General features: G+C 62.0%; 58 protein-coding genes (2 of these 58 cut by a window edge). 23 read left to right on the forward strand and 35 right to left on the reverse strand.

All coding sequences use genetic code 11. The features are described from left to right. The 8 genes from MacB4_RS05975 to panC form a co-directional block, all read right to left on the reverse strand. Positions 1–968, reverse strand: partial view of an aspartate kinase gene (locus MacB4_RS05975; RefSeq protein ID WP_206862981.1) — the 5' portion only. Its footprint begins 277 nt before the window's first position; only the first 968 of its 1,245 coding nucleotides appear in the window; its start codon is at positions 966–968; its stop codon lies beyond the left edge, outside the window. Between the two features lie 414 nt (positions 969–1,382). Then, positions 1,383–3,002 (reverse strand): outer membrane beta-barrel protein, encoded by a 1,620-nt coding sequence (locus tag MacB4_RS05980; RefSeq protein WP_242529132.1) that lies wholly within the window; start codon positions 3,000–3,002, stop codon positions 1,383–1,385. A 26-nt stretch (positions 3,003–3,028) separates the two neighbouring features. Next, the gene (locus MacB4_RS05985) at positions 3,029–4,603 is read right to left on the reverse strand and encodes an outer membrane beta-barrel protein (protein WP_206862982.1); all 1,575 of its coding nucleotides are present in this window, start codon (positions 4,601–4,603) and stop codon (positions 3,029–3,031) included. 129 nt (positions 4,604–4,732) lie between these two features. Then, positions 4,733–6,349, reverse strand: coding sequence for an outer membrane beta-barrel protein (locus MacB4_RS05990; RefSeq protein WP_242529133.1), 1,617 nt, complete (start codon positions 6,347–6,349; stop codon positions 4,733–4,735). 157 nt (positions 6,350–6,506) lie between these two features. Next, the gene (locus MacB4_RS05995) at positions 6,507–7,874 is read right to left on the reverse strand and encodes a sigma-54 dependent transcriptional regulator (protein WP_206862984.1); all 1,368 of its coding nucleotides are present in this window, start codon (positions 7,872–7,874) and stop codon (positions 6,507–6,509) included. 8 nt (positions 7,875–7,882) lie between these two features. After that, positions 7,883–9,082, reverse strand: coding sequence for a PAS domain-containing sensor histidine kinase (locus MacB4_RS06000; RefSeq protein WP_206862985.1), 1,200 nt, complete (start codon positions 9,080–9,082; stop codon positions 7,883–7,885). An 81-nt stretch (positions 9,083–9,163) separates the two neighbouring features. Continuing rightward, entirely contained in the window at positions 9,164–10,213 is a 1,050-nt protein-coding gene (locus tag MacB4_RS06005) for an N-acetylmuramoyl-L-alanine amidase (RefSeq protein ID WP_206862986.1), read from the reverse strand. Next, entirely contained in the window at positions 10,201–10,968 is a 768-nt protein-coding gene (panC, locus tag MacB4_RS06010; RefSeq protein ID WP_242529134.1) for a pantoate--beta-alanine ligase, read from the reverse strand. The genes MacB4_RS06005 and panC overlap by 13 nt, the downstream gene beginning before the upstream one ends. 93 nt (positions 10,969–11,061) lie before the next feature. On the opposite strand from panC, the gene MacB4_RS06015 reads away from it, so the two are divergent. Further along, positions 11,062–11,958: a TerC family protein gene (locus tag MacB4_RS06015; RefSeq protein WP_206862989.1), complete on the forward strand. Its 897-nt coding sequence runs from the start codon at positions 11,062–11,064 to the stop codon at positions 11,956–11,958. A 10-nt stretch (positions 11,959–11,968) separates the two neighbouring features. On the opposite strand, the gene MacB4_RS06020 is transcribed toward MacB4_RS06015, so the two are convergent. Next, positions 11,969–12,463 carry a bifunctional nuclease family protein gene (locus tag MacB4_RS06020; RefSeq protein WP_206862991.1) on the reverse strand — a complete coding sequence of 165 codons (495 nt, stop codon included), beginning with the start codon at positions 12,461–12,463 and terminating at the stop codon, positions 11,969–11,971. A 125-nt stretch (positions 12,464–12,588) separates the two neighbouring features. On the opposite strand from MacB4_RS06020, the gene speA reads away from it, so the two are divergent. Next, complete coding sequence (speA, locus tag MacB4_RS06025; RefSeq protein WP_206862992.1) at positions 12,589–14,559, forward strand: biosynthetic arginine decarboxylase; 1,971 nt, start codon at positions 12,589–12,591, stop codon at positions 14,557–14,559. Between the two features lie 11 nt (positions 14,560–14,570). On the opposite strand, the gene MacB4_RS06030 is transcribed toward speA, so the two are convergent. Beyond that, positions 14,571–15,551: a dihydroorotate dehydrogenase-like protein gene (locus MacB4_RS06030; protein WP_206862993.1), complete on the reverse strand. Its 981-nt coding sequence runs from the start codon at positions 15,549–15,551 to the stop codon at positions 14,571–14,573. Positions 15,552–15,688: 137 nt separating this feature from the next. Continuing rightward, on the reverse strand, positions 15,689–16,618 hold the full coding sequence (locus tag MacB4_RS06035; RefSeq protein WP_206862994.1) for a LysR family transcriptional regulator: 930 nt from the start codon (positions 16,616–16,618) through the stop codon (positions 15,689–15,691). A 39-nt stretch (positions 16,619–16,657) separates the two neighbouring features. Here MacB4_RS06035 and MacB4_RS06040 point away from each other — a divergent pair, with 39 nt between their 5' ends. The 3 genes from MacB4_RS06040 to MacB4_RS06050 all read left to right on the forward strand — a co-directional run bounded on the left by MacB4_RS06040 (position 16,658) and on the right by MacB4_RS06050 (position 18,694). Continuing rightward, positions 16,658–17,371 carry a YggS family pyridoxal phosphate-dependent enzyme gene (locus MacB4_RS06040; RefSeq protein ID WP_206862995.1) on the forward strand — a complete coding sequence of 238 codons (714 nt, stop codon included), beginning with the start codon at positions 16,658–16,660 and terminating at the stop codon, positions 17,369–17,371. Further along, complete coding sequence (locus MacB4_RS06045) at positions 17,368–18,165, forward strand: hypothetical protein (RefSeq protein WP_206862996.1); 798 nt, start codon at positions 17,368–17,370, stop codon at positions 18,163–18,165. Before MacB4_RS06040 ends, MacB4_RS06045 begins: the two co-directional genes overlap by 4 nt. A gap of 64 nt (positions 18,166–18,229) precedes the next feature. Beyond that, complete coding sequence (locus MacB4_RS06050) at positions 18,230–18,694, forward strand: Rrf2 family transcriptional regulator (protein ID WP_206862997.1); 465 nt, start codon at positions 18,230–18,232, stop codon at positions 18,692–18,694. A gap of 73 nt (positions 18,695–18,767) precedes the next feature. Here MacB4_RS06050 and MacB4_RS06055 read toward each other — a convergent pair whose 3' ends face one another. From MacB4_RS06055 to MacB4_RS06075, 5 genes are all read right to left on the reverse strand, one after another. Continuing rightward, positions 18,768–19,430, reverse strand: a complete 663-nt coding sequence (locus MacB4_RS06055; protein ID WP_206862998.1) for a hypothetical protein — start codon at positions 19,428–19,430, stop codon at positions 18,768–18,770. After that, positions 19,427–20,257 (reverse strand): ATPase, encoded by an 831-nt coding sequence (locus MacB4_RS06060; RefSeq protein WP_206862999.1) that lies wholly within the window; start codon positions 20,255–20,257, stop codon positions 19,427–19,429. The genes MacB4_RS06055 and MacB4_RS06060 overlap by 4 nt, the downstream gene beginning before the upstream one ends. Positions 20,258–20,486: 229 nt before the next feature. Then, on the reverse strand, positions 20,487–21,887 hold the full coding sequence (locus MacB4_RS06065; RefSeq protein WP_206863001.1) for a hypothetical protein: 1,401 nt from the start codon (positions 21,885–21,887) through the stop codon (positions 20,487–20,489). Then, entirely contained in the window at positions 21,884–23,299 is a 1,416-nt protein-coding gene (locus tag MacB4_RS06070) for a leucyl aminopeptidase (RefSeq protein ID WP_206863002.1), read from the reverse strand. The genes MacB4_RS06065 and MacB4_RS06070 overlap by 4 nt, the downstream gene beginning before the upstream one ends. 48 nt (positions 23,300–23,347) lie before the next feature. Next, positions 23,348–24,583 carry a 4-hydroxy-3-methylbut-2-enyl diphosphate reductase gene (locus MacB4_RS06075; protein WP_206863003.1) on the reverse strand — a complete coding sequence of 412 codons (1,236 nt, stop codon included), beginning with the start codon at positions 24,581–24,583 and terminating at the stop codon, positions 23,348–23,350. 114 nt (positions 24,584–24,697) lie between these two features. Between MacB4_RS06075 and MacB4_RS06080 the strand changes: the two genes are divergently transcribed. Beyond that, on the forward strand, positions 24,698–25,351 hold the full coding sequence (locus MacB4_RS06080) for a hypothetical protein (RefSeq protein WP_206863004.1): 654 nt from the start codon (positions 24,698–24,700) through the stop codon (positions 25,349–25,351). Positions 25,352–25,361: 10 nt separating this feature from the next. Here MacB4_RS06080 and MacB4_RS06085 read toward each other — a convergent pair whose 3' ends face one another. The 3 genes from MacB4_RS06085 to MacB4_RS06095 form a co-directional block, all read right to left on the reverse strand. Continuing rightward, the gene (locus MacB4_RS06085; protein ID WP_206863005.1) at positions 25,362–25,997 is read right to left on the reverse strand and encodes a hypothetical protein; all 636 of its coding nucleotides are present in this window, start codon (positions 25,995–25,997) and stop codon (positions 25,362–25,364) included. A 176-nt stretch (positions 25,998–26,173) separates the two neighbouring features. Continuing rightward, the gene (locus MacB4_RS06090) at positions 26,174–26,527 is read right to left on the reverse strand and encodes a hypothetical protein (protein ID WP_206863006.1); all 354 of its coding nucleotides are present in this window, start codon (positions 26,525–26,527) and stop codon (positions 26,174–26,176) included. Positions 26,528–26,654: 127 nt separating this feature from the next. Then, positions 26,655–26,843: a hypothetical protein gene (locus MacB4_RS06095; protein ID WP_206863007.1), complete on the reverse strand. Its 189-nt coding sequence runs from the start codon at positions 26,841–26,843 to the stop codon at positions 26,655–26,657. Between the two features lie 86 nt (positions 26,844–26,929). Here MacB4_RS06095 and MacB4_RS06100 point away from each other — a divergent pair, with 86 nt between their 5' ends. The 4 genes from MacB4_RS06100 to MacB4_RS06115 are packed head-to-tail and all read left to right on the forward strand — an operon-like array spanning position 26,930 to position 30,172. After that, positions 26,930–27,904 (forward strand): bifunctional oligoribonuclease/PAP phosphatase NrnA, encoded by a 975-nt coding sequence (locus MacB4_RS06100; RefSeq protein WP_206863008.1) that lies wholly within the window; start codon positions 26,930–26,932, stop codon positions 27,902–27,904. A gap of 21 nt (positions 27,905–27,925) precedes the next feature. Further along, the gene (truB, locus tag MacB4_RS06105; RefSeq protein WP_206863011.1) at positions 27,926–28,639 is read left to right on the forward strand and encodes a tRNA pseudouridine(55) synthase TruB; all 714 of its coding nucleotides are present in this window, start codon (positions 27,926–27,928) and stop codon (positions 28,637–28,639) included. 34 nt (positions 28,640–28,673) lie between these two features. Then, positions 28,674–29,618: a riboflavin biosynthesis protein RibF gene (ribF, locus tag MacB4_RS06110; protein ID WP_206863012.1), complete on the forward strand. Its 945-nt coding sequence runs from the start codon at positions 28,674–28,676 to the stop codon at positions 29,616–29,618. 11 nt (positions 29,619–29,629) lie between these two features. Beyond that, positions 29,630–30,172 carry a DUF2165 domain-containing protein gene (locus tag MacB4_RS06115; protein WP_206863014.1) on the forward strand — a complete coding sequence of 181 codons (543 nt, stop codon included), beginning with the start codon at positions 29,630–29,632 and terminating at the stop codon, positions 30,170–30,172. Here MacB4_RS06115 and trxA read toward each other — a convergent pair. From trxA to MacB4_RS06135, 4 genes are read right to left on the reverse strand one after another with little or no spacing between them, the layout of a single operon-like run. Beyond that, entirely contained in the window at positions 30,138–30,953 is an 816-nt protein-coding gene (gene trxA / locus MacB4_RS06120; RefSeq protein WP_255551648.1) for a thioredoxin, read from the reverse strand. The two genes, MacB4_RS06115 and trxA, sit on opposite strands and share 35 nt — an antisense overlap. A 42-nt stretch (positions 30,954–30,995) precedes the next feature. After that, the gene (locus MacB4_RS06125) at positions 30,996–31,661 is read right to left on the reverse strand and encodes an O-methyltransferase (RefSeq protein WP_206863018.1); all 666 of its coding nucleotides are present in this window, start codon (positions 31,659–31,661) and stop codon (positions 30,996–30,998) included. A gap of 10 nt (positions 31,662–31,671) precedes the next feature. Then, positions 31,672–32,481, reverse strand: coding sequence for a pyrroline-5-carboxylate reductase (locus MacB4_RS06130; RefSeq protein ID WP_206863019.1), 810 nt, complete (start codon positions 32,479–32,481; stop codon positions 31,672–31,674). Further along, a complete protein-coding gene (locus tag MacB4_RS06135) occupies positions 32,478–32,990 on the reverse strand; it encodes a shikimate kinase (protein ID WP_206863020.1) in 513 nt (170 codons plus the stop codon). The genes MacB4_RS06130 and MacB4_RS06135 overlap by 4 nt, the downstream gene beginning before the upstream one ends. Positions 32,991–33,164: 174 nt before the next feature. Here MacB4_RS06135 and aroC point away from each other — a divergent pair, with 174 nt between their 5' ends. From aroC to MacB4_RS06170, 7 genes are all read left to right on the forward strand, one after another. Next, entirely contained in the window at positions 33,165–34,259 is a 1,095-nt protein-coding gene (aroC, locus tag MacB4_RS06140) for a chorismate synthase (protein WP_206863021.1), read from the forward strand. Next, positions 34,256–34,927, forward strand: coding sequence for a glycerol-3-phosphate 1-O-acyltransferase PlsY (gene plsY, locus MacB4_RS06145; protein WP_242529136.1), 672 nt, complete (start codon positions 34,256–34,258; stop codon positions 34,925–34,927). Before aroC ends, plsY begins: the two co-directional genes overlap by 4 nt. Positions 34,928–34,946: 19 nt before the next feature. Beyond that, positions 34,947–35,837 carry an NAD(P)H-dependent glycerol-3-phosphate dehydrogenase gene (locus MacB4_RS06150; protein ID WP_242529137.1) on the forward strand — a complete coding sequence of 297 codons (891 nt, stop codon included), beginning with the start codon at positions 34,947–34,949 and terminating at the stop codon, positions 35,835–35,837. Between the two features lie 97 nt (positions 35,838–35,934). Continuing rightward, positions 35,935–36,144: a DUF2892 domain-containing protein gene (locus MacB4_RS06155; RefSeq protein ID WP_206863022.1), complete on the forward strand. Its 210-nt coding sequence runs from the start codon at positions 35,935–35,937 to the stop codon at positions 36,142–36,144. 15 nt (positions 36,145–36,159) lie between these two features. Further along, positions 36,160–37,683, forward strand: a complete 1,524-nt coding sequence (locus MacB4_RS06160; protein ID WP_206863023.1) for a TolC family protein — start codon at positions 36,160–36,162, stop codon at positions 37,681–37,683. Beyond that, a complete protein-coding gene (locus MacB4_RS06165; protein WP_206863025.1) occupies positions 37,680–40,913 on the forward strand; it encodes an efflux RND transporter permease subunit in 3,234 nt (1,077 codons plus the stop codon). The genes MacB4_RS06160 and MacB4_RS06165 overlap by 4 nt, the downstream gene beginning before the upstream one ends. A gap of 187 nt (positions 40,914–41,100) precedes the next feature. Continuing rightward, positions 41,101–41,565: a hypothetical protein gene (locus MacB4_RS06170; RefSeq protein WP_206863026.1), complete on the forward strand. Its 465-nt coding sequence runs from the start codon at positions 41,101–41,103 to the stop codon at positions 41,563–41,565. Positions 41,566–41,607: 42 nt separating this feature from the next. Here MacB4_RS06170 and MacB4_RS06175 read toward each other — a convergent pair whose 3' ends face one another. The 5 genes from MacB4_RS06175 to MacB4_RS11345 form a co-directional block, all read right to left on the reverse strand. After that, positions 41,608–42,033, reverse strand: coding sequence for a biopolymer transporter ExbD (locus tag MacB4_RS06175; protein WP_206863027.1), 426 nt, complete (start codon positions 42,031–42,033; stop codon positions 41,608–41,610). A 16-nt stretch (positions 42,034–42,049) separates the two neighbouring features. Next, positions 42,050–42,718, reverse strand: coding sequence for a MotA/TolQ/ExbB proton channel family protein (locus MacB4_RS06180; protein WP_206863028.1), 669 nt, complete (start codon positions 42,716–42,718; stop codon positions 42,050–42,052). Positions 42,719–42,882: 164 nt separating this feature from the next. Next, positions 42,883–43,185 carry a hypothetical protein gene (locus MacB4_RS06185; protein ID WP_206863029.1) on the reverse strand — a complete coding sequence of 101 codons (303 nt, stop codon included), beginning with the start codon at positions 43,183–43,185 and terminating at the stop codon, positions 42,883–42,885. Between the two features lie 11 nt (positions 43,186–43,196). Continuing rightward, the gene (locus MacB4_RS06190; RefSeq protein WP_206863030.1) at positions 43,197–43,595 is read right to left on the reverse strand and encodes a phage holin family protein; all 399 of its coding nucleotides are present in this window, start codon (positions 43,593–43,595) and stop codon (positions 43,197–43,199) included. Beyond that, positions 43,596–43,901, reverse strand: coding sequence for a YqjD family protein (locus MacB4_RS11345; protein ID WP_206863031.1), 306 nt, complete (start codon positions 43,899–43,901; stop codon positions 43,596–43,598). Positions 43,902–44,106: 205 nt separating this feature from the next. On the opposite strand from MacB4_RS11345, the gene MacB4_RS06200 reads away from it, so the two are divergent. The 6 genes from MacB4_RS06200 to MacB4_RS06225 all read left to right on the forward strand — a co-directional run bounded on the left by MacB4_RS06200 (position 44,107) and on the right by MacB4_RS06225 (position 47,506). Continuing rightward, on the forward strand, positions 44,107–44,409 hold the full coding sequence (locus MacB4_RS06200) for a hypothetical protein (RefSeq protein ID WP_206863032.1): 303 nt from the start codon (positions 44,107–44,109) through the stop codon (positions 44,407–44,409). Then, positions 44,406–44,894: a Spy/CpxP family protein refolding chaperone gene (locus MacB4_RS06205; RefSeq protein ID WP_206863033.1), complete on the forward strand. Its 489-nt coding sequence runs from the start codon at positions 44,406–44,408 to the stop codon at positions 44,892–44,894. The genes MacB4_RS06200 and MacB4_RS06205 overlap by 4 nt, the downstream gene beginning before the upstream one ends. Next, on the forward strand, positions 44,891–45,472 hold the full coding sequence (locus MacB4_RS06210; protein ID WP_206863035.1) for an RNA polymerase sigma factor: 582 nt from the start codon (positions 44,891–44,893) through the stop codon (positions 45,470–45,472). The genes MacB4_RS06205 and MacB4_RS06210 overlap by 4 nt, the downstream gene beginning before the upstream one ends. A gap of 126 nt (positions 45,473–45,598) precedes the next feature. After that, complete coding sequence (locus tag MacB4_RS06215) at positions 45,599–46,012, forward strand: DsrE/DsrF/DrsH-like family protein (RefSeq protein WP_206863036.1); 414 nt, start codon at positions 45,599–45,601, stop codon at positions 46,010–46,012. Between the two features lie 46 nt (positions 46,013–46,058). Further along, positions 46,059–46,301 (forward strand): sulfurtransferase TusA family protein, encoded by a 243-nt coding sequence (locus tag MacB4_RS06220; protein ID WP_206863037.1) that lies wholly within the window; start codon positions 46,059–46,061, stop codon positions 46,299–46,301. Between the two features lie 62 nt (positions 46,302–46,363). After that, entirely contained in the window at positions 46,364–47,506 is a 1,143-nt protein-coding gene (locus tag MacB4_RS06225; protein ID WP_206863038.1) for an NAD(P)/FAD-dependent oxidoreductase, read from the forward strand. A gap of 75 nt (positions 47,507–47,581) precedes the next feature. On the opposite strand, the gene MacB4_RS06230 is transcribed toward MacB4_RS06225, so the two are convergent. The 7 genes from MacB4_RS06230 to MacB4_RS06260 all read right to left on the reverse strand — a co-directional run. Further along, positions 47,582–48,331, reverse strand: a complete 750-nt coding sequence (locus tag MacB4_RS06230) for a sulfite exporter TauE/SafE family protein (protein ID WP_206863039.1) — start codon at positions 48,329–48,331, stop codon at positions 47,582–47,584. A gap of 182 nt (positions 48,332–48,513) precedes the next feature. Then, a complete protein-coding gene (locus tag MacB4_RS06235; RefSeq protein ID WP_206863040.1) occupies positions 48,514–51,756 on the reverse strand; it encodes an efflux RND transporter permease subunit in 3,243 nt (1,080 codons plus the stop codon). 2 nt (positions 51,757–51,758) lie between these two features. Next, positions 51,759–53,195: an efflux RND transporter periplasmic adaptor subunit gene (locus MacB4_RS06240; protein ID WP_206863041.1), complete on the reverse strand. Its 1,437-nt coding sequence runs from the start codon at positions 53,193–53,195 to the stop codon at positions 51,759–51,761. Between the two features lie 88 nt (positions 53,196–53,283). Then, a complete protein-coding gene (locus MacB4_RS06245; protein ID WP_206863042.1) occupies positions 53,284–53,790 on the reverse strand; it encodes a hypothetical protein in 507 nt (168 codons plus the stop codon). 28 nt (positions 53,791–53,818) lie between these two features. Then, positions 53,819–54,820 (reverse strand): flotillin-like protein FloA, encoded by a 1,002-nt coding sequence (gene floA, locus MacB4_RS06250; protein ID WP_206863044.1) that lies wholly within the window; start codon positions 54,818–54,820, stop codon positions 53,819–53,821. Further along, on the reverse strand, positions 54,817–55,278 hold the full coding sequence (locus MacB4_RS06255) for an NfeD family protein (RefSeq protein ID WP_206863045.1): 462 nt from the start codon (positions 55,276–55,278) through the stop codon (positions 54,817–54,819). Before MacB4_RS06255 ends, floA begins: the two co-directional genes overlap by 4 nt. Further along, positions 55,275–55,876: the final stretch of a nodulation protein NfeD gene (locus tag MacB4_RS06260; protein WP_242529138.1), read on the reverse strand. The gene runs 793 nt beyond the window's last position; 602 of the gene's 1,395 nt are visible here — the last part of the coding sequence; its start codon lies off the right edge, out of view; its stop codon occupies positions 55,275–55,277. The genes MacB4_RS06255 and MacB4_RS06260 overlap by 4 nt, the downstream gene beginning before the upstream one ends.

Below are 55,876 nucleotides of genomic sequence, written 5' to 3' on the forward strand. Positions count from 1 at the left end.
GGCTCGATGATGCGCAGCGCCCGCGAGAGGCTGTCTCGATTCACCGTGAAGGTGATATCCGTTAGCCCACGGTCCGAGACGTTTTGCACGATCATATCGACCGAGACGCCGTGATCGGCAACCGACGAAAAAATCTTTGCCGCTACTCCTGGGCGATCCGGAACCGCCGGAATCGTCAGCTTCGCTTGATTCCGCTCGAGGCTGACTCCTCGAACGACGACATCTTCCATTGATTTTGCTTCCGCTTTCACCATCGTCCCTCGCGCCTCGGAAAAACTCGATCGGACCTCAAACACCACCCGAAACTTCTTCGCGAACTCGACCGATCGGCTCTGCATGACCTTCGAGCCCGCAGCTGCCATCTCCAACATCTCGTCGTAGCTGATCTCGTCGAGCTTCGTGGCCGTAGGCACCAGGCGCGGATCCGCCGTATAGACGCCCTCCACGTCGGTGTAAATCTCGCAAAGGTCTGCCTTGAGCGCAGCAGCCAACGCGATCGCCGTCAAGTCGGAGCCCCCCCGCCCAAGCGTGGTAATGCTGCCTTGAAGATCCTGCCCCTGAAAGCCAGCCACGACCACCACGGAGCCTTCGTCGAGAAGCTGATGAATCTTTTTTGGACCGATATTCAGAATCCGGGCCCGGGTGTGCGAGCCGTCCGTGACAATCCCCGCTTGCGCCCCGGTCAAGGGTACCGCGTGAACCTTCTTGGCGTGCAGCGCCATGGCGAGAAGTGCCGTCGTCGTCTGCTCTCCCGTAGCCAAGAGGAGATCGAGCTCGCGCCCCATCGGATCCGGATGCACCTGCCGCGCCAACCGCAAAAGCGAGTCGGTGACGCCGGACATGGCGGAGACCACGATGACGAGCCGGTCTCCTCGTCCATGACGCGAGGCGATTCGGCCCGCCACACGGTCGATGCGTTCGACATCGCCGACCGAAGTCCCGCCGTACTTCTGGACGACAAGCGCCATGTCAGCAGCTCCACCCCTTCGCCTCGGATGCCCGGATCCCTCGGGACCCGATCCACGATCGCATCTCCGAGAACCGGGCTCGTCCGTTCCCTCGACATCCGATCCGCCTGCTGTGGCGGAAGGAGAGGTGCCGAACCAAGGCATGCCTGCGGAGACGGGCAGCGGGAGGATTCTGAATCACCGAGCGCAATGCTTCTCTCGAATTACGGGAGGGTACGCCGAATCCGCAGGATAGGCAATGCGAATGACTTGCCGGAGGAGGGGAGGAAAAAAAGAGCGGCATGGGCTCGCCCATGCCGCTCTCTCGGGAATCGTCAGAGGAGGAAAACGATTCGTTCGAGGTATCTGTAAGCTTTGACGCAACCGCCTTCTCTTCCGTTCAACTCGTCGACACTTTTTCTGCTTCCCCCGCAGCTAGTACGAATAGACCACGTCGAGCGCGAAGAACCAGAAGGGTCCGTTGCTTAGCGCGGCCAAGCCGTTTCCGCTCGTCGGCGCAACGCCCTCAGCGGGAGTATAATAAGTCATGAATCCCTTGCCATAATCCATCCGATTCTCGATGCGGATCATGAAGTTGTCCGCGAGGTCGAACCGCCAGTCGACCGTCACGTCCCAAATATCCGCGGGAAAGAGGTAGGCGCTAAAGATCTGGTTGTAGTTGGTGTGGTCGAACTGCTCCCTCCACGCCATGCTGAAGAGCTTGTTGAACTTGTAGATCTGATAGATCGCGACGCCAAAGAAGCTGGTCGAACCATTGTAGCCCCCCGGAGGGAGCCCCGCGCTGGGGAAGACGCCCAGGCTGCCCAACGTCGAGGCGCCCATCTGGGGCAACCCGGCCGGAAGCACGGCGGCATTCGAGAATCCGCCGACGAGCTCATAGGCGAACTCCAGCTTCTGGTCTTTGACCCACTTCGGGATCCAGGTGCCGAAGTCGTTGAATTCCATGAAGAGGCCATTGTCATTGTAGGGAGAGGGAACGATATCCCCGCCGATGTCGTACGCCCCCGCATAGTTAGCACCCGGACGAGTGCCGAATCCTGGGGGATTGACCCCGTCGGGCGCCACCGCGTACCCGAAAGTATTGAGGAAGAGCTTATCCTTCGAGACATAGTCGTACATGTTCCAGAAGACGTAACTATTGCTGCTGTTGATCATGTTGTTCACCATCCCATAGTAGGGATAGCCCGAGCGCGATACGTTCCATCCGCCGTTGGTCACGCCAAACCGCGTCGTCCAGCAGTCGTCGATCTTATAGATCCCCTCTCCTCCCACCATCGTAAATGGCTCGAAGTTGTTGAAGAGGATGCCATAGCTAAAGTTGAAGTTGGCCGGCCGCTCCATGACCTCGAGCCCGATCGGCGAGGCATACTGGCCAATGTGGAACTCGATGCTCTTATCTCCGATCGGCACCTTGAACTGCACATAGGCCTGCTCGAGGAAGATGCCACTGGAGTTGAAGCCAATGCCGGTATTGGTGAAGCTGCCGTTTCCCGTGACCGCGTCAGGTTCGCCCAAGGCCGCATCCTGTCCAAAGATCACGTCGGTCCGAAAGCCCGCTTGCCACTTGTTTTCGTCCGTGAGCGCTTTCTCCAGAGCCACCTTCAGCTGGTTCATGTTGAAGGAGCCTCCCGGAATCCCGTCGGTGGTGAACCGGAGAGGCATGGAGGGATAGGAGGGAAGCGGTGTTCCCCTCGGCACCCCGGAGATCGCAGGGTTTGCCGCGATGACGGGCACTTGATTGAAGGACGGGGCATTGACCAGATTGTACGTGTAGCTCGCTTCCACGTAGCCAGTCAGCTTGATCCCCGGGTTCTGGGCTTGCGTGGCCGCAATCCCCTGCTCTTCGAGCATCTTCTGCAGTCGCTCCATCTCCTCGGGGCTCCCCTGGAGTGACCCAGCGTCCGCAGAACCGGCCGAAAGCTCGGGGGTGCTTCCTCCTGAGGAACCCTCGTCCGCCGCCCAAAGAGAGCCCAGCGGCAGAAGAAGCAGCCCGAAACCCCACACGATCCCCTTCCCGCACAGTCTTCTTTTCATCCTCCTCCTCCTTTCTGCGCGTGGACTTAGTAGCTATAGACGAATTCGAGGGCGCCGAGGAAGATGGGGCCGTTGCCGGAGTAGAGAAGGGCACTTGGGGAGGTAGTGCCTTGGTAGGGATAGCCGTAGTAGCCCATGACACCGAGGCCCCAGTCGATTCTTCCTTCGAGCCGCATCATGAAGTTCTCGGCGAGGTCGAAGGCCAAGGTGGCGGTATACTCCCAGATATCGGTGGGGGCGTTGTGGCCGGCCAGGATGCTGTTCCAGCCCGCCTGCATCCATTCGGCGCGTTGGGAGAGGCTGACGATCGAGTTGAACTGGTACTTCATGTGGAGGGCGGCGCCATACCAGTTGGAGGGGCCGCTGTAGAGGCCCATTGGCAATCCGCTGACCGCGGGAGAGACGTAGCTCACGTCATTGTTGTAGAAGCCCCCGGTCAACTCGAAGCCCAGGAGGAGCCGGTCGTGGGCGAACTTTGGGGCCCAGGAGCCCCAGACATCGCCCAGGAAGAAGGCGTTGTTCTGGTTGAAGGGCCCCTCTCCGCGAATCCCCTGTGCGATGCCGTAGGGCTGGGCTACCCCATTGATCGGAGAGGCTCCGAAGCCCGGAGGATTGACCCCGTTGAACCCGTACATCGCAGTCGCGCTCAGGATCGCGTTCTTCCCCTTGGCCTCCCACTGCCCGTTCCAAAAAAGCAGATAGGCATCGTTGCTATCGATCGTGTTGTTCAAATAACCGTTGTAGAGGTAGCCCCCACGGGAGACATCGAAGCCTCCGTCGGCCACCCCGAAGCGAGTCGACCACTGGTCGTCAAAATGGTAGATCGCCTGCATCCCCGTGAGCGTCGTCGGCAAAAGATTGCTGAAGAGCAGCCCGTAGCTGAAGTCGAGGTTCACCGGCCGCTCCACCACCTCGTAGCCCGCCGGATCGACAAACTTCCCAATCCGAATGTCGAGCCCGTTGCCCACCGGTACCCGGAAGACCACGTAGGCCTGCTCCAACCAGAAGCTCGAGGTGTTGAAGAGCACCAGCGAACTGGCGTTGGTCCCCAAGCCCCCAATCGTGTCCGGAGCCCCAATCGAGGCGTCCTGCCCCACGATCAGATCCGCCCGAAACCCCGCCTGCCACCGGTTCTCATCGGTAAGCGGCTTCTCCAGGGCCAGCTTGAAGGCGTTCATGTTGAAGCCCCCGCCCGGAATCCCATCCACCGGCTCCCGCCCCGGAATCGCCGGATACCCTAAAGCCTGCCCCGCCGCATTGGTCGGCCCCGCATACCCCGCCGGCGCCGCAAAACCAGGCACCTGGTTAAACGATGGCGCGTTGATCGCGTTGTAGGTGTAGCTCGCATCCACATACCCCGATAAGACAATCCCCTTGGTGTTCGCCTGTACCGGTATCCCCTGATCCTCCAACCGCTTGATCAGCTCCGCTACCTGCGAGCTCTGCGAGCTCTTCTTCGTACCGCTCGTGTCGTTCGTGTCGTTGGCGCTGGCGGATTCCTCCGCGGCGAGCGCCGACCCGGCCAACCAGATCCCCAAAAAGATCCCTGAAAGTCCGGAGACCGCATACGCCAGTCTCCGCCCGTACCTCAACGATTTCATCCTCCTCGTCCTCCTTCAGTCCAAGAAACCGGATCGACCATGAACTCACCGAGGACATCCCCGGCTTCAACCGTCCATGGACAAAGCAAAACGTGTGCCAGCTTTTCGCCGGAAATCCGTGGCTTCGTCTCAAAAGGTGAAGACCGCCTCGAGCCCCGCGAAAAAGAAGGGGCCGCTGGAAGAGCCCACGAGTCCGTTGCCAGCGAGTCCGACATCGGCCGGCGGGATCCCGTCTGCGGGCGCATAATAGTTCATCATGTTGTTGCCCCAATCCATGCGATACTCCGTCCGCACCATGAAGTTATCGGCCAGGTCGAAGCGGAGGGTGACCGTTGTGCTGTAGATGTTCGTCGGCGCGATCATCCCTTCGAGATAGCTGTTCCAGGAAGCCTGAAGCCACTGCTCCCGCAGAATCAGGCTCACGAGAGGATTGAATCGATAGATCTGATAAAGCCCGGCCCCCAGCCAGTTGGTCGGACCTCCGTAGCCGGCGGCATACGGGAAAAGCGGAAAGATCCCCAGCGCGGTTTCCGTCGCCGGACCCAAGCCCGTGATTCCCGCTGGAGCGACGGCATTGTTGTAGAAGCCGCCGATGAGCTCATAGGCGAACTGCAGCCGCTTCCGGTAGACGAAGGGGGGGGTCCAGATTCCATAATCATTGAGCTCCATGTACGTTCCCGGAGAGTTGTACGGTCCCGAAACGATGTCCCCGGCCGCATAGGCACCCGGATAGAAGGTGTTGCCCACCATCCCCGGTGATGTGCCGAAGCCGGGCGGATTGGTCCCATGGGGCCCATAGAGCATCCCATAGGTCGACAGAAAGCTCTTGTCGGGAGAGGTATAGTCGACATTGAAGGTCAGCAGGAAGCTCGATAGGCTATTGATCGAGTTGTTGACCATCCCGAAGAAAGGGTAGCCCCCTCGCCCGGTGTTGAACCCTCCGTCGGTCACACCTCCCCGGATGGCCCAGCAATCGTCCACCCGGAAGAGGAACTGGGTCCCCACCAGCACGAACGGCTCGACATTGTTGAAGAAGAGGCCGTAGGTCATGTTGAAGTTTGCTGGTCGCTCGAGGACTTCCAGGCCGATCGGGGCCGCGAACTTTCCGACGTGCACTTCCAGCTTGCGGTCGCCGATCGGAATTTGAAACTGGACGTAGGCCTGCTCCAGGAAGACCTCGCTCGTGTTGAAGCCCAATCCCGTCGAGTTCGCGCTGCCGGTTCCGGAAAGGAAGTCCGGCACTCCGAGCGCGGCGTCCTGGGCAAGCATGAGGTCCATCCGAAAGCCGGCATCCCAGCGGTTCTCCGTCGTCAGCCCTTTTTCTGCCCAGAGCTTGAGCTGGTTGAGGTTGAAGCCCCCACCCGGAATGCCGTCGTCCGCCAGCCGCATCGGAAGAAGCGGATAGCCTCTGGCGAGCCGGCTTCCGCCTCCAGGGGTTGGCGCAACGAAGCGCGGCACCTGGTTGAAGGACGGGGCGTTGATGAAGTTCATTTCAAAGGCGCTATCCACATAGCCTCCCAGCTTCACCCCGGGAGAGGGCGTACTCACGGCCATTCCCTGCTGCTCCAAGAGCTGCTGGAGATGCTGGGCCTCCGCCTCATCGCCCGTTCCGGGAGATGCCGTCAGATCCAACTCCCCCTCACTTCCTCCGCCCGTGGCACCGAAGAGGGGCTGCGGCACTGCGCCGACAAGAAACAAGGCGGCAACGATGGTCGCGGTGAAGACGCCGTTCCGGAACCGCTGCACCTTGCATCTTCTCCCTACGGGGGCGAATCTACCCTGAGGCGGGACCCGGCTGGGAATCAAAAGAGGGCCAACCCGCATCAACAGGCGATCAAAACCGTTGTGGGCTCTCTCCGCTAGCTTTTTGCAGCCCTGAGCGCCCTTGGTCGCAACTTCGACTTCACACGGCCCGGTCTTCGAGGGGTACGCTAGCGATCTTGCGCAGAAGCGTCTTTCGGCTGATGCCGAGTTTCCGGGCGGCTTCGCTCCGATTGCCTCCGCAAGAGTGGAGCGCTTGGAGAATCCACTGTTTTTCCGCCTCCCGCAGGGTCATCGACGCGGGTGCCGTGCCGTGCGCCGCACGAAGGGCGGAGGGAACGCAAATTCTTTCCGGAAGGTCCTCCCGTGTGATCAGAGATCCTTGCGTCATCACGACCCCGTGCTCGAGCGCCATGCGCAGCTCCCGGACGTTTCCCGGCCAGTCGTACTGGCAGAGCAGCTTTTCCGCATCCTTGGTCAGCCCGCTCACTCGCTTGCCGTTTTCCCGCGCGAACTCCCCGATGAAAGCCTCAAAGAGGAGGGGCAGATCCTCCTTCCGCTCCCGGAGCGGCGGCAGGACGATCCTCACCACGTTGAGACGAAAGAACAGATCTTCCCGAAAGGTCCCATCCGTTACCATCCGTTCGAGGTTACGATTGGTGGCCGCGATGACGCGAACGTCGATAGAAATCGCCTTGTTGCTCCCCACTCGCTGAATCGTCTTCTCGCCGAGCACGCGCAAGAGCTTGACCTGGGTCGTCGCATCGATCTCTCCGATCTCATCGAGGAAGATGGTGCCCCGCTGGGCTTCCTCGAAGCGCCCGATTCTCTTTTCCAAGGCGCCCGTGAAGGCTCCGCGCTCATGGCCGAAGAGCTCGCTTTCCAGCAACTGTGGAGAGAGCGCCGCGCAGTGAACGGCAACGAAGGGATAGGCACGACGTGGACTGGCAAGGTGCAGCGCGTGAGCAGCCAGCTCTTTCCCCGTCCCGCTCTCTCCTTCCAAGAGCACGGTCGCGCGGCTCCCCGCAACCTGCCGGATCTTCTCGACCACGGGCATCATCGCCGCAGACTTCCCGATGATCCGCTCCAAGCCGAATTTCCATCCGAGCTGCTCCCGCAGATTCTGATTCTCCGTCTCCACCTGTCGAGAGCGGACCGCCCTTCGCAGAACGATGGCGAGCTTCCCAAGATCGAGAGGCTTGGTGACATAGTCGTAAGCCCCCCGCTTGATCGCCTCCACCGCATTATCGACCGAACCGTAGGCCGTCATGATCACGCATGCGGGAGAGGTCGGCAGATTCCGGCTGAATTCGAGAAGATCCAGGCCTGACTCCTTCCCCAGTCGGAGATCGAGCAGGACAAGATCAATCGCCTCGTCTTCCAAAATGCTTTTGGCCGCGGCCACACCCTCGGCCGTATAGGTTTCAAACTCCTCCGAGAAGGCGCGCCGGAGGCCCTCGCGGGCGTTCCGTTCGTCATCCACGATCAACAGCCCAGGATGCTCGTTCATCGCGTTGGTCAGGCGCGCTCCCCGCTTTTCTCGCAGGAATCCGCCGGATCGGGTCCCATCGGCAAAAGGCGGACACGCCGCTCGCTGCGCGGCAGCAGGATCCGCACGGTCGTCCCTTTCCCCTCCCGGCTTTCCAGCTGGATCTCCCCGCCGTGCTCCCGCACGATGCGGCGCACAACCAAGAGCCCGAGCCCCGTACCCGACTGCTTCGTCGTAAAGTAGGGCTCGAACGCGCGCCCCATCTCCGCCACCGACATCCCCGAGCCATTGTCTTGGAAGCTGATCAGGAAATGGCTGTCAGAGAGCTCCGTGCGCACCTGCAGGATGCCGCCACGATCCATCGCCTCAAGCGAATTCTTCATCACGTTGAAGAATGCCTGCCTGAGCTGGTCCCGATCGGCCCGAACCAGGGGCATATCCTTGGCCAGCTCCATCTCGACCAGGACATCCCGGTTTTCCATCTGCGGAGTGAGGAAGAGGACCGCGTCGCGTACGATCTCGTTCAACACGGTCCACGAAAGATCGGGCGGAGCGGGGCGGATCGCCCGGAGGAACTGATTGACGATCACGTCGAGCCGCTGCAGCTCCGACCGGATCGCGGCGAGCGATTCGGAAACCGCCGTTCTCGTCTTCTTCCGGATAAGCTCCCTCTGGAGCAGCTCTGTGTGAATCTGCAGGGAGTTGAGGGGATTCCCGAGCTCGTGGGCGACTCCGGCGGCGAGCAGGGTAAGCGCATTAAGCTTCTCGGACTCGATCATCTCCAAGGTCTTCTCTCGGTTGGCGGTCATATCATAGACGATCACGACGAAAGCTTCCGTTCCTTCCGGCCCTTTTTCGAGAGGGACCGCTGAACAGTTGAGATACCTCACCTCCGGATAGGTGATCTGCAAGTCCCGACTGATGACTTGCCCGGAGGCGAAGAGGGAGGGCCAGTCGACGTCGGGCAGATAGCGACCGATCGATTTTCCGATGGCTCTCTCCCAATCGATGCCCAGGAGCCGCTCTGCGCTCTGGTTTCCGTACAAGACCTTCCCACGGACGTCCACGACCAGGATTCCCTCCTGAAGCGCGTTGAAGACCGTCTCGAGAAAGCCCTTTTCCTGGGCCAGGCGCTGAAGATAGTTCTGGATCTCCGACGGGCCGAGTCGTTCGATCCGGCCCAGGAGCTTGTTCAAAAACGAATTCCGCAAGCTCATGCTCAGCGCCATGTCCCCTCCCCCTCGCTCGAGGGGAATGTAGCGAAGAAGTGGATACCGGTCGAGGTCGAGCGGGAGGGGGCCGTCCGGCCGCTACCGCTGCCGGGCTGGCCGGTTCCCTGGAAGCTCGGGTGTAGCCGAGGCTCGCGCGCGAGTCTCTTGAAAGAAACGACCGAGCCCGCGAGCCACGGCTTCGGCGAGTCGCTGCCGATACTCCGGACGATCGATCGAGGAAGAATCACTCGGGTCGGACAAGAACCCTCCTTCCACGAGGACTCCCGGCAGGGGATTATCCCGGAGCACGACGAATCGCGCGCGCCGGAAGCCCCGATCCATTTCCGGGTCGTCCGGCCGCAGCCGGACGAGCTCAAGATGAATTTCGTGCGCCAAGAGCGTATTGAGAAGGTCGTTGTCGTTTCCCGGCAGGGGCAGATAGTCGACCCGTCGCACCCACGTCCCATTGTTGCTCGAGGGAGCACCCCGTGGCGCCAGGCAATAGGTCTCCACGCCGTGGCCGCTCGGCTCCGACTGGTTGTAATGGAGGCTCACAAAAACATAATCCGGGTGGGATTGCGCAACCCGAACCCGCTCCTCCAACGGAACAAAAACATCGCTCGTTCGGGTGAAGACCGTCGGGATGCCTTGGGAACGGAGAATCGATCCCAGCCGCCGAGCGGTGTCCAAGGCGTAGTCCTTCTCGTACCGGCCATTGCGGCTTCTCGCCCCCTTGTCCTCCCCACCATGGCCGGGATCGATCACCACCCCGCGAAGCCAGAGTCGGACCGGCACGTGTGAGGGACGAAAAATCGGATCGAACAGACAGGAGAGGTCGGTGCGAGAAAGATACCATCGCCCATCCCTCTCCAGCAGCGGAAACGAAAGCGCGTGACGGATGCCGTCAAGGAAGACATAGGGGCTTCCCTGCTTCCCGTCTACCGTCCCGATCCTGCCGGAGAGATGGATCTCCCCGATCACGGGCTCCGCCGCCGACATCGAGTAGAAACGGCAAACATCCTCGATCGGCACGTACTCTCGCGCGCCGATCGGCACGAGGTGCCATCCGGGAGCTCCTTGCGCCCCCGCAGACCCGAGGGGCAGAAGAGCAGCTCCCGCCAAAAGCAAGGCCTGGGTTAGGCTCCGCATGGAAAGTTGTCGATCAAACGAATCTTATCGATCCAGATCGCTCCGCACAAGCGGCCATCCGCTTCTTCGACGTAGTCGACTCGACAGCCGGGCACCCGGCTCAGCTCTGCAGACGCCCAAGCGCAACCATCCGGGCGGCGGGCCGCCTCCGCAAGGATGCGGGGAAACGCGGCCGCTCTCTCCCGCTGCTCGGGTGAAAGATACCGGTTCCTCGAGCTCCACGCCAGCCCGTCCCGATCCCGCTGGATTTCGACCGGCACGATCCGGACCGGAAATGCAAGATCCCGAACCAGGCGTCGGATCACGGAAAGTTGCTGTGCGTCTTTCCATCCAAAGACCGCCGTTGCCGCCTGGGTCAGATTCAATAGCTTGACGACCACGGTGGCCACTCCTCGAAAGTGCCCAGGCCGGCTTCTTCCGCACCTGCCGGCGGAGAGAGCTTCTTCGGTGACGTAGCTCGAATGGTCCGCCGCGTAGAGATCACGGGGAGCGAAGAAGATATCCACCCCTGCAGCTTCGCAGGCCTGCCGGTCCGCCTCCCCGGTTCGTGGATATACGGCAAGATCCTCTCCCGCTCCGAATTGCAGCGGATTGACGTAGACGCTGACAATCACCGGAGCGCCTTCTTCTTTCGCTCGTTCGATCAGGGAGAGGTGCCCTGCGTGAAGTGCCCCCATGGTCGGCACAAGAACGGGAAACGCCCCCTCCCTGCGCAGACGCAGTCCGACCGACTGCATCTCTTCGGCATCTTCCATGAGCCGCATCGGCATCCTCGCCTCCGATAGTACCACTTTTTCCTTGAGCCGGAGGCGCCGTCGCCCCAAAAGAAGCCGCCCTCCCCGGGTCTCATGGGCTCTTTCTTCCTTGTCTTCCTCGGCCTCTTCTCCCTGCTCGCCCTGCTCGACGCACTCTCGTCCAGGAGCTCGGGGGACGTCTCGCTCGGCCGCGCTCTCCTCCTGACTTTCCTCTGGTTGCTCTTCTCGCTGGGCTGCGGCGCGTACCTCTGGAAAGCGCACGGACCTTCCGCAGCCATCGACTTCACGACAATCTACGGGATCGAGTATGTCCTGAGCATCGACAACCTCTTCGCCTTCTATGGAACCTTCCGTCTCTTCGGGATCCGAGGGGCGGCCCAGTCTCAGCTGCTCACCCTGGGCATCCTTCTCGCCGTCCTCCTGCGTGCCCTGCTGATCTGGGGGGGCTTGAGCCTGCTGGGAAAATATGAGGCGGCCTTTCCCCTCCTCGGTCTCCTGCTCCTGGTCGCGGCGGTCCGCCTCTCCCAAAGGCCATCATCGGAAGCCGTCCTCCCCAAAAGCTGGAGGCCCGCCGTTCTTCCTCCACAGGAGCTCCCGGAAGCACCTCGATGGATGATTCGCCGCGCAGGCAGGGTCCGGCCGTCTGCTCGACTGCTCGCGCTTTTGTCGATCGAGCTGGCCGATCTGCTCTTCGCCTTGGATTCGGTCCCCGCAGCCTTTGCCATTACGCTCGATCCCACGGTGGTATTTCCGGCCAACCTCTGTGCCGTAATGGGTCTGCGCTCCCTCTATCCCTTGGTGCAACAGGCAACGGACCGGTTACCATGGCTGACCCGGGCGATTCCTTGGATCCTGGCCCTGATGGGAATAGAACTCTGCGCCAAGCCGTGGATCTCGATCCCGACCAAGCATACGCTGACCCTCGTTGCTTCTCTCTTCCTGTGCGCCTTTCTCCTCTCTGCAGGGCGGAAAGGCTCCCGCGACCGATAGGATGCGCGCCTTACTTGCTCTCGCCGCCGAAGAGCGGTTCGTCAGGCGGCTCCTGCTGCTTGCGCTGAGCCTCCCGCATCTTTTCCAAGAGCTCGCTCATGTCCTCCACCTCGTCCCAGACTTCGCGAGAGACCAGAATCGGCCGCTTCGCCTGCAAGGCGAGCGTAAGGCAGTCGCTCGGCCGCGCGTCGATCTCGATCATCTTCTTATGTACTTCGCTTTCGGCGTGGAGAAGGAGCCGCGCAAAATAGGTATTGTTTCGCAAGTCATTGATTATGACTCGATCAATGGCGATCGAGAAGCCCTCGAAGATCAATCCTACCAGCTCGTGGGTCAGGGGTCGCTCGTTCCGCTCCCCACGGAGCGCCATCATGATGGCCCGGCCGACATAGCTGTCTACGTTGATCACGAACACCTTCTCCTCGTTGCCCAGAAAGACGGCGAACCCCTGCGGTCCTGTCGGGAGAATTCCCGCCACCTCGACGGAAACGAGATCGTTGTTCACACCTTTTTCGTATCATAATCCCGTGGCTTCGCAAGCAGGCGCAAAGGAGCTTGCCTCCTAAGGGGAAAATTTCCCTTTCGCCGGGATTGCGAAGAGGGGAGAGCGGTTTTTATATAGGGTGACCGATGAGCGTCAAAATCCCCTGGAAGATCCCCCAAGCCCTGCAGACCTATCAGATTCCCAGATGGGGCGCGGGGTATTTTTCCGCCAATGAAGCGGGCCACATGACCGTTCGCCCATTGCAAGACAAGGGCCCGGAGCTCGATCTGCTCGAAGTGGTCGAAATGGCTAGGGAGCGCAAGCTTCAATTTCCGCTTCTCCTCCGCTTCCAGGATCTTCTGCGCCACCGGGTCGAAAGCCTCAACCGGGCATTCCTCGAGGCGATCGAGGAGGCCGGCTACCGCGAAGGGTTTCGCGGCGTCTTCCCGATCAAGGTCAACCAGCTACAGGAAGTCGTGGAAGAGGTGCTCGACGCGGGGGCTCCTTATCACCATGGCTTGGAGGTCGGGAGCAAACCGGAGCTTTTCGCCGCCTTGGCACTCCATCGAGACCCGGAGAGCCTGATCATCTGCAACGGGTTCAAGGATAGCCTCTTCGTCGAGACAGCACTCCTCGGGCGCAAGCTCAACAAGAAGATCTTTCTCGTCATGGAAAAGCCCACGGAGCTCGAGGTCGCCATCGATGCCGCCCGGAGGTTGGGAGTCGATCCATTCCTCGGGGTGCGCATCCGCCTCTCGGCCAAAGGCCGGGGACGCTGGGCACTCTCCAGCGGCGAAGGGGCCAAGTTCGGTCTGTCCACCCCGGAGCTGCTCGACGTCGCCGATCGGCTGCGCCAATCCGGGATGGGGCACTGCCTGCGACTCGTTCACTTTCACATCGGCTCGCAAATTCCCGACATCATCACCATCAAGCGCGCCGTCCGCGAGGCGACTCGGTATTACGCACGCCTGCGCCAATTGGGATTCCCGGTCGCCTACCTCGATGTCGGAGGAGGCCTGGGGGTCGATTATGACGGGAGCCGCTCGACCGACTCGAGCATCAACTACACGCTGCAGGAGTATGCGCGTGACGTGGTCTACAACGTGGCCGAAATTTGCGACGAGGAGAAAGTCCCCCATCCTTGCCTCATTACCGAAAGCGGGCGTGCGGTAGCCGCACACCATTCGGTTCTCGTCGTTGACGCCTTCGGTTCGATCGAGAAGGAACGCACCCCGTCCGCTGCGAAAGAAACCGAGCCACACAAGCTTGTTCGAGAGCTCCTCGAGGTCAAGAAGCTGCTCTTGAGCCGAAAAAATCGCCTCGAGCATTACCACGACGCCCTCCAGATCAAGGAAGATGCGCTTTCCATGTTCGATCTGGGCCTCCTCGATCTCCACACGAAGGCGCACGTGGAGACGCTCTACTGGGAAATCAGCAAGGAGGTGCTCTCTCTTTACGAAGGCACCAAGCAGGTCCCGGAAGAGATTCGCAAGCTCGGCAACTCGCTCTGCGACCAGTTTCTTTGTAACTTTTCCGTATTCCAGTCTCTCATCGACTACTGGGGCTTGGGCCAAGTCTTTCCCATTGTTCCCATCCATGAGCTCCACCGGCCGCCGACCCGCCGAGCCATCCTTGCGGACATCACTTGTGACTCCGATGGCAAGATCGCGACGTTCATCGATGGGGACGATGCCGTTCAGAGCACGCTTCCGCTGCATGATTTCACGGGGAAGCCCTACCTCGTCGGTGTTTTTCTGATCGGCGCCTACCAGGATATCATGGGCGACCTCCACAATCTGTTGGGGAGAGTCAACGAGGCGCATGTCTTCCTCGACGCCGACGAGCCGCAAGGGTTCTACATCGAGGAGACGATCCCGGCCCTCTCGATTGCGGAAGCGCTCGCGTCGGTGCAGTACGAGACCCACGCTCTTCAGCGGGCATTCAAATCGCAGATCGACGCAGCGATCAAGGGCGACGTGCTCAAGCCGAACGAAGGCATGCGCCTCCTGCAATTTTACGAGGCCGGGCTTCGTCATCCGACCTACCTCGAGTTTCCCTATCCGGCGAGCCTCGCTCCGACCCCGGCACCACCCCTACCGTCTCTGGTGGCGGGCTAACCGCCGCCTATTCAGGCCGAGCCCGAGCTGACCGCCGCAACGTACTGCGCTCGCTCGAAGTTTTCCGGATCCGCACAGTTCTTCTGGCTCAAAAGACCCTGCCACTGCTCGATCGACTCGTACCCATGGCGTTCCATCCACTGGGCCATGCCTTCGCGCAGCCTCCCGACCGAAGCCACGCCATGCTCCAGGAGCGTCGAACAGAGCATCGCGACTCGAGCTCCGGCAAGAATGACCTTGATCGCATCGGCGGTCTCCATGATGCCGCCGGTCGCCGCCAGATCGATCGCCACCCGGCCGTAGAGGATCCCGATCCAGGTAAGCGGGATCCGGGTATCCCGGGAGGAACCGGGCAAGAGGCCACTCCGCAGAGCCAACCGCTCGACGTCGATATCGGGTTGATAGAAGCGATTGAACAGTACCGCCCCATTCACCCCCGCTGCATGGAGGCGCTTCGCCATGTGTGCAACGTTGGTGTAGAACGGGCTCAGCTTCACAGCCAGGGGAATTCGGATTTGGGCGCGAACCAGGCGGACGATGTCGAGCGTTTCCATTTCCAGATCCGCACCCGCCTTGTCCGGGTCGGTCGGCACCGAATAGATGTTGAGCTCCAGCGCATCAGCTCCCGCCTCCTCCAGGACCTTGGCGTAGCGGGTCCACCATCCCGGGGTCGCTCCGTTCAAGCTGGCGATCACCGGAATCCCCACCGACGATTTGAGCATGCGAATGTGGTCGAGGTAGGCTCTCGCGCTGAACCGGAACTCTTCCAGCTTGGGGAACGCCTCCAGCGCGCCGCCATAGTCCTCGTACGAGTGCTCGGCAATCTCCTCCTTGAGAAGCTGCTCCTCGAAGAGAGAAGGGAGCACTACGGCCCCGATGCCCGCCGCCTCCATCTCCTTGATCCTCTCCAGCGAGGCGGTCAGGGGGGAAGAGGAGGCAACCAGTGGGGAGCGGAGCGATAAGCCAAGATAGCGCGTCTGCAAATTCGACATGAGTCCTCCGCTTTCTCTCTTCTTTGCTCCTTTTTTATCCGAAGGCAAGCGGGCTCTCCTGGGAAAGAGGCCGCCCGTTCCCCAGGCTCCCGGGCAGAAGGAGGGTCTTCGATGCCAATCGCTGCGGTCGGCAAGCCCTATTCGCCTACCGCTTGCGGCGTGTCGGCGTCAGCTACCCCGTCGGTCCGTTCCTCCTGGAGAGCCTCGAGAAAACGCTTGACAGCGGGCGAAAGAACTCTGCCCGCCTTACAAAGCAGGGCGATCGGCCGGTAGCACGGCTCACCCGTAATTTCCACCGCCGCAAGCGATCCGTTGAGCAACTCCTGCGCCACGGTGGCCGCGGGAACAATGGAAACCCCGATGTCGATCTCGACCGCGCGCTTTACCGTCTCGATGTTGTCGAACTCCATCACGGGCCGAATTTCCAGCTTGCGATCCCGAAAGAGCTGATCGATCCCCTTACGCGTCGGCATGTCCGAGGTAAAGCCCACGAAGCCCTGCCGGGCTACCTCCTCCAACCCCACTTCCTTCCGCTTGGCCAGCAGATGCTGCGGGTGACAGATGAAAATGAGGCGATCCTTGCGAAAGGATACGGCCTTCATGCCTTTGCGAACAGCAGGAAACGCAACGATCCCCACATCGCAGGTTCCATCGGCCACATCTTCGTAGACCTGCCGCGAATGGCGGTATTCCACGCGCACGTTCACTTCGGGATATTCGCGAAGAAACTTTTTCAGATAAGGCGGCAGTTCATAGAGCCCGACGCTGTAAATCGTGGAGACCCGAATCGTTCCGGCAATCGTGTTCCTCACCTCCGCAATGCGATTTTGCAGAGCCTGGTAGAGGGCGACGATTTCCTTGGCCGCCTGGTAAACCAGGGCCCCTTCCGGGGTCAGGCCGATGCGCCGTCCCGCACCCCGTTCCAACAGCGGCAGCCGAAAGCGCTCTTCGAGCCCGCGAATCTGCTGGCTGACAGCCGATTGGGAAATCGAATTGGATTGCGCAGCTTTGCTAAAGCTGCGCGAATCGACAAGATCACGAAAGACCTTTAAGGTCTCCAATTGCATTGCGTGAGTCTTAAACAAACCTAATAAACTGTCAATTTCATGGACCTCTTCGAGGCAGCAACGCTGCCAGACCGGCTGAGCCTGCTCCAGCAGCGAATCGAAATTGCCGCAGGGAAGTCCGGCCGGCTGCCCGGCGCGATCCGTCTGATCGCTGCCACCAAATCCCATCCGCCGGAAGTCCTGGCCGCGCTCTTTGCTCTCGGAATCCAAGATGTCGGCGAAAACCGGGTTCAGGAGGCGGCCGCCAAGCGCGAGGTTCTGGGATCGAAGGGGACTTGGCATTTCATCGGCCATCTACAGAAGAATAAGGCGAATACGGCCGCGCATCTCTTCGACTGGGTGCAGTCGCTCGATTCGCTGGAGTTGGCGCAAGCCCTTTCCCGAGGGGCAGCGATCCTGGGACGCAGAATCTCGGTATTGATTCAAGTGAATATTTCCGGAGAACGGAGCAAATTCGGGGCCCCTTCGGACGCAGCGCAAGCGCTCGCGCGCGAAGTCAATGCTCTCTCCGGGCTCGAATTGCACGGATTCTTCACGATCGCACCGTTTACCGAAGACCCCGAAGCATCGCGGCCCATTTTTGCGGGCTTGCGGACGCTGCGGGATCGGGTGGAAAAGGAAACCGGGCTCGCTCTTCCGGTCCTCTCGATGGGGATGAGCCACGACTTCATGATTGCGATCGAGGAGGGGAGCACGATGATCCGTATCGGCACGGCCCTCCTCGGCCCAAGACAAGCGCACGCCGATCGATGACCCTCCGACGATTCTGGTCTTGCTCTCTCCTCTTCTTCCTCCTCTGGACCGGAGGAGAATTGGCCGCGGCGGAGGGCTTCCGTATGGACTTTCTCTGGAAAACCAACCGCAAGGAAGAACGCCTGTCGCTCCTCCGGCGGGGACCCTATATCCGCATCGATCAGGCGGCCAATCTCTTTTCCTTGATCTACAATGTGGAGCTCCAATCTTTCCTGGGGTTGGAGCATCTGGACGCCCACTTCTGGTCATTTGACTGGCCGACGATCCATGCCCATGCCACAGCCAGCCGGGAAAACCGGTGGCGCCTGCGTTCCGATCCCTTTCCGGAAGATCCGACTCTTGTCCCGTTCTCCCCGTCCGCCCCATCCCCTTCGCCCCGGGCGAGCGTCTTTCACGACTTAGCTCGCTTCTCCTGGGTGCGGAATGCGGGCCAGGAAGACCGCTGGAAGGGGCGCTCCGACGAAGCCGAGGAGGCGGAAGTTCTTGCCACTCCCTGGGGAAAAGAACGTCAGGCCTTTTGGCTCTCCACCGTGCAGCAGATGAAGACCCTCTGCCAGGTTTTCCACTTTCTCCTCGGGCGGGAGGCCTGGCCCGAATCCTCTCTGGCGATCTGGCTTTCTCTCCCGGCGGAGAGCGGCATGCCCTTGGAAATGTCCTGGCGGAAAGCGGGCGGGGAAGAGGGGAGGCTGCGGCTGCTCGCTCAGCAGTGGACCGACCCGCCGGCCGAATCCTTCACGGCTCCTAAGGACTACGCGCGCGAGAGCCTCGAGGAAATCGAAGGATTCCTCCCTTAACCGCTTTTCTCTCCCCCCGGGCCGACCGGATTTTGTATATTCCGCCGATCATCGGTCCGGAGAAATGGTCCTTACCCGAAGAAGCAAATATGCCTTGCGCGCGCTGGTCTACCTGGCGCGAGCCCGAGGAAAGGGCAGCATTCTCATCGGGGAGATCGCGGAAAAGGAACGAATCCCCAAGAAGTTCCTGGAAGCGATCCTGCTCGAGCTCAAGAACAAAGGCGTCCTGGAAAGCCGCCGGGGAAAAGGGGGGGGCTATCAGCTCGCCGAAGCGCCGGACAAGGTCCTCGTCGGCCAGATCATCCGGCTCATGGACGGGCCGATCGCTCCCGTCCGCTGCATCAGCAGGAGCGCCTACGCGGCCTGCGAGGATTGTCCTGACGAAGAGCTCTGCACGATCCGGGCCGTCATGAAGGAAGTGCGCGAAAAGATCTGTGATGTGGTCGATCGGACCACTCTTTCCGACTTGGTCCGGAAGGAGGAAGAGCTCCGGCTGGCGACCCGGCGCGCGCTCAGCTTCGATATCTGAGCTGGCTGCGCCCTTCCGTGCATCCATCCATCGGCTCATCGAGCCGCCCTTTCACGCCCGTATACGCTTGCGATCAGACGCCAAAGAACTTCGGCATCAGGAGACGCAAGAGCAGGATCGCGGAGCATCCGGCAAAGAAGCCGATCGCTAGCAGCAAGCCCACGGCCCAAAGGCGAAGGCCGGTAAGGCGCTTCTGCAGGGTCCGACTCTGCTCCGTGATCTGTGAAACCAGCCCGGTCAGTTGCGAGGTCTCCTGCTGTAATCGCTCTTGCCACTGCTGGGACGAGGAACCCAGAAGATCCTGCAGCTGGCCGGTGTAGTGGTGCATCTGCTCGCTGACCTGCGCAAGAAGGGAGGAGAGCTGCGAGGTCTCCTGCTGCAACCGCTCTTGCCACCGCTGAGGCGAGGAACTCAGGAGATCCTGCAGTTGAGTCGTGTAGTGGTGCAGATATCCCAGGAACTGCTGCAAATCGTCCTGGCTGGAGGCCGCGCCAGCAGCATGGCTCGAGGTGCGTTCCAGAAGCTCCTGTACCGCACGCGGCACGCGCTCCAGATAGGCGGCATTGGCTTCGAGGAGAAGCAACAACCCACTGAGGCTGTCGAAAGAATGAGCGGGCTCGGACCGGCTTTGGTACCACTCCCAGGCAGCTTCCCTCTTTTCCGGCGGGAGATGGGCGATCGCAGCCTTCCAATACCGCCGCGGATCTGCAGGTTCCTCCGCCTCCGGGTCATTCATAGAAGATTTTGCAGATTCACCTTCCCTCCTCGCCGAGCTCCCGGTCGTTCCTGCTCGTGATCGGGTGATGAGGGTGCAGTCCGCTCGATCTTTTCCGCCTCTTCGCCAGCTAAAAGAGAAAGGGCGGCACGATCATACCGGCCGAAAAGCAGCCGCAGCCAATCTTCCAGAATGATTCGATGGATCAGATCGAGCTTCACCTCTGGATCGACAACGGCCTGCACCGGAGTGATCACCCGCTGTAATCCGATCTCCAGGGCGGCCAGTGCATCCTTGGTGTCAGCAAGCAGTGCTGGCAGCTCGAGAGTTACCGCACCCAACGAAAGCAGCTCCTTCTCAAGATCGCTACCCTCGAACATGCGAATGCGGGGAATTCGAGCGCGATTCCGTACGATTGCATAGTCCGCCTGACTACCCACTCGCTCCACCACTTCCGCGATCTCGTCCATCACCGCGAGATCATCCATTGGATAAAAGAGGATGGTGACCCGGGTATCCGGCTCTCTGCCGGTGTATTGGAAAAAGCGCACGGCTTCCAAGGAGCGCAGCAGAACGCGAGAGAGATGCGCTCGCGGATCGATCAGGGTAAGGGGCGTCTCCGGGATCCCGCGAAAAAGGCGGATCAGATCGGTCTCTGGCTCCTCGGAGAGTTCGATCAACTGAACACCCGGCACGGCCTTCGATAAGGTTCGATTGTCCGAATCGAGATCAAATGCCCGCCACGATAGTCCTCGCGCTGACATCCACCCCAGACGCGCAATCGCCTCCAAGGATTTGCCCACATTGCCCTTGCTCTGAATCGGAACGGTCACTCGATGCTTGATCATGGGTTAGCTGATTCTCCAGAAAGAAACGGATGGGAAGGTCGAGCCGATCCGCATCACGCCATCGCTCAAATTAATTTTCCCCCTGATCGGGAGAACCGGATCCTGAAATGAGGAACGATCGTCGTCAATCGGATTTTTCGGCAGCTTGCTCGGAGTGAAGGGAAGCGGTTCCCCGCCACAGGGCGGCTGGGGTAATCGCGTCTCGAGGTGCCGGTCTTGCTCGGCGACACTACGGCCTGCCCTGGAGAGGCTGCCCCACGGAAATGATCTCTCCCTCCTGCGATCGGTGCCGGCTTCCCAACGCCGCTGTCGCCCACGCCACGGTGGGGCAATTTTCCGGACCGAAGGCGATGTGCGGAAAGGGTCGGCTCGTTCCATCCCCGACCTGGCGCCTCCATTGGAGATGTCCGGCGGAATCCAACCTTGCCAAGTAGACCCTCCCTCCTTGAGCCAAGGGATCGCTCGAGACCAGCGGCCCCTTGGCTTCTCCCAAGAGCCAGAGGCTCCCATCCTCTCCGTAGCCGAGCGCCATCGGTCCGATGGAAAGATTCCTTTCGATTTCCTGGCACCAGCGGAGGGAAGCCGGTTCACCACCGTATTCGGCGACGAAGAGCCGAAGCCCGCTTGGCCGCAACGAGCGGTCTTCGGGACAAGCCCCCCAGACGCTGCTCCCCGCGATGGCAACGGCCCCTTTTTCCGAACCCGCTACAGCAAACGCAAGATTGTTCCACATCCTGCCAAAGAGATGGGACCAGAGCCTGCGCCCGGATTCGTCCCAGCGATCGACGAAGATCTTGACCTGTGGGATCCCCCGGCCACCCGAAGAAAGCCACCCGTAGTCGAGCTTCTGCTCGGTGACTCCCCGCAGAGGGCTGGGTGGGTCTCCCGACATCCCGGCAAAATAACCGACGACGGCGATCCCTCCGGTGGGGATTACGGTCAGGGCCACAGGATTTTGAATCCCTAGGGAGCCCGTTGCGAGCCACCCTGCACCGGGCTGCCTCACCTCCGGAACGGCGTGCAGCGCATAGCTCTGCAGGAGGACTCCTTTCTCCGAATAATGAAAGATTCGTGTCTCCCCTTCGGCAATCTCTGGGTGATCAAAGCCTCCTTTACCGGAAGGAGGCTGGCGCAAGGCGACATAAAGTCCTCCCTTCCCATCGAAGGTTACCACTTCGTTGGGATTGACCGGATCTGCGGCCAGCTGCTGCCCCCAAAGCAGGTCTCCCTTATCCGAAAACCGCCAGATCCGCAAAGCGCCGCCCGACTGTCCGGCCACCACGACCTCCCCCCCCGGCTCGGAAACAAGGTGAAACCGGATGTCGAACGGGACGGCTTCGACGATTGTCCTCCCCCAGAGCCGGCGTCCTCCGGAAGCCCAGCGGCTGAGCTCGGCGGAGTTCCTTCGACCCTCCTTCGGCAGCGTCGACGCAAGGAGCCAGAGGCCGCCGTCGCCGCGCGGCAGGGCATCGTATGCTCTCTGGATTCTTCCGGGACCGATCGTCCAGCTGCGCACATCCGACCCGTCCGCGGGCGCCGGCCGCGCCTTCGCGCCGAGGAGAAGGAAGCCGATCGCGACCAGAAGCAACCCGAGAGAAAGCTTGGGACGGAAGGAGCAACGGCTTGTCACTGGGGCTCTTGATTCGCCAGGGAAAGCAGATACCGGATCAGGAGGCGCACGCCAAAGCCCGTCACGCCCTTCTCGAGGTAGGGAAGCTCGCGACTGACCCAAGCCGGCCCCGCAATGTCGAGGTGAACCCAGGGAGTGGCTCCCACCCAATGCTGGATAAACGCGGCACCGACCGATCCTCCTCCTTCCCGGGCGCCGGAGACGTTCTTCACCAGCGCCACGTCGCTCTGAATGGCCTCCGCGAACTCTTCCCCCAGCGGCAGAGGCCACACCGGCTCTCCCGCCTCTTCTCCGAGCTGCCAGAGCCGATCCCGAAGACCAGAGTCCGGAGAAAAGAGCCCCGCCCGATACCGACCCAAAGCCACGATACAGGCGCCCGTGAGCGTGGCGAGGTCGAAGAGCAGGCGCGGAGCGAAGCGCTCCACAGCGTAACCGACCGCGTCCGCAAGCAGGATGCGCCCTTCGGCATCGGTGTTGAGCACCTCGATCGTCTTCCCTCCGTAGCTGCGGATCAGGTCCCCCGGGCGATAGGCGCGCGCGCTCGGCATGTTCTCGGCACTGGCCACGACTCCGACCAGCGGCACGGGCAATCCAAGCCGGCTTGCCGCTCGCATGACGCCCAGGACGGCGCAGCCCCCCATCTTGTCGAACTTCATCTCGTCCATGTGCTCGCCAGGCTTGATCGAGATCCCGCCCGAATCGAAGGTTACCGCCTTCCCTACGACGACAATCGGCGGGGCAGCCGTCGGCCGATGCTCCAGGACAATCAACCGGGGCGGGTTGTCCGATCCCTTCCCGACCGCGAGGATTCCCCCGAATCCGGCCTCTTCCAGCTCCTTCGGACCCAAGACCTGGCAGGAGAGACGACTTTCGGTGGCGAGCTCCCGCGCCTTCTCCGCCAGGACCGCGGGGGTGACGACGTTGGCTGGTTGATTCCCAAGCTGGCGGACGTAGTTGACGGCCTCGGCCAAGGTCGTGGCACGCTCGACCTCCGCGCGGACCTTCCCGGGACCCCCTTTGCCAACGGCTACGCCCAGTGCCCGCAGCGGACCCCCTTTTCGAGCCTCGGGCATCCGAAAATCTTCAAACCGATACGAGGCCAGCAAGGCTCCTTCCACAGCAAAGTCAGCTCGTTCGGGAAAGGCGGTGCAATCAATATAGACTTCTTCTGCGCCCAGCCTGCGAAGCAGCTTGACTCCTGTCCCTGCGGCCTTGCGCAGAAGATCGCCCGTAACGGGACCCTCCCCCAGGCCTACGTAAACGATACGCCCCCGCCCCTCCCGCCATATCAGGGTGGCAAGCTTCCCGCCATCGAACTCCTCTCGGAGCACCCCTTCCTTGGCGAACTCGCCCTTGCGGGCGAAGACGACGCGATCCCCCGCCTGCGGCAGATCCTCGACTGTCACCACCATGCCCATTCACTCCCCCTGGTTTTCCTGACGGCGATGTCCGAGCCGCGCTCAGCCGCCGTGAACCGGAAGAATCGCCGCCACGTCGACTTCGCGCAATTCATAAAGGCGCTGGATCGTTTCTTCGATCAGGTTGTTGGGACAAGAAGCGCCGGCCGTGATCCCGATCTCGACCTCTCCGTCGGGAAGCCAGGGCTCGGTGAGCACCTCGCATCCCTTGTGCAAATCCCAATGAAGAATTTGGGACGTGGAAATGATCTTTTCCGCATTCTTGAGGAAATAGGTCGGGAGCCGGCTCTCCCCCATCTCCGCCAAGTGACTGGTATTGCTGCTGTTGTAGCCTCCGACCACGATCAGGAGATCGAGCTTTCGGTGGTCGAGCATCTCGCGCAGGGCGTCTTGCCGCTCCTGAGTCGCGCCGCAAATGGTATCGAAGTAGCGGAAGTGCTCGAAGAGCTTCTCCGATCCATACCGGTCGATGATCGCCTGACGGATTCGCCGCTGCACCTCCTCAGTCTCCCCCCGCATCATCGTCGTCTGATTGGCAACTCCGACATACTGCAAGTGGACATCCGGATCAAAGTCGGGAGAGATGGCTCCTTGAAACTTCCGCAGGAACTCCTCCTTGTTTCCGCCTCTGCGGATATACTCGCAGACCAGATCGGTCTCGGCCAGGTCGTACACGACCAGATAGTGGCCGCTGCCATCCTCCCCGACAGCACGGGAAGCGGTGGCCTTGGTTTCCTCATGCCAGGCCTTTCCGTGAATGATCGAGGTCACTCCCTCCCGCCGATACTGCCGAACCCGCTTCCAGACCGTCATCACGTCTCCGCAGGTGGTATCGACGATCTGACAGCCGATCTGGGCGATGCGCGCCATCGTTTTCACCTGGGCCCCAAACGCCGGCACGATCACCACGTCTGAACCATCGAGATCGTCAAGATCCGATTCTCCACCGTGCTCCTGCAGTCGTTGGATTCCCAGGGCGGTCAACTGGTCGTTCACCTCGGGGTTATGGATGATTTCGCCCAGGAGAAAGATGCGCCGGTCCTGGAACACCTTGGTGGTGGCATAGGCCAAATCGATCGCCCGCTCGACCCCGTAGCAAAAACCAAATGCCTTGGCCAGCCGTACCGTGAGGCCCGCAGCAGACAGGCATCCTCCCGTTCCCTGGAGATACTCGACCAGAGGACTCCGATAGTGCTTCTCCACCTCCGCTTGAACGAGGCTCATGACTTCCGGGGTTCGCAGATTCACTTTTCCCGGCAGGGGGGCGGTCTTGCTCATAACGGGAATGATCTTGCGTGGGGAACTGGTCGGCGTCAAAAGCGTTTTTCCGGAGGGAACTCCCGAAGCCCAGAGCAGGCCGAACGCATGGCAACGCCTCTTGCGCCCTCGAGAATGAACACGGAGGGCACCCCGCTGCTCCTGGCCGAAAACCTCGTCCTCTCCCTTCCGCCCCTCCCTCCGCTACGCATCCCGAGGCTTGTCGTCCCTTCCGCCGGCTTCGTCGTGATTCTTGCGGGCGTACGGGATCTCCCGCCGATTCTGGAGCAAGCCCTGTGGCAGACGCTTGTGGGAGAGCGCCGAGCCGAAGTCGGCCGCGTGCTTTACCTGGGAGAGGAGCTCGCGCAAGCCGATCCCGGTTGGGCGGCGGCCCACGGGCTTTCCCTGGGCGTCGAGGCAGGAGTTGACGGGGCAAGCTCGGTCGAAGCCAATCTTCTCCGCTCCACAGGGGGGGCTCTTCCCACCTGGCTCTTCCGCTTTCTCCCCCTGCAAGAGCGCCTTCCCGTCCCGGCCGATCTGCTCTCGCCGGTCGAGCGGCGATGGCTCGTGCTTGCCCGCGCCCTGGCGCTGCGCCCGCGGCTTCTTCTTTTGCGGCGCCCCCTGGATGCATTCCCTCCGCTGCCCCGGCAGTCCCTGCTCGAACGCCTGATCCGCATCAATCTGGAAGAAGGCATCGCCTTCTGCTTCACCGCCGCACCCAGCGCGCTGATCGAAACGGCGGCCGCCGGGGCTTACCGGATCGTCTCTGGTCTCCTGGTTGCCGCCTAATCCTTGAGCCTCATTGCGGAGGCTTCTCCCCGGACGGAGAGTCCTCCTGCTGCGGCAGCTCCGGCTCGAGCGGAGGCGGGGGACTCTCGCGAACGGGCGCAGCCGCCTCAGGGGTAGGCTGCGGGGAGATCTTCGCAGCGTGAGCCTTCTTTTCGGGCTCCGGAGGAGGGCCCTGATAAAACTCCTTGTGGCGGATCTGACCTCCCGCATGACTCGTCCAGATCCCCAAAAGCAAGGAGGCGAGGCCGGCCAGCACGGTCGCGGAGGAGAGAAAGCTCAAGCCCTTGGGGAAGAGGGCGGAAGAGACCAAGGAGAGAGTCGCGATGGCCGCGGTTCCGTAGAGCATCCATGCCGTTCTTTCGCCTCGTTCTTCGTGAACCGCAAGCCAAGCTTTCTGCTTCTGCGTGATCATGGTTTCCACCCGGTCCTCCCCTTCGTGCCCGTAATGCTGCACGAGCCATCCGGAGGCCGAGGTGAGGATGACGAGCGAGAGGGCAACGACTTGCGTGGCTCGGCTCTTGAACGCGAGACCGGCAAGGTAGGCGGTCAGCGCCGTCGCCAGACCGTAGACCGGGATCGGATGAAGAAGGACATGGACGTACTCCGGCTGCTTGAGGGTCTCCAAAAAATCGCGGAGTTCGTTCACGTCTCGTTTCGCGGGAGCCCGGCCAATGCGATTCCTGGAATGGGCAGTGGCGCTGCGACGTTTTTGTGGGTCTCCAGACCCTCCTCTGAGAGCGGAACGACGAGAAAGCCTTTCCGGAGGTCCCCCAAAAGGAGGAGACCAACGGAAAGGCTATCCCTTCGTCGCCAGGAGGAGCTCTATTTTTCGAACTCGGTATCTTCGATCAGGTTGTAGCCTTCGGCACTCACCAGCTTCCCCTTGACCGTGACATTCGCCGTCTTGGGAATCTCCGCCGACTTGAGCGGCTTGTGCTCTCCATAGAGCATATAGAGCTTGCCATCGTCCCCTTTGAGGCCCACCGGCAATCCCAGGTTGATGCACTTCCGGGCGCAACTCGAATGCTTGTCTCCTGCCGCGCCGTGATCGAGATAGCAGTAGAGGTCCACCAGCTCGCCTTTGACAGTGACCTCTTGCTTTTCCTCCGCGCGAAGCCCCGCGATTCCGGCACAGAGCAGTAAAATCCCGCACAAGATCCTTTTTCCGATTCGCATTGTTCCTCCTATGTCGTTCAGTCCTCGAGCCGCGCAGCATCCTACACAGCCGCCTTCTCCATCACAAGGCTAATCGGTGCCGAGTCCTTCCGGCTCGAGCGCCTCTCAAGCGCAGGGGGCCGGGCGGTTACGGATGCGTTCCGGACGACGGCACAATCTCCCAGAGCGGTCCTTTCCGTCCTTCCACCACGATCTTCTCCTTTTGACCGAGGTGATTCCGGATCAGGAGGACGATGGTCGCGCAAAAGAGGACAAAGACTAGCAGGTCCGCTACGCGCAGCAGAGATCTTCTTACCCTACGCCCGAATGCACCCATGATTCGCGCCCGTCGTCTTCCTCGCAAGCCGTCCTGAAAACAAGAGAAGCTTGCGCCCACGACGCCGCCTGTGCAACAGAAAGCCGATGGTCGAATCACTGCGCAGCCTTGCGGCACTCTTCCGGGAGAATCACAGTTTCGCCGTCCTTTCGCACATCCGTCCCGACGGCGACGCGATCGGGAGCTCGATCGGCTTGGCTCTCATCTTGAAGGAAATGGGCAAGAAGGTGCGCGTCTTCAATGAGGAGGGGCCAAGCGATCCCTATGCCTACCTCTGCGGCTCGATTCCGGTCGAAAGGACTCCGGTCGAGCCTCCGGCCGACTCCCCGAAGGTGATCGCCGTCGATTGCTCGACTCCGGAGCGGCTCGGAGAGCGCTTCCTGCGCTGGGGCGTCCCGGTGGATGCGAATATCGACCACCATCCGGACAATCCGGGATACGCCGCGATCAACTGCGTCGAGGCCAGCGCGCTCGCCACCGCAGAGCTCCTTGCCCGGACCGCTCTGGAGCTCGACCTTCCGCTCCGCGCGGATGCGGCATCCGCGCTCTACGTCGGTATCCTGACCGACACCAACTCCTTCTCCTTTCGTCCCCTCCGGCCGGAAACCCTCGAGCTTGCGGCGGCCTTGATCCGCGCAGGTGCCGATCCCGAAACGCTTTCGTGGCGAACCTTCCGGAACTTTTCGCTCAACCGCTTCGCGCTGCTTCGCGAGATCCTCAACCGGACGCGTTTCGCCGCGGACAATCGGATCGCCTTTTATCGTCTCACGGCCGACCTCTATGCCGAAACGGGCACGACTTCGCTCGAGGTCGAGAACTTCCTGAGCTATCTTCAACTGGTAGAGACGGTGCAAGTGGCCTTTATGGTCGAAGAGATCAGCCCCCAGATCACTCGCATGAGCCTTCGATCGATTCCTGCGATCGACATCCGCCCCGTCGCTGCCCGCTTCGGAGGCGGAGGACACCGGTGTGCCGCGGGAGCACGCGCACCTCTGCCTGTGGAGGAAGTCGAGCAGCAGCTTCTCGAGGCGATCGTTCCTCACCTGCTCCCCGGCTCTTGAGCCCACCCGAGCGAGCGATTCATGGACATCGACGGCGTTCTTCTTTTGGACAAGCCCAAGGGATGCACATCCCACGACATGGTTGAGTTCCTGCGCCGCCGCTTCGGGCTACGGAAGGTCGGCCACTGCGGCACTCTCGACCCTCTGGCGACCGGGTTGCTGGTCCTGGTTCTCGGCAAGGCGACGCGCATTCAAGATCTTCTGATGGCCGAAGACAAGCGGTATCGCGGAGTCATGCATCTGGGCCAGATCACCGACACGCAAGACGCTGACGGCCAGATCGTCGAGGAGCGGCCCGTTCCCCCGCTCACCCGGGAAGAACTGGAGGCGGTCTTCGTCAAATTCTCCGGGGAGTTCCTCCAGGTTCCGCCGATGGTATCCGCAATCAAGCACCATGGGAAGCCGCTCTACAAGCTTGCGCGGGAAGGGAAGGTGGTCGAGCGTCCGCCCCGCCTGGTCCAGGTCTACTCTCACCAGATCCTCGAATGGAAGCCGCCGTTTCTCGGCTTCGAGATCCGCTGTCGCAAGGGCTTTTATGTGAGGACCTATTGCCACGATATCGGGCTGACCCTTGGATGTGGAGCCCACCTCGCGGAGCTGCACCGGCTCCAATCCGGAAACTTTTCCGTAGAGGGAGCGCTCTCCTTCCCCGCACTGCAGGAAATGCATCGGGCGGAGGAGCTCCTGCCTCACGTCCTGCCTCTGCCCGAAGTTTCTCGTATTCGGCGACAGTAACTTGGAGAACGAGGGATCGAGAAGTGGCGATTCCATGGATGAGTTAAGTCGAGAAGCTCTGACCGTATCGCTTTTCGAAGCCGACCCTCGGCCCGAGATCCGCCATATTTCGATCGGGTTCTTCGACGGCGTCCATCGCGGTCACCAGGAAGTCCTCCGCCAGCTGCTCGTGCTCCCTCCCGACCCGAGCGCCTGCGGGGTGCTCACCTTCGAGCCCCATCCCCTGGCGGTCATCCGCCCCGAAGAAGCTCCTCCCCGACTGACGACTCCCGCGCAAAAAGTCCGGCTGTTGGCCGCCGCCGGTCCGGGGCTCGTGCTCGTGGTTCGCTTCGACGGAAAGCTGCGCGAGCTCTCTTCAAAGCTTTTTTTCGAACGAATCGTCCGGATCTTTCCCAACCTGCGGACCGTAGTCGTCGGGCAGGATTTTCGCTTCGGACGCGGTGCGGAAGGAGACGCCGAGCGCTTGCGGGAGCTCGGCTCGAGACTGGGCTTCGCGGCGAGAATCGTTCCCCCTCTGCTCGACGGCGGCAGCCGTGTCGCGAGTAGCCGGATTCGCCAGGCGATCCGGGAGAGGCGATTCGGGGATGCCGAGCGCTGGCTGGGACGCAGTTACGCCGTCCTCGGTCGGGTGGCTCCCGGCGCGGGCATGGGCCGCCAGATCGGGAGCCCCACGGCCAATCTTACGGGCATCTCCCAGCTTCTCCCTCCCGAGGGAGTCTATGCGTGCCAGGCCCGAGTGTCGGATGTCTTTCCCGCAGTGGCCAATTACGGACGACGCCCCACATTCGGAAGGGATTCCCTTCCTCGGCTCGAAGTCCACCTGCTCGACTTCGCCGGAGATCTCTCCGGTGCCGAGATCGAGGTCTCTCATTGGCACTTTTTGCGGGAGGAGAGGCGCTTTGCCGGGGTCGACGAGCTTCGCGCACAGATCGCGCACGACGTCGCGCAGGCCCGCAACCATTTTGCGCAGCCCGACTAATGGGGGGGACCGTGTCGTTCTCTCTTCTGGTTCTCCGTGCTTCCAAGACGATCCTGCCGCTTTTGGTCGGAGCCTACTTCCTCCTGGCCGGGATCGACAACATCGTCGATCCCTCCGCGAACTGGACCTATCTCGTCCACGTCCTATCCATGGACACGCTGCCCGCCGACTCATCCTTGGGCTGGCGCGCCTTGCGATCGCCCACCGCCGCGCGGCTCCTCTTCAGCGGGTTGATCGCTTGGGAGCTGGCCACCTCTCTCCTCTGCTTCATCGGGAGCGCCCGGCTGTTCCAGGCTTGGTTCGGCAGCCAGCAGCAGTTCGCGCAAGCAAAGGGCTGGGCGGTGGCGGGCCTCACCTGTGGCTTGGTGGAGTGGCTCTTCTTCTTTCTGATCCTGGCGGGCGAATGGTTCCAGATCTGGCGGGGAACGCTCTCCGCGGCACTCGGCGTCGCCTCCCGGATGTTCGCCGTCACGGCACTCTCCTTGATCTACTTGACCCAAGAAGAGAGCGGTGCGGAGCCTATGGGTGAATCGCCGCGGAAAAGCGCCGGCTGAACCGCTCGGTCAGGGGATGACGCCATCCCAGGATCTGGAAGAGTGCCCGACAGATCCGCGCGAGTTCTCCCTGGCGGAAGTTCCTCTCTTCTTCGAGGATGCCGAGCCAGGCCTCCATGGCTTGCTCCAGCCGTCCGTCGCGGACGGCCTCCAGGCCTTCAAGATAACGAGCGAGACGCGCATCGGAATTCGCCCCTGGCGGAGCCGGGGAGAGGAGCGCTCCTCCGAGCTCCCGGATCGCTTCCGCGACGGCGGGATCTTGCGCGGTCTCCTCTGGGCCAAGGGCCTCCAAGGCAGCCTTCGGATCGGAACAGACTGCGGCGCGCGCATAGAGCAGGGAGGCCTCGGGGTCCCGGACTCCTGCCGTCCGCTCCTGGGCAAGCAGCTCGGCCGCCTGCCGACAGCCTCCTTCGCTAAAGAGTGCGCGCGCCCTCTGGTAGCGGGCCGAACGGGCAATCGGAATCGCCTGTTCGAGCCAACGTTCGATCTGACTTTCCGGAAGAGCCCCCACAAACCCGTCGATGACCTTCCCTCCGGCAAAGAGGCGGACATCGGGGATGCTGTAGACCTCGTATTGACGAGCGATCTCCGGTGCTTCCTCGGTGTTGATCTTTACGAGCTCCCAGCGGCCACGGGCTCGCTCCGCGAGCCGCTCGAGCACAGGTCCGAGAACGCGGCAAGGGCCGCACCAGGGAGCCCAGAAATCGACCAGCACCGGAACCGTACGGCTCCTTTCCAAGACACGCTGCGCAAAGCCGCCGGCTTCACTCCCGCTCACCATGCGACCACAATGTCATATCCACGTTGAGCTCGCAAGGGAGGCTCATCGCTTCCGGCAGAGGTAGATCCCGTCAGCCACCGGGAGAAGCAGCCCTTCGATGCGTGAATCCTCCCGCAGCTTGTCGTTCAGATTGCGGATCGCCTGGGTATCCGGGTCGTCCGGCTGGTCGCTCTCGAGAACCCGCCCCTCACGAAGCATGTTATCGAAAAGGAGGACTCCTCCCCGCCGCATCCGGGGAAGAAGGGCCTCGTAGTAGGCGTCGTACCCGGTCTTGTCCGCATCGACGAAGGCAAAATCGAAGTTTGGCTCTCCTTCGATCGCTTCGAGGCTCTCCAGCGCTGGACCGAGCCGGAGCTCGATCCGTTCGCCAACCCCCGCTCTTTCCCAGAAGACCCGGGCAATCCGAGTCCACTCCTCGCTTCGGTCCAGGCAGAGAAGCCTGCCCCCTTCGGCCAAGCCACGGGCGATCGCCAGGCTGCTCGCACCCGTGAAGGTCCCGATCTCGATCGCCCGCCGCACGCATAGCGCGCCGACCAGAAAGAAAAGCAGCGCCGCCTCTTCCTCGGGAATCATCATCTCCGCGACCGGCCCAAGCCGCATCGTCTCCGCCCGGAGATCGCTCCAGACGGGATCCACCGACCCGCTCCGATGCTCGCGCACATAGGAGCAGAGTCGATCGTCGAGTCGAATATACTTCTGCAGGGCCATGATCGAACGCCTACGCCTCCTCCAAGGCCTTTGCTCGACTCCACGCTGCGTCCAGAGCTCGCCGCAGCGTCTCCTGCCAGCCCTCCTCCTCCAAGACGGATACGGCCGCGTTGGTGATCCCGCCCGGGGTCCGACTCTCCTGGACCACCTCCGCCGGATCGAGGTCGGTCTGCCGCAGCAGGGCAAGCGCCCCCGAAACGGTTGCCAACACCATCCGCCGGGCTTCTGCGGCCCGCAGGCCCGACTCCGCGGCAAACCGAAGCAGGGGGGCGAGAAAGGCGCACACATAGGCCGGCCCGCAGCCGATGAGTGCCGTGGCCAGGGGGAAGAGACTCTCCTCGAGCTCGACGGCCTCGCCAAACCGCTCCAATAGCCTTTTGGCCCACTCGCGATCGCCCGCCTCCCGGCCGGAACCGAGGCAATAGGGGATCACTCCTTGGCCAATGAGCGAGGGGAGATTCGGCATTGCACGGACGACCCGAGCCGAGGGCTCCACCTCCGAAAGGATCGAAGCCAGGGAAACGCCGGCCGCTACGGAGACGATCCGCTTGCCGGCCGTCATCGGCCGAATCTGGCGCAGAACGCCGATGGCCTCTTGCGGCCTGACGCAGAGAAAGACGATCTCACTCTCCCCAACCAAGTCGCGATTCCGCTCCTCCGGATAGAGCCGTGCCTGCGGGAGCGCCTTCCGGAAGGCCTCCCCGCCCGCCCGAGTCCGGGAAGAGGCGAATAGCTCCCAAGAGTCCTCGCCGCGCACCAGCCCGCCCGCCAAAACGCGGGCGATCCGTCCGGCACCTAAAAAGCCTACCTTCGTCCTCATTCTGCTCCCTCGATTTGCTCGCAATAGGCCCGCCAGACCGACTCCCCCAGCTCTTCCTCGCCCTGCCCGGCCACTCGAACGGTCAGATGGGCCATTCGATAGAAGGGCGCCCGCTTCTCCAAAAGCTCCTGAAGAGCCTGCCGACGATCCACCATGGAATCCAGAAGCGGTCTTCCTCGGCTCTCGCGAAGCCGCGCCTCCAGGAGATCGAGGGGAGCCTCGAGATAGACGACGAAGCCCCGCTCCAGGAGCAGGCGGCGGTTTTCCTCGAAAACAAAAGTGCCTCCGCCGGTCGAAACAATTCCCGGCGGCAGGGCAAGCGCCTGGCGCAGCGCCTCCGCCTCCCTCCGGCGGAAATAGGCCTCCCCTTTCTTTTCGAAGAGAGCGGAGATCGAGCGATGCTCCCGCCGCGACACCATCCGGTCCAAGTCGTAGATGGGCAGACCGGACCGCCGGCCCAGCCAGCGACCGAGAACGGTTTTCCCACAGCCCATCATGCCGACCAACACGAGATGCCTCCGCGCGGAAGCCGTCGGACCCCCGCTCTCCTCCGGGAGAGAAACCAGTGGCTCCTCCCTTCCTCTGACTGCTTCGGAAGCCCGCCTCGCCATCCCCATGCATTCCGAGCGGGGTTGAAAATTATGATAAACTTTTTGCGCCACTCGCGATAGGAACGATAAGGCATGCCCAACACATTCGGCCATCTCTTTCGGATCACCACCTGGGGCGAGTCACATGGCGGCGGGATCGGCGTGGTGATCGATGGATGTCCACCCCGCCTGCCTCTTGCGGTGGAAGAGATCCAGCGGGAGCTCGACCGGCGCAGGCCCGGTCAAAGCCGGCTCACCACGCAGCGAAAGGAAAGCGATCGGGTGGAGATCCTCTCCGGCACCTTGGACGGCCTCACCCTGGGTACGCCGATCCTTCTCTGGGTGCGAAACGAAGATGCGCGGTCCGAAGCCTACGAGGAGATGCGGGAAATCTTCCGACCGAGTCACGCCGATTACACCTATCAGGCGAAATATGGGATCCGAAGTTGGATGGGAGGCGGACGGGCTTCCGCCCGCGAAACCGTCGGAAGGGTCGCAGGAGGTGCGGTGGCCGGGCAGTTCCTTCGCCGGGCCTTTCCCTCCCTCAAGGTTGTGGCCTACGTTTCGGAAATTTGCGGCTTTTCGGCTCCGGAGGCGGCCGTCATCGTCGACGAAACGCTCGTCGAGGCCAACCCCCTGCGCTGGCCGGATCCGGAGACCCTTTCCCAAGCCATTGCGCTGGTCGAGGATGCCCGCAAGGGGGGAGACTCCGTGGGAGGAGTCGTCACCTGCCGCGTGCAAGGCATGCCGGCTGGACTCGGGGAGCCCGTGTTCGACAAGCTCGACGCCGACCTGGCAAAGGCCATGCTCTCGATCCCGGCAGCGAAAGGATTCGAGCTGGGTTCTGGCTTTGCGGGCACGCGGCTACGCGGCTCTCAGCATAACGATCCCTTCTATTCCGAAGAGGGCCGAATCCGTACGCGGACCAACCGGAGCGGAGGCGTCCAAGGGGGAATCAGCAACGGCGAGGAGATCTTCTTCCGCGTTGCCCTGAAGCCGGTGGCCACGATCGCCCTGCCCCAGGGAACGGTGACCGAGAAGGGCGAACCCACGATCCTTCGGGCACGGGGGCGCCATGATCCCTGTGTGCTTCCGCGCGCCGTCCCCATCGTCGAAGCGATGACCCGTCTGGTCCTGGCCGATCATGCCCTCCGGCAGAAAGCGATCGCCTGGGAATTCCGGCCATGAGTCCGTTCTCCTGGAGCCATCCGGGATGGATGGCCGTACTCCTCCTGGCAAGCTTCCTGCTTGGATCGATGCCCTTTGGCTACTGGCTCGGTCGCCTGCGCGGCCTCGACCTTCGCACCCAGGGGAGCGGCAACATCGGAGCGACCAACGCCTGGCGCGTCCTGGGAGCGCGATGGGGAGTCGCGATCTTTTTGCTCGATTTTCTCAAGGGGGCGTTGCCGACCGGCGCCGGGCTCCATGGGTTTCCGACCACGTCGGTTCCGGTCGCCGACCTGCTCGGGTCCGCGGCCGGGTTAGCCGCCATCCTGGGTCATAATTTCACCCCCTGGCTCCAGGGTCGAGGCGGGAAAGGCATCGCCACCACGGCCGGCGTGCTGCTGGTACTGGTCCCCTGGACCTTTCTTTTCCTCGCGGCGATTTGGGGCGGCCTCTTTCTCCTCTGCCGAATCGTCTCCCTGGCATCTCTTGGCGCAGCCCTGGCCTTTCCGATCGCCACTTGCCTCCTTTATCCCGGGCGCTGGGTGCTGCTCACCTTTTCCCTCCTTGCTTCCCTGCTGGCCATCCTCCGACATCGGAGCAACATTCGGCGCCTGATCCAGGGAACGGAATCCGGTTTTGGCCGGAAGGACCGGGAAGACCTCTCCGGCATGGGAGGGAGCGGAGCTTGAGAAAGGGCGATCTCCACCTGTGAAAGTCTGTCTCCTGGGCGAAGGGCGCTGGGGCAGGGCGGCCGGGGCGATCCTCGCCGAAAACGGCCATGAGCCCTTTTTTGCTCATCATACGCTGGCCACCTGGCCGCAAGCCTTCGACCTCCTCTGCCTCGCTATCCCGGTGCAGCACGTCCGCCAAACCTTGCTCCGAGTTGCGGCGCCGCCCGTGCCCGTCGTCAGCCTGGGGAAAGGATTGGAGATCGGGACAGGCTTCCGCGTGACCGAGATCGTCCGCGATGTTTGGGGCAGCCGACCTCTTGCTGCGCTTTCCGGACCGAACTTCGCTGCGGAGATTCTCCGGGGGCTCCCCGCGGCGACGGTGGTGGCATCCGAAAGCGAGGAGCTCGCCACGCGGGTACAGCAACTCTTCCACAACCGGCGATTCCGAGTCTACCGCTCTTCGGACCTCGTCGGAGTCGAGATCGGAGGAGCTCTGAAAAACATCTACGGCATCGCCGGAGGGCTCTGCACCGGCCTGGCACTCGGAGAGAACGCCTCGGCCAGCCTCCTGACCCGATGCCTGGCCGAAATGACACGCTTGGGGCTTCGCCTGGGTGGCCGTCCCGAAACCTTCGCAGGCTTGAGTGGCCTCGGGGATCTCATCCTGACCGCACGGAGCCCACAAAGTCGCAATTTCCGGCTCGGGCTGTCCCTCGCCCAAGGCGCGTCCTTGAAGGAAGCGCTGGCCATGGCAGGAAGCGTCGTGGAGGGAGTACCGACCGCCGCCTCGGTCCACGAAAATCCGCTCTTCGGCGACGTCAAAAAACCGGTTGCCGACGAGATCTACCAAATCCTCTTCGAGGGAAAGGAGATCCGCCACTCCCTGCTCGACTTGCTGGAGCGGGAGGCGGCACCGGAGGGGCGATAGGTCGGCGCTCGCCCTCTCCGGAGATGTCATGACCTGTTTCTTTACAGTTGACAGCGCACGAGATTATTCTCCATGGAAAATCGAGGAGGGAGCTGATATGTCCATCGAACGAAAAGTGCGCGCGCTGGCGGGAACGATCATCCTGGTCAGCCTTCTCCTGTCGCTCTGGAGCTCCTGGTGGCTGCTTTTGACGGCCTTTGTGGGCCTCAATCTGCTCCAGTCGGCCTTTACTGCTTTCTGCCCGGCGGAAAACGTCTTCCGGAGGCTCGAGCGGCGCCACGGATCGACGGCGAGGACGGCCAAGTAGGAGTCGATCGGATCCATGTCGTTCCTTCGCTCGGCAAGGAGTGTCCTTGCGCTCCTTTTCCTGGCGGGCGCGACCACCCGAGACGTGGGCAGGGCCGAGCCGACGGGCCAGGCGGCTCCGCCGCCCGAGGCGGCCGGCGCACAACCCATGGAGTTCCGCAGTCAAGCGCGCAACCCGCAGGACGCCGATCCTCCCCAAAGGCCCATTCCCCTCGAGAAGAGCGCCGTCGGATCCGATCATCCGCTGATCCGCTTCTGGAGAAGGGTTCAGGCACACTATCCCGAGCTCAAGAAAAAGCACGCCAAGCTCCAGGAGATGCTTGCCCAGAAGGCCCTGGCGGCTTCCGGCTTCCTGCCTCGGGTCTACGGCTGGGCAGACTCGATCACCACCGATAACCCGATTTTCGGTTTCATGTTTCACCTGACCGAGCGAAACTTCTCGGCGGGCGACCTCAATCTCAATTCGCTCAACCATCCGGGCACAGTTTCCAACCAGAACATGGGCCTCATGGCGCTCATCCCGATTTTTGACGCCATGCAGACGATCGATTCGATTCGCACGGCCAAGCACCTGATCCAGCAGAGCGAGCAGGAGGAGCGATTCACGCGGATGGAGGCGAGCCTGCTCGCCATCGACGCCTATATGCAGCTCCTTTTGGCGGAACGCGAGGCAGCCCTCGCCCGGCTCGATGTGCAGGCATCCGCGCGCGATCTTGATCAGGCCATCCACCTGATGGAGCAAGGACTTGTTCTGGGCGCAGATTTTTATGCCGGCCGCTCGATGAGCGCTTCGATCGAGCAGAGCCAGAATGGCTATGTCTCCAAACGCAAGGTGGCACGGGTGGCGGTCAATACGCTCCAGGGAGAGAGTGCAGATGCCGAGGTTGCCCTGGCTGGCTCGATTCCCACCCTTCGCAAGGGCCCGACGAAGCCGCTCGAGCAGTGGGTACAGGAAGCCTTCCTCTACCGAAGTGATCTCTTGGCCCTCCAGTCGTCGATCGCCGCCCAGCATTCGGAGGTAGGCAGGATCAAGGCCACGGCGCTTCCTTCGGTCAACGGCTTTGCTTCCGGCATGCTCGACAGCGACAACTTCAACTCAGGTGGGAGAAGCTATACGGTCGGAGTCCTGGGAACCGTCCCGCTCTTCGATCCCGCCCGGGATCCGAAGGTCAAGCAGGCCCAGGCCGCTGAGGAGCAGCTTCGCCACGAAGCGGCTTCCTTGCGCGATCTCATCCAGAACAAGCTTGGCCAAGCCTACACCGAGTATCAGGGTGCGCTCCAGGACGCGGAGATCCTGGGCCGGGCCAGCGCCGACGCCCGGAAGTCGACCGAGATGATGGCCGAGCTCTACCGGGAAGGACGGAAGACGATCGTCGACCTGCTCGGTGTGCGCCAGCTGCAGCTCCAAACCGAAATCGGGTACTGGGACAGCCTCGCCCGGCTCGAGCTGGCTCGAGCAAAGCTCTACTTCTTGTCGGGGGAGCTCGATGACTATCAGGTTCAGCAGATCGCCCAGGAGATCGGAGGGGCGACCCCGTGAGCGGCAAGCAAGACGGTGGAGCGATCGGTGGATTCATCCGCTTCTTCTCTTCTTCCCTCGTCACGCCTCTGCTCATCCTCGCTTCCTGGCTTCTGGGCTCCTTCGCCTTGATGGAGCTGCCCCGGGAGGAAGAACCGCAGATCGTCGTTCCCCTCTTCGACGTTTTCGTCTCCATGCCGGGGGCGAGCCCCGAAGAGGTGGAAAAGCGCATCGTCAACAATGGGGAGCGCGTCTTCTGGCAGATCCCGGGAGTGGAATACGTCTATTCCACGGCGGCTCCCAACGGTGCCATGTTCATCGTCCGGTTTGAGGTGGGCGAAGAGATGGAGAAGAGCCTCATCAAGCTCTTTACCAAGGTTTACTCCCATCTCGACTTCCTTCCTCCCGGCGCGTCGATCCCGCTGATCAAGCCCCGCTCGATCGACGATGTGCCGATCCTTGCCCTCACCTTCTATAGCCCGACGCGGGATCCCCTGAGCCTGCGCCGCGTCGTCGCGACGGTTCGCGATAAGATCAATCCGATCTCGGACATCTCGGAAACTACGATCCTCGGCGGCCGCAAACGTCAGTTCCAGGTCTTCTTCGACCCGGCCAAGCTCGCCATGCACCTGCTCACCCCGGCGGATCTCGTCGCGTTGATCCACCAGAACAACGTCCGGCTGCCCGCCGGCCACCTCGAATCGGAGCCCAAGCTCATCGAGGTGGAGCCCAGTGCTCTCCTCATGACGAAGCGGGACCTGGAAAACCTGGTCGTCAGCGTCAGCCAGGGGAAGATCGTCTATCTCCGGGATGTCGCTCAGGTCGTTGACGGACCCGACCAGGAGGAGCGGAGCTTGACGCTGCGCTTCGGAGCGGGGTCGCACCAGCAGATCCGGGAACCGATCGACGCGGTCACCCTGGCGGTTGCCAAGAGAAAGGGCGCCAACGCCACGTTCCTGGCCAAGAAGATCCTCGAAGACATTGCTGCCCTAAGGCCGGACACCCTCCCTCCCGACGTCCAATACGTGGTCACCCGGGATTACGGGCAGACGGCCGCCGAGAAATCGAATGAGCTCTTGGAGCATATGGCCATCGCGATCTTCGGCGTGAGCCTTCTGATTGCGCTCTTCCTCGGATTACGGGCGGCCGCCATCACCATCATTGCCATTCCGACCACCCTGGCGATCACGCTCCTCACCTTCCACCTCTTCCATTTCACGATCAACCGGGTGACCCTCTTTGCCTTGATTTTCACGATCGGGATCCTCGTCGACGATCCGATCGTCGGCGTTGAAAACATTGTTCGCCATCTCCATCTCCCGGGCAGTGCCGGGCGACCGCTGCTCGCCGTCGCCACCGAAGCCATGCTCGAGATCGTCGGACCCTTGATCCTGGCGACATTTGCGGTGATCGCGGCGATCCTTCCGATGGCCACCGTCGGGGGCCTCATGGGCCCCTACATGCGGCCGATTCCCATCGGAGCGACGACCGCCATGATCGTCTCCATGCTCGTCTCCCTTTCGGCGACGCCCTGGGCCTCGGTCCTGCTCCTCAAAGGGAGCAAGCATGTGGGAGAGCGAGGCGAAGGCTTCCTGCTGCGTCTCTATCGCTGGTTTGTCACACCGCTGATCTACAATCGCTGGCTGCGCCTGCTGTTTGTCCTTGTGGTTCTTGTCCTTCTCGGGGCTGCGATGGCCTTGATCCCGCTGAAGCTCGTCCGCGCCAAGATGCTCCCATTCGACAACAAGAACGAGTTCCAGGTCATCCTCAACATGCCCGAGGGGACTCCGGCAGAGGCGACTCGCGCCGTGCTCGATCAGATGGCTGGTGTCGTTCTTCGCCTTCCCGAAGTGACCAACGTCGAGATCCAGGCGGGCACCCATTCGCCGTACAACTTCAACGGATTGATTCGCCACTACTTCCTCCGGGAAGCCCCCCACCAGGGCGACCTGCAGGTGAACCTCAGGGACAAATCGGAGCGCAAGCGGCAGAGCCACGAGATCGCGGAGAGCGTGCGGCCGGAAATCAACCGCATCGCCCAGGCTGCGGGCGCGCACGCACAGGTCGCAGAGGTGCCGCCGGGTCCTCCCGTCCTCTCAACCCTGGTCCTGGAGATCTACGGCCCCTCGGCGACCGAACGCCAGGCGATGGCGACGAAAATCGAAGGCCTCATGCGCGCGTCTCCCGAGATGACCGATATCGCCACCTACGAAGAGACTCCACGTCCCTTGGAGGTCTACAACATCGACCTGGTCAAAGCTTCCTTGAACGGCCTCCCAGCGGAGGCGATCGCCCAGAGCCTCGTCACCGCCCTCCATGGAGCGAGCCCCGGCCTGGCCCATACGCCGGAGGAACCCGAGCGCGTCGAGATCCTGGTCCGCCTGCCCGAGCAAGAGCGCCGATCCGATCAGGCGGTGCGCGACATGACGCTCCTGAGCCGTTTCGCGCGGTTGCTCCCGATCAAGGATCTCACCTCGGCAGAGCGGACGCATCAGCACTATCCCATCTACCACAAGAACTTGATGCCGGTTACCTATCTTCTGGGCGACGTTACGGGCCAGATCGGCAGTCCGGTCTACGGCATCCTCGATTTCACGCCCGCACTGGAGAAGCTCCGCACCCCGCAGGGCAAGCCGTTCGAGATCCTGTACACCCACCTTCCCGAGAGCCCGAACAGCTGGGCAATCAAATGGGACGGAGAATGGCAGGTGACCTACGAGGTCTTCCGGGATCTCGGCAAGGCCTTCGCCATCGTGCTTGTGCTTATCTTCATCCTGGTCGTTGGCTGGTTCCGTTCCTTCGTGACCCCCTGGGCCGTGATGCTCCCCATCCCCCTCTCCCTGATCGGCATTCTCCCCGCCCACTGGTACCTGGGCATGTTCTTCACCGCCACCTCGATGATCGGCATGATGGCCGGCGCGGGAATCGTCGTCCGCAACGCCATCATCCTGGTGGATTTCATCGAGATGCGCCTCGCAGAGGGCGATTCGCTCGAAGAGGCCGTGATTTCCGCGGGGGCCGTCCGGCTGCGACCGATCCTGCTCACCGCCCTGGCTGTGATCATCGGAAGTGCTGTGATCCTCTTCGATCCGATCTTCCAAGGGCTGGCATTGGCACTCATGTCGGGCGAGATCGCGGCGACGCTCCTCTCGCAGCCCGCAGTCCCCGTTTTTTATTACATGTTGCGCAAGAGACAGATCGCCAGGCAGAAGCAGGTATTGGCGAATCCCTCCGAACCCGTGCGGAGTTGACGCCGCTCCCGCGCGATTCCTTCCCGAGCGCAGCTTGGATCATAAATACGCTTGCGCTACGTTTCTTGCGTTTGTATCCTTTGGACGAGTCGGCTTTCCCGCCGGGGGCAATCGGCCTCACTCGGAATTGGGACGGGGATCTTTCCCTGACGACGAACGCCGACGAAGAAGGGAGCGAAGTTGCCTCATGGAAATAGAACTCTTCTACTTCGAAAGTTGTCCTCACTGGCTCGACGCCCTGCGCCGCGTGGAGGAGGTGCTAGCCGAGGAAGGTGGAATCCATGAGATTCGCTTGATCCCCATCCGGACGGTTGCGGAAGCGCAAAGACACCGCTTTTTCGGTTCTCCCACGATCCGAATCGGCGAACGGGATATCGACCCCGCGGCCTGGGGTCGAATGGACTACGGCCTTGGCTGTCGCCTCTACGCCAACGTGGACGGCTCGATTCATCCCGTTCCGTCCAAGGAGTTCGTCCGGCAGGCCTTCCGGTCGCACCGACCGCTTTCACTCGCCGAAGCACACGACGAGATCCTTGAATCCATCAAGCATCAACACCCGGAATGGGTGGCTGATCCAATGGAGGAGTGCTCCCGCTGTGTGCGCTACGAATACGAATTGGCCGATCCGCTCATCATGCCGCTCGAGGAGTAGCCGACGGAGAAACCCTCCACGACGGAAGCGGAAAGCAGACCGCTAAGGTGCCTTTTCGCGCTTCTCGGTCTGAATCGCAATCCGCGTGATCCCTTGCTTGCGGATTTCGTCGAGCACGCCCACAACGTTATCGAAAGTCGCCTTCCGATCACTGTTGAGGAAGACCTTGGCCTTCTCCGAACCGACCTCGGCCTTCAGGGCGGCAAGCTTCCCCGGAAGCTCGGCCGTGGAGACCTTGTCGTGGTCGAAATAGACCTCGCCCTTGTCGGTGACCGTGAGGGTAACCTCCTGTTCTTTTCGCTCCTCGCTCCCAGACGTCTGGGCCTTGGGAAGCTGCACGGCCACCCCGGCGTTTTTCACCATGGCCAAGGAGACCATCATGAAGGTGGCTAACAGGAAGAACATCACGTCGATGAACGGGATGATCTCAAGACGCGGGCGATGGCGGCGGGGGGCGGAGACTCGCATGATGCTTGCTCGGGCGTCAATTTCCTTGCGGATTTCCGGCGACCGGCGCCTCCAGCTCCTCCGCCTCGACCGAAGAGCGACCCTCAAAGCGCAGCAGGAGCATCTCCAGCTTGGTGGAAGCCGCTTCCATCTGCCGGCGCATGTTCTCCATGCGGGAGCTGAAGAAGTTAAGGGGCACGATCGCCACGATCGCCACGGTGAGACCGAAGCTCACCGCGATCAACGACTCGGCGACACCCCCGGTGATCGCCGCCTGCTTGCCTGCGAGCTCCCCACCTCCGACGATGCTGAATGCGCGCATCATTCCCGTGACCGTACCGAGAAGGCCGAGCAGCGGCCCCAGGGTCACCGCGGTGTCCAGCACGACGAGCCCCTTGTTGTAGCGATCGAGCTGGGAGTTGGCCGCCTCCAGCAAGGCGTCCGAGACCGACCCGTCCTTGTGACGCATCCCTTCCACGAGCACGTGGATCACCGGATCCTTCGATTTCTCCCCGACGGCCAGCGCCTGAGCGATGCGACCATGCTCGACCAGCTCGAAGATCTTCCGCACGAGAGGGAGATCTCTCCGACGCGCTTCCGTCAGAAGGAAGAGAAAGCGCTCGAAGAGCACCGCCACGGTCGTAACCGACAAGAGGAGAATCGGCCACATGATCGGGCCGCCTTTGAGGAAAAGTTGATAAATCATGGCGCTACGGGAAGTTTCTGCTCACGTACAGGCCGGGGCCGAGGATAATCTCCAGCGCCGCCAATCAAGGGCGAGCTCACTGGTCTCCAAAGGCCGCCGATCCTCCATGCATCGACCTGTACTCAAGACACGGGATCGAAGCAAGCGCCAAATGAATGCTCCGATCAGGCTCTACGACGACCCCTGCCCAAGAGGAGACGGCCGGCCCAGCGTCCGATCGTCCACGCCAGCCGGGCTCGCTCCGCCCAGGAGAGGAGGCGCCAAGCGGAAAGAAGAGAGCTTCTGGCTTTCTTGGGCGTCTGGAGGTTCCAGACGTCACGAACCTCGCGGAAGAGCTGCAAGCCGGGCCGAATCACCTGCGCCAACCGCCAGCCGACTTCGAGCAGGCGCACGGGCGTACGCAATTCTTCGAGAGATGCGGCCAACTCCTCCCGCTGCCGGTCGCAGGCGGCAACGAGCTCCCGCATCCTCTGCTCTCTTATTTCCTGGCGCGATTGTGCAGCCACGCGACGTCCTTCCCCAGCTCGCGTATGGTCTCGGCAAAGGGCGTGCCAAGCGCCTGGATCCGCTTCCATACTCGCCTTCCCACGAAGATCGTGGCACCCAGGCAGAACGCCCCCAATGTCCCCACCGTGGCGATTCGAGCCGTCGGATCGTTCCAGGTCAAAGAGAGCAGGGCAATCCCGATCCAGAGAATCGAAAGGGCGCCTAGGAAAACCCCGGCACCCAGCCAGAGCAGCAGGCGGAGCAACCGCTCGATTTCCGCTTGCAGCTCCACGGAAAAGAGCTCCAAGCGGAGCGCGAGCAGCCGTAGCAGGAGCGTGAGCAGCTTCTGCCCCGAGCCAGTGACCCCGCCGCGCTGCTGCGCTTCCGTCATCTATCGGCGGCTCAAGAGCGCTCCGAGCAGGACGCCGAAGACCACCCCCACACCGACCGCCTGGTAGGGGTGATCGCGGACGATCCGATCGACGTCTTGCACTCCTCCCACCGCACGGTCCGCCAAGCGGTCCTCCCGCTCACCCAGGTACTCGCGCAACGAGCTGATCCGGGCGGTCAGGCGCTCCTGCACGTCGCGAGCCCTTTCTCCGAGGTTGCCCGCCGATTCCTTCACGAGGATCTCCGCGTCGTGCATCACCTCGCGCACATCGTTAAGAAGCTTCTGCCTAGTGACAACTTCGTTCATGCCAAACCTCCTATCCCCATCTTCGGACGGTAGCAGATGCCGGCCTAGGGGCGCAAGCGAGGCTTTTGTGCCGGCCGCCTTCGATCCAGCGCACGTGCCTACTCCCTCCGCGGGAAAGGTCACCGATGACGACCCCTCTTTCGAATTTTGCGCGGGAAAACGAATCTGGCGGTGTTTACTTTGTCTGGAGCGATAGGAAAAAGGCATGAGCAGCGATCCGTTGGATGAGCTTCTGCAGAGCTGGCGGCCGGAGGGTCGGCTCCCCGACGAATTTCAATCCGAGGTCTGGAAGCGGGTGGCCTTACGCTCCCGGATCGCCCTTACGCCGATTCGTCTGAGCCGAGGGACGTGGGCGACGGTTCTAGCCGCTTCCCTTTTCGCATTCCTCCTTGCCACAGGCCAGGTGCTCCGATGGGAGCAGGAGCGCTCCGCTGCGCTCAGAGCCCAATACTTCCAATCGATTGACCCGCAGGCCCTCGCCGCCGCGCAGGAAGGGCGATCGCCGTGAGAAGGCTCCTTTCGCTCGCCCCACTGACCGTTTTCGTTGCTGTCGCCGTCTATCTGGCCACGCTCTTTTTGGAGACCCTCCCTTCCCGGCGCTCCACCCGCGAGCCCGATGCGGGACTGCAATGGCTCCGCCACGAGCTCGATCTTACGGACCGGCAGATGGACGCAATCTCCCGCTTGCAAGAAGCCTATCGCCCCAGCTGCCAAACGATGTGCCGCCAGATCCTGGCGAGCGACTCGAAGCTCCGGGAGCTCTTCGAACAAAACCGCTCGATCACGCCCGAAATGCTCACGGCCATGGCCGAGCGAGACCAGCTCCGCTCCAAATGCCGGCGCGCATTCCTGCGGCACGTCCACGAGGTAAGCGGCGAGCTCTCCGCCCCGCAGCGGCAACGCTATCTCTCCCTCGTCTCCGATGAGATTCTGGGTCCATCGCAGAACGCGAGTGTGGGGCAGAGGGGGCAGAGGAGAGATGGCGGCCCATGAGCGAGCCTGATCCCGACTGGCAACTCATGGCCCGGCTCGCCAAGGAGGACGATCGCGCGCTCAACGCTCTCATGGATCGCTGGCAGGAGAGGCTCTTTCACTTTCTATGCCGGGTCACCGGCGACCAAGCGTCGGCCGCCGACCTCGCTCAGGAAACCTTCGTCCGCGTCTACGAAGCCCGCCACAAGGTCCGGCAAGAGGGCCGCTTTTCCGCCTGGCTCTTCACGATCGCCGCCAATCTCAGCCGCAACCTGGCCCGGTGGCGCAGGAGACATCCCACGGTTTCCCTGACCGAAACCGCCGAGCAGGACGGATCGCCCACCCTGGAAGATCGTCTTGGCGAGCAAAGGTCCCCGGGAGCCCGACTCGAAACGGAGGAGCTCTGCACCCAAGTCCGGTCCGCGATTCTCTCTCTGCCGTCGCCACTCAAGGAAACCCTGATCCTTTTCGAGTACGAGGAGCTCTCCTACGAGGAGATTGCCCAGGCGCTGGGCTGCTCCCGCAAGATCGTCGAGATGCGGCTCTATCGGGCACGCAAACGCTTGCGGAGGGCGCTTGCCAGAGAACATCTGCTCTGAGCCCCTCCTCGTCGTGGTCCTCCGGAAAACCCGATGGGACTTTTGGCTTGACCGGCGGCAGCTCGATTGCGAGCATTGTCATGTCAAGCAGAGGGACTCAATCCGAATTCCAACCTGGAGATTTCCATGAGCGAGAAACTGTCGATCGTCCTTTTTTCCGGCACAGTGGATAAGTTAATGGCGGCTTCCGTCATGGCTTCCGGTGCTGCGGCCATGCAAAAGGAGGTAACCATCTTCGCAACCTTCTACGGTCTCTTCGCGCTCCGCAAGGGGGATTGGAAGCAGAACCGGCGCGTCAGCAAGGATTTCGAGGATTACGGAGAGCAATTTCTGCGCGTCTTGGAGGAGAAGAAAGCGCCTAGCTGGCTCGAGACGCTGCAGGGCGCCATGGAGATCGGCAACGTGAAAGTGAAGGCGTGCGGGCTCACGATGGACCTCCTGTCGATCAAGCTGGAGGATTTGGAGCCGATCGTGAGCGAGATTGTGGGGGTCGCGCATTTCGTCGAGGAGGCTGCGGACGGGCAAATTCTTTTCCTGTGAGCCACGCTTCCTTCATCGAAAGACTGCGGAAACAACGGAGGACATCATGGAAGGGGTGAAGATTGCGAAGGAGAGCGACGCGCGGGGAAGCTTCTGCCCGGGGCCGCTCATGGAGATGATCCGGCTGGTTCGCTCGGCGAACGTGGGGGAGGTCGTCGCGGTGATTTCCGGCGACGAGGGCAGCAAGAAGGACATTCCCGCATGGATCCAGAAGGCCCGTTACGAGCTCGTCGGAACGGAGGAGGTTGCCCCCGGAGCAACCCGTTTCCTCTGCCGCAAGAATCACTAGGTGAAACGCGCACTACGGCGCTCGGGTAGATTCTTCCAGAGAGAGAGAAGGAATTGAGCATCATGAAAACCATCCTCATCCTCGGTGGCGGAACCGGAGGAACGATCGTGGCCAACCGGCTCGCCCATGGATTGCGGCCCGAAGATGCCTCCATCGAGGTGGTCAGCGATTCCCCGCTCCACTACTACCAGCCTGCACAGCTCTACATCCCCTTTGGCGAGGAGGATCCGAGAAAGATCGCGCGCTCGGAGCGCAAGTTGCTGAATCCAAACGTCAAATTTCGGATCGACACGATTTCCGAATGGCTTCCCGAGAAGCAGCTGCTCCGTACCGCCAAAGGGGAAGCTCTCTCCTACGACTTCCTGGTCATTGCGACCGGCTCCATCGCCTGTCCCGAGACCGTGGAGGGATTCGTCGCTGGCTCAGATCACTTCTACACGCCGGAAGGAGCCTATCGTCTCTACCATAAGCTCAGCGAGTTTGAAGGCGGACGCATCGTCGTGGGAGTGGGTGGCATCCCTTACAAGTGCCCGGTAGCACCTCTCGAGTTTACTCTTCTTGCGGAAGCCTTTCTCACCCGCAAGGGGATCCGGTCCAACACCGAGATGGTCTACACCTTCCCGTTGAACGATGTCTTCCAGATCCAGAGCGTGGTCCCCGTGGTGCGATCTCTTTTCGAGCAGCGCTCCATCCGCGCGGAAACGTTTTTCAATCTCGAATCGGTCGATCCCGAAAAGAAGGTCGTCAAGAGCCTGGAAGGAACCGAGCTTCCTTTTGACATCCTCGTGATGACTCCGCCCCATAAGGGTGCCGCCTTCCTTCGAGGCCATCCGATGGCGGATGACGACGGATGGGTCAATACCGACCGCAGCACCCTCCGCGTGAATGGGCTCCCCAACGTCTGGGCGCTGGGCGACACGACCAACCTGCCGATCAGCAAAGCGGGGAGCACCGCGCATTTCGAGGCACCGGTGATCGTCGAGCAGATCGTGGGTATGATTCGCCACGAGGAGCCCGCTCCCGGGAAGGCGACCTATCATGGGCATGTCACCTGCTTCATCGATTCGGGCTACGGGAAGGCAACCATCCTCGATTTCGATTACGATCACCCACCGGCGGTGTACGATCCCGACGAATTTCGCCATCTCCAGAAGATGGCGTTCAACAAGCTCTACTGGTATCTGGTTCCGACGGCGGTCATCTGACCGGATCGCCCGGATCGCAAGCTGGCCGAAAGACAGGAGCGGCACGATGCGATCACGTGCCGGCAGCCCCTCCGGCTATCGGACTGCGCGGATGGCGACCATGCTTCCGACGAAGATCAGCCAGACCAGCAGAAAGACGCGGGCGGGCTTTTTGGGAATGATCGTACAGGCATACGAGCCTCCGATTGCCCCCAGGATTCCTCCGGCAACCATGGCGAAAATGAGTTGGGAGTCGCTCAAGCCCTGGTGAGCGTGGATGCCTCCGCCCACCAGCGAGAGGAGCATGCCGAAGGCGATGTCCGTCCCCACGACCTCGCTCGGGCTGAGCTTGGTCAAGGTGAGAAGGAGAAGGCTCCCCAAGGCGCCGCCGCCAGCGGAAAACGACCCCACCTCAAGCCCGATGAAGAAGGAAAAGGCGGGAAGCCATCGCAAGTAGCGGTGGAGATGGAGACGGTGCTCGGTCAGAGTAAACCAGAGATTGAGCAGGGAGGAGAGGACGACCGTCAAGCCGATCGCGAGCAGGATAAACGAGCCGAGGTGGCCTTTTCGCGAAACGTGGGCGAGCAGAAATGAGCCAGCCACAACCCCGGGAATCCCCCCTAAGGAGAGAAGGAGCAGAATCCGTTGGTTGATATCCCTCTTCAAAAAATAGATCAGGGAGCTCGGGATCTTGATCAGCGCCGAGAATCCCAACGCGACGCCAACTGCCACTGCCGGCTCGATCCCAAGGAAGAGAAGGATGGGGACCGTGAGCGTGCCTCCCCCGACTCCGGTCAACCCGATGAGAAAGGCGATGCAGAAGCCGAGGAAGTAGAATTTTGTCACGCGTATTGTCTATTTTGTCTATAGATATTCAGTTTATAGCTTCAAGCTTTCCCGCCGTCATCGGTCTTTGGCAGTCTTCCGCAATCGGAGAGGCGCATGCGGGAAAGGAGAGCACACCGGGCGCCTCTCGTCGATCTCGGGAAAGCGCCTCCCCGCCTTCCTTGGTCTCTTCGGCTTTCAGCTTAAGATCGCGTCGGTCTCGCCGCCGAACCAAGGTCGAGTCCAGCCTCGGAAGAGCCGTCCCCGTTCGGCAGGCTTCGGCCGCGCCAGAGCAGGTAGAGGATCGGATAGAGGAGCAATTCGAGCACCCCCGAGGTCACGATCCCGCCCACCATCGGTGTCGCGATTCGCTTCATCACGTCCGCCCCGGTTTCCTGGCTCCAAAGGATGGGAAGAAGCCCGAAGAGAATCGCACAGATGGTCATCATCTTCGGCCGGATCCTGCCGAGAGCGCCCGCCTCGATCGCCGCGCGCAGGTCAGCACGGGACCGCATCCTCCCTTCGCGACTCCGCTCTTCATAGGCATGATCCAAGTAGAGAAGCATGACGACCCCTGTCTCGGCGTCGAGGCCGGCCAGGGCGATCAACCCGACAGCCACGGCGACGCTCAGGTTGTAGCCAAGCCAGTAGAGCAGCCAGAAAGCTCCTACCAGGGAAAATGGGACCGCGAGCAGCACGAGCAGGGTTCGGCTGGCCGATCGCGTGTTCAAGTGGAGCAAGATCAAGATGATCATCAGGGTGAGGGGAATCAGGAGGAAGAGACGATGCTTCGCACGGAGGAAGTACTCATAAGAACCGGCCCATTCGACGTAATACCCGGGAGGGAAGGCTACGTTCCGGGCGATCTGCGCACCGGCTCGGCGAACGTAGCCAACAAGATCTTTGGCCGTGCTATCGACAAAGACAAAGCCGACGAGCTGGGCATTTTCGCTCCGAACCTCGGGCGGACCAAAGGCAAAATGGATATCCGCCAGCTCACCCAGAGGAACCTGAACGCCGGAGAGCGGTGCCCCCGGCAAGCTTCGGGACAAGGAGTCGGCTGAAACGGTTGGAGGTGTCTCGCCCAGGAGGATGCGAGAGAGTGCGAGCGGATCCTGCCGAAAGTCTCGATTGTAGCGGACGCTCACGGGGTATCGCTCCCGCCCCTCTACCGTGACAGTTACGGTATTGCCGCCAATCGCTCCTTCAATCGCCTGGTTCACGTCCTCGACCGTGAACCCGTAGCGCGCGAGCGCTTCGCGGCGCACCTGGATATCCAGGTACCTCCCCCCTTCCACCCGCTCCGCAAAGACGCTTCGAGTTTCGGGGAAGCCGGAAAGAGCACGCTCGATCTTCTCCCCCAAATCGCGGATCACAGCGAGGTCGGAACCGAAGATCTTGATTCCCAGATTGGACCGAAAGCCCGTCTGCAGCATCTCGGTGCGAGTCTGGATCGGCATCCAAAAGATGTTAGCGACCCCGGGAAACTGGAGCTGTCGATTGAGCTCCGCAAGGAGCTTGTTCCAGCTCATCCCTTTCCTCCACTCGGCTTCCGGCCGGAAGGTCACCACCGTCTCGGTCATCGAGAGCGGGGCCGGATCGGTCGCCGTATCTGCCTGCCCTACCTTCCCAAAGACGGTGGCGACCTCGGGCATCTGGGCGATGATCCGGTCTTGCGTCTGAAGGATGCGCGCCGCCTCCGCAATGGCCACGCCAGGTACCGCAGTCGGCATGTAGAGCAGGGTCCCCTCGTTGAGCGGAGGCATGAACTCCGCTCCCAAGCGACGAAGCGGGTAGAGAGTCGAGCCGAGCACTACAAGCGCGAGGAGAAGCACGAGAACGCCGTGGCGGAGAACCAGGCGGAGGATGGGGCCGTAGAGGGCGAGGAGAAGCCGGTTGAGAGGGTTTCGTCTTTCCGGAACGATGCGCCCCCGGACAAACCAGAGCATCAGCACGGGCACCAGGGTCACCGAGAGCACGGCGGCGAAAAACATCGCGAAGGTCTTGGTAAAGGCGAGCGGACGAAAGAGACGGCCCTCTTGAGCCTCGAGAGCGAAGACCGGCACAAAGGAGACCGTGATCACCAGAAGCGAAAAGAAGAGAGGTCGTCCCACCTGCTTGGCGGCGGTGAGCACGACCCGCAACCGTTCTGCCCCACGCGGATCCTTCCCCGTCTTCTCCCTGGCTTCTTCCAACCGCTTGTGGGCGTTTTCCACCATGATGACCGCACCGTCGACCATGGCCCCGATCGCGATGGCAATGCCTCCCAGCGACATGATGTTCGCGGTCAGCCGCAGGCCGCCAAAGGGGATGAAGGAGAGCACGATCGCCGCCGGGAGGAGGAGGATCGCCACAAGAGCGCTCCGAATATGCCAGAGGAAGAGAATGCAGACCAGGCTGACGACGAGGCACTCCTCGATCAGCTTCTTCCAGAGCGTGTGAATCGATCGAAGGATGAGCTCGGAGCGATCGTAGGTGGGCAACACTCGGACGCCGGGAGGGAAAGAGCTTTCGAGGGTGTTCAGCTTTTGCTTGACGCCGTCGATCACCCGCAGCGCATTTTCGCCATGGCGCATGACGACGATGCCGCCGACGGTTTCTCCTTTCCCGCCCAGCTCGGCGAGCCCTTGCCGCAGATCCCCCCCAAGCGTGAGACTCCCCAGCTGCCGGACAAGAATGGGAAAGCCCCGCGGGTCGGTGCGCACGACTGCGTTCCCCACATCCGCAAGGGACTGAAAGTAGCCCCGCCCGCGAATGTAATACTCCATGGTGGAGATCTCGAAGCTCTTTCCGCCGACGTCCCGGTTGCCCTTGCGAACCGCATCGACGACCTCCGAGAAGCGGACCCCGTAGGCCACGAGCTTACCCGGGTCGAGGTTCACCTGGTATTGGCGGACATAGCCGCCAACGCTCGCCACCTCGGAGACGCCGTGAACGGAAGCCAGGGCGTAGCGGAGGGTCCAATCCTGAAAAGAGCGGAGCTCGGCCAAGTCGTGCCTTCCCGACTCATCGACGAGCGCGTATTCGAAGACCCAGCCGACACCGGTCGCATCCGGTCCCAGGGTGGGGCTGACTCCTTCCGGCAGTCGGCTCCGGGCACCGTTCAGATACTCGAGCACGCGCGACCGAGCCCAGTAGAGATCGGTTCCATCTTCGAAGATCACGTAGACAAACGACTTCCCGAAGATCGACTCGCCACGGACAAACTTCACCTTCGGCGCCGAAAGAAAAAGTGTCGAGATCGGATAGGTAATCTGATCCTCGACGAGCGTCGGGCTCCGTCCGGGCCATTCGGTGTAGACGATCACCTGGACGTCGGAGAGATCCGGAATGGCATCCAGAGGAGAATTCCGCAGCGCCAAGATTCCCCAGGTAAGGCCAAAGGCGGCCAGTATGCTGACCAGGAATGGATTGCGCCCGCTCCAGTCGATGAGGCGATCCAACATGGTTACATCCCGGGCATTCCCGGCATCCCATGGGAATGGTGATGATCCGCCGGCGGCGCGGACGGAACCGCCTTCCCGGGCACCGACCCTCCTTCGGTGGGCTGTTCCCCGGACCAGATCTGCAAGGCCCCCTGGACACGGGACTCGGCTTCAATGAGGAAGTTGGCACCTGTCACGACACGCTCCCCCTCTTGGAGCCCGGCCAGCACCGGGTAGTCGTCGTCGAGCTTCTCGCCCAGGCGGACGAATCGGGGTTCGAGATGCCCTCCCCCGTGATCGACGAAGACGACAAAGCGCCGTCCTGTCGGAATCACCGCATCGCTCCGCACGGCGAGCTGCACTCCGTAGTCGAGCCGAGCCGCCACATCGGCATACATCCCCGGGCGCAGCTTGTGACCAGGGTTGGAGAGAATGATCCGCGCCTGCAGCCGGCGCACCGTCTCGGTGAAATGAGGTTGGACGAAATCGATTCGGCTCCGAAATCGTTCTCCGGGCAGGGCGGGCAGGGTCACCTCGCACGGCTGGCCTTCGGAAATAAAAGGCGCCTGATCTTCCGGAAATTGCGCAAGGACCCAGACACGAGAAAGACTGATGAGCCGGAAGAGCGTTTGTCCCGCCGAGAAGCGCATCCCCTCGACGACATTCTTTTCGTGCACATGGCCGGAAACCGGAGAGAGAAGATCGAAGGTCCCGTGAATCCCTTTTCCGGTGCGAACATCATTGGTCGACATGCTCCACGCATGACTTTCGAGCTCCCGGATCTGTGCGTCGGTCAGATCCCAGACGCGGATTCGGTTCCGGATATGCTCGAACTGCTGGTCGAGAAGGATCGGGTTGGCCTTTTGGACGAGCAGGCTTCTCCGCCAGGCGCGGTAGGCGCGGATATAGTCCATTTGGGCTTGGACCCAGTTCTCGGAGAGGATCGTCGCCAGCCTTTCTCCTTTGCGGACTTCTTTCCAGAGATAGTCGGCGTAGAGCTTGATGACATATCCATCACCCGCCTTCACGTTGATATCGACCTCCTTCGACTCGTCGACGGCGATGAGGGCGGGGGCACGCAATTCACGCACCAGGTGCCGCCGCTCGACTACGCCCGTCCGGATGCCGATCGCTTGCAGCCGCTCGGGAGGGACAAAAAAAGGGCTGGTCGACGGGAGCGAAGGAGAGGAAGAGAGCTGCTCAGTCCGAAAGGGTGCTCCGGCGGTGGCGGTCTCCGCGGCTTTCCCTGAAAGTGATCCGCTTGCTCGAACCGGAACCAGGTCCATGCTGCAGATCGGACACTTGCCAGGAGAGGGAGAACGCACGCTCGGGTGCATGGTGCAGGTGTAATAGAGAATCCGTTGCTTAGCCTCCGGATCTGCGGAGGCCGAACCGGCTTCGAGCCAGCCCCACAGGCCGAAAGCAAGAAGAAGGGCTGCCAAAGGTCGCAAGTGATTCATGGATGCAAAGAACCGGCTCTGGCAAAGAAAAACACCCCTTCCTGCGGAAACCCTCGCAGCGGCAGCGCGGAGTCCGGCGTTGCGCCTCTCATCGACCCGCGTTGCCGGGCTCCCGCAATGCCACGGGAGGGTTCCAGAGGATCTCGGCCCCGAGGAAGGCTTCCCGCGCTCCCATCGGCTCGCGAAGCCGACGGAGGACTGCGACGGATGACCTCGCTGCCCTGGAGCGAGGGGGAGTCGAAGAAGCTTCCGCTACTGGCGAGGGAGGAATGGCTCCATGGTCGGAGTCGAGTGCTTCACCCCTAGGTGCAAGCTCTCCAGGAATCGAGGGAGCCGCGGCAGTCGGGATTTCCTGAGCGGCCCCTCGGGGAGCGTCTGCCCCGGCTCGCTCCGCTTGCGGCGTGGAGGTGCGCACGGGAGAGGGCCGTCGCTCTCCGCCCCGCGGAAGGGGCTCGACCTTCCCGCGGCGGTAGGCGAGAGCCGTCTGGATCGCCAGCAGGAGGAGAATCGCAAGGAGAGTGCCCCACTCCGTCGAAAACGGGATCCCCGCTCCCAGGATGGGTGCGACGGCAGAAGGCGCGAGCGAGTCGAGCATCGTTCCCCCCAAATGGTTCGCCTTTGGCCTACGAAGAGGGCAAGCTCTCTTGACTCGTCCCCGGAGGCTCGCCCGCAATGCTCGAGCGCATCGCGGTATCGGCCTGGACGTTGCGCAGCCGGTAGTAGTCCATGACCCCGAGATGTCCTTTCCGGAAAGCGTCCGCCATCGCCAGAGGGATTTCGGCTTCCGCCTCGACGAGCTTGGCGCGCATCTCCTGCTCCAGGGCGACGGCCGCCGCACGCCGCACCTCGGCTTTCGCTTGAGCAACCCGCTTGTCCGCTTCCGCCTGCTCGGCCTGAAGCTTCGCCCCGATGTTGTCCCCGATGGTGACCTCTGCGATATCGATCGAGAGGATCTCGAAAGCTGTCCCGGAATCGAGTCCCTTCTGAAGAACCGTCTTCGAAATCCGATCGGGGTACTCCAGGACCTCCTTGTAATTGAGCGCCGAGCCGATCGTCGTGACGATTCCTTCTCCGACCCGCGCGATGATCGTCTCCTCGGTCGCTCCCCCGACAAAACGTTCGAGATTGGTGCGAACGGTGACTCGGGCCCGCGCTTTCACCGCGATCCCATCCTTGGCCACGCCCGCAATCGTGTTTTGCCCGGACGCCGGATTCGGACAGTCGATTACCCTGGGATTGACGCTGGTCCGGACGGCTTCGAAGACGCTCTTCCCGGTGCCGATCGTAGCCAGATCGATGGCGCACGCCCGGTTGAAATCGAGGGAGATCCCCGCTCGGTCCGCCGCGATCAGAGCACGGACGACCTGCTCCACGTTGCCGCGCGCCAGGTAGTGGGATTCGAGCTGAGCGGTGCTCAGATCGAGGCCGGATCGGACCGCAGTGACGCGATTGTTGACAATGAGGGAAGGAGGGATACCCCGCAACCGCATGGCCACCAGGTTGAAGAGGCTCACCCAGGCCCCGGAGATAAAGGCGCGGACCCAGATGCCAACAAAATTGATCACGAGAACGGCAAAGACGAGGGCAACCAGGGAGAGAAAACCGAGCAAGAATAGAGAGATCATGCTGTGGCCTCCACGATCCAGTGGCCGTCACGCCATCCCACCACGCGGATCCTGGTCCCTTCCTCCAGAAATCCGCTCTCCGCAACAACCTCTGTCCGCTTCTCCTCGAATAGGGCGACCCCGATGGGATGGCAAGGCGAAACAAGAAGCCCCTCGTGACCCACCAGATCCGAATGAGGGCGCCCGACGCCGGACGGATTGCGGAACTCGAGCGCCATCCGATGGCCGAGGCGACTCTTGGGCAGGAACCGGAGCCAGGCCCACAGGAACGCGCTGGAGAAGAGAAGGCTCGCCGCGAGCACCGCCAGGCCCGCTCCCCATCCCGAACGGGCAAAGGCGACGACAACTCCTGTCAGGAAGGCGACGAGCGCCAGCAATCCCAGAATCGTGCTGGGAAAGAAGAGCTCGGCGCCGAATAAGACCAAGCCCGCCAAAAGGCAAAAGAGAATCGCGATCATCCCTCCTCGCCTAGCGCCTCGACAACGACCCGGGCTCCCTCCACCGAAACGATCCGCAACCGGCTCCCTGCGGGGACGAAAGCTCCGGGGGTCACGACGTCGACAACCTTTTCCCCAAAGCGACCGGCACCCGACGGCCGCAAGACCGTGATCGCAACCCCTTCCTCGCCGGGATGAACGGGCGAAACGATCTTTTCCGCCGAGATCCCATCCAGACCCATCCCGAGGCGCCGCGCCGGGAGAAATCGTGCGGCGATCGCCCCTATGGCCACGGCTCCCATGATGGCCAGCAGAAGCAGGAGGAGAGGTCGGGCGAGCGCTTCGGCCCCGATCCAGAGCGCCTCCTTGGGATAGCGATCGACCATCGCATAGAGCAATCCCAGAAGGACGAGAATCGACCCGACCATCGTCGGCAGAAGAAGGCCCGGAAGGAAGAGGAGCTCAAGGACGATGAGCCCCACCCCGACGAGAAAAAGAAAAAGCGGTTCCCATCCGCTCAAGCCGGCCAGGTAGTGGCCAAAGAAGTAGAGAAGGAAGCAGAGCAGGGCGCCAGCTCCAAACAGTCCGAAAGAGGCACCGGTCTTGAGTTCCCAGTAGC

The organism is Methylacidimicrobium sp. B4 (assembly GCF_017310545.1).
GTDB lineage: Bacteria > Verrucomicrobiota > Verrucomicrobiia > Methylacidiphilales > Methylacidiphilaceae > Methylacidimicrobium.

Coding starts and splice junctions, on each gene's coding strand:
- ribF (WP_206863012.1), top strand. CDS start 28,674: ATGGATGAGTTAAGTCGAGAAGCTCTGACCGTATCGCTTTTCGAAGCC.
- floA (WP_206863044.1), bottom strand. CDS start 54,820: ATGATCTCTCTATTCTTGCTCGGTTTTCTCTCCCTGGTTGCCCTCGTC.
- MacB4_RS06125 (WP_206863018.1), bottom strand. CDS start 31,661: ATGGCCCTGCAGAAGTATATTCGACTCGACGATCGACTCTGCTCCTAT.
- MacB4_RS06255 (WP_206863045.1), bottom strand. CDS start 55,278: ATGATCGCGATTCTCTTTTGCCTTTTGGCGGGCTTGGTCTTATTCGGC.
- MacB4_RS06210 (WP_206863035.1), top strand. CDS start 44,891: ATGAGCGAGCCTGATCCCGACTGGCAACTCATGGCCCGGCTCGCCAAG.
- MacB4_RS06005 (WP_206862986.1), bottom strand. CDS start 10,213: ATGCGGAGCCTAACCCAGGCCTTGCTTTTGGCGGGAGCTGCTCTTCTG.
- MacB4_RS06035 (WP_206862994.1), bottom strand. CDS start 16,618: ATGCAATTGGAGACCTTAAAGGTCTTTCGTGATCTTGTCGATTCGCGC.
- panC (WP_242529134.1), bottom strand. CDS start 10,968: ATGGAAGATGCCGAAGAGATGCAGTCGGTCGGACTGCGTCTGCGCAGG.
- MacB4_RS06240 (WP_206863041.1), bottom strand. CDS start 53,195: ATGAATCACTTGCGACCTTTGGCAGCCCTTCTTCTTGCTTTCGGCCTG.
- MacB4_RS06045 (WP_206862996.1), top strand. CDS start 17,368: ATGACCCTCCGACGATTCTGGTCTTGCTCTCTCCTCTTCTTCCTCCTC.
- MacB4_RS06070 (WP_206863002.1), bottom strand. CDS start 23,299: ATGGTGGTGACAGTCGAGGATCTGCCGCAGGCGGGGGATCGCGTCGTC.
- MacB4_RS06215 (WP_206863036.1), top strand. CDS start 45,599: ATGAGCGAGAAACTGTCGATCGTCCTTTTTTCCGGCACAGTGGATAAG.
- MacB4_RS06075 (WP_206863003.1), bottom strand. CDS start 24,583: ATGAGCAAGACCGCCCCCCTGCCGGGAAAAGTGAATCTGCGAACCCCG.
- MacB4_RS05980 (WP_242529132.1), bottom strand. CDS start 3,002: ATGAAAAGAAGACTGTGCGGGAAGGGGATCGTGTGGGGTTTCGGGCTG.
- MacB4_RS06095 (WP_206863007.1), bottom strand. CDS start 26,843: ATGGGTGCATTCGGGCGTAGGGTAAGAAGATCTCTGCTGCGCGTAGCG.
- MacB4_RS06200 (WP_206863032.1), top strand. CDS start 44,107: ATGAGCAGCGATCCGTTGGATGAGCTTCTGCAGAGCTGGCGGCCGGAG.
- MacB4_RS06100 (WP_206863008.1), top strand. CDS start 26,930: ATGGTCGAATCACTGCGCAGCCTTGCGGCACTCTTCCGGGAGAATCAC.
- MacB4_RS06220 (WP_206863037.1), top strand. CDS start 46,059: ATGGAAGGGGTGAAGATTGCGAAGGAGAGCGACGCGCGGGGAAGCTTC.
- MacB4_RS06160 (WP_206863023.1), top strand. CDS start 36,160: ATGTCGTTCCTTCGCTCGGCAAGGAGTGTCCTTGCGCTCCTTTTCCTG.
- MacB4_RS06060 (WP_206862999.1), bottom strand. CDS start 20,257: ATGATCAAGCATCGAGTGACCGTTCCGATTCAGAGCAAGGGCAATGTG.
- MacB4_RS05985 (WP_206862982.1), bottom strand. CDS start 4,603: ATGAAATCGTTGAGGTACGGGCGGAGACTGGCGTATGCGGTCTCCGGA.
- truB (WP_206863011.1), top strand. CDS start 27,926: ATGGACATCGACGGCGTTCTTCTTTTGGACAAGCCCAAGGGATGCACA.
- speA (WP_206862992.1), top strand. CDS start 12,589: ATGAGCGTCAAAATCCCCTGGAAGATCCCCCAAGCCCTGCAGACCTAT.
- MacB4_RS06245 (WP_206863042.1), bottom strand. CDS start 53,790: ATGCTCGACTCGCTCGCGCCTTCTGCCGTCGCACCCATCCTGGGAGCG.
- MacB4_RS06055 (WP_206862998.1), bottom strand. CDS start 19,430: ATGAATGACCCGGAGGCGGAGGAACCTGCAGATCCGCGGCGGTATTGG.
- MacB4_RS06180 (WP_206863028.1), bottom strand. CDS start 42,718: ATGATTTATCAACTTTTCCTCAAAGGCGGCCCGATCATGTGGCCGATT.
- MacB4_RS06050 (WP_206862997.1), top strand. CDS start 18,230: ATGGTCCTTACCCGAAGAAGCAAATATGCCTTGCGCGCGCTGGTCTAC.
- MacB4_RS06170 (WP_206863026.1), top strand. CDS start 41,101: ATGGAAATAGAACTCTTCTACTTCGAAAGTTGTCCTCACTGGCTCGAC.
- MacB4_RS06030 (WP_206862993.1), bottom strand. CDS start 15,551: ATGTCGAATTTGCAGACGCGCTATCTTGGCTTATCGCTCCGCTCCCCA.
- MacB4_RS06175 (WP_206863027.1), bottom strand. CDS start 42,033: ATGCGAGTCTCCGCCCCCCGCCGCCATCGCCCGCGTCTTGAGATCATC.
- MacB4_RS06130 (WP_206863019.1), bottom strand. CDS start 32,481: ATGAGGACGAAGGTAGGCTTTTTAGGTGCCGGACGGATCGCCCGCGTT.
- MacB4_RS06040 (WP_206862995.1), top strand. CDS start 16,658: ATGGACCTCTTCGAGGCAGCAACGCTGCCAGACCGGCTGAGCCTGCTC.
- MacB4_RS06225 (WP_206863038.1), top strand. CDS start 46,364: ATGAAAACCATCCTCATCCTCGGTGGCGGAACCGGAGGAACGATCGTG.
- plsY (WP_242529136.1), top strand. CDS start 34,256: ATGAGTCCGTTCTCCTGGAGCCATCCGGGATGGATGGCCGTACTCCTC.
- MacB4_RS06235 (WP_206863040.1), bottom strand. CDS start 51,756: ATGTTGGATCGCCTCATCGACTGGAGCGGGCGCAATCCATTCCTGGTC.
- MacB4_RS06090 (WP_206863006.1), bottom strand. CDS start 26,527: ATGCGAATCGGAAAAAGGATCTTGTGCGGGATTTTACTGCTCTGTGCC.
- MacB4_RS11345 (WP_206863031.1), bottom strand. CDS start 43,901: ATGAACGAAGTTGTCACTAGGCAGAAGCTTCTTAACGATGTGCGCGAG.
- MacB4_RS06185 (WP_206863029.1), bottom strand. CDS start 43,185: ATGCGGGAGCTCGTTGCCGCCTGCGACCGGCAGCGGGAGGAGTTGGCC.
- trxA (WP_255551648.1), bottom strand. CDS start 30,953: ATGGTGAGCGGGAGTGAAGCCGGCGGCTTTGCGCAGCGTGTCTTGGAA.
- MacB4_RS06080 (WP_206863004.1), top strand. CDS start 24,698: ATGAACACGGAGGGCACCCCGCTGCTCCTGGCCGAAAACCTCGTCCTC.
- MacB4_RS06015 (WP_206862989.1), top strand. CDS start 11,062: ATGGGCTCTTTCTTCCTTGTCTTCCTCGGCCTCTTCTCCCTGCTCGCC.
- MacB4_RS05995 (WP_206862984.1), bottom strand. CDS start 7,874: ATGAACGAGCATCCTGGGCTGTTGATCGTGGATGACGAACGGAACGCC.
- MacB4_RS06000 (WP_206862985.1), bottom strand. CDS start 9,082: ATGGCGCTGAGCATGAGCTTGCGGAATTCGTTTTTGAACAAGCTCCTG.
- MacB4_RS06190 (WP_206863030.1), bottom strand. CDS start 43,595: ATGACGGAAGCGCAGCAGCGCGGCGGGGTCACTGGCTCGGGGCAGAAG.
- MacB4_RS06155 (WP_206863022.1), top strand. CDS start 35,935: ATGTCCATCGAACGAAAAGTGCGCGCGCTGGCGGGAACGATCATCCTG.
- aroC (WP_206863021.1), top strand. CDS start 33,165: ATGCCCAACACATTCGGCCATCTCTTTCGGATCACCACCTGGGGCGAG.